The organism is Thalassolituus sp., from assembly GCF_034111725.1.
Lineage (GTDB): Bacteria > Pseudomonadota > Gammaproteobacteria > Pseudomonadales > Oceanobacteraceae > Thalassolituus.
Window position 1 is genome coordinate 1 of sequence record NZ_JAWUWR010000036.1, and the last position, 51,581, is coordinate 51,581.

Consider the following 51,581-nt stretch of genomic DNA (forward strand, 5'->3'; position numbering starts at 1 on the left):
ACAGCCACGCAACTACAATTATTTGAGAAAAAGTAAAAACAACTCCGGTAATTCCTAACGGTGCAATGTCAGGGTCGCCTAAGGTCGTCAATTGCAGTGACAATGGGATCAAATTCAAAGCAAGAATAACAATCGAGTGACGCGGAAAGACGGATAACGGTAAAGCATGCCCCAATACAACCGTCACAAACATGCTAATAACAATCAATCGAGTATTTGGATCCAACCCGGGAAGAATCATCATCGCAATGGCGTTCCAGCTGAGTACTACCATAATCAGCAGGCGGACATATTTTTCGACCGCTGCCTTTTGCTCGTCAAGCTGGCTGGGAGGATTACGGCGATACTTAATTGCTGCGGCTATCGGAAATGCGTAAACCAACGAACAAGCAATAATGCCGTACCAATGCACGAGTGTCGTGCTCGTCAAGATAAAGAAGACGATGGATAGAGAGCAAATGATAGCCAAACACAAGCCGACGAGCCCACGATTCATCAATAGCTCGCTGCGTTCGGCATAAAATTCGTCAGTATCAGCAAATATCGCTGGTAAGAAGGCGGCACTTCTCATAAATCAAAATACCTGTTTAATATTATTTTATTGGGTGTTCTGATCGTCTCTCCGTTATTACTGCATCAGGAAAGCCTTGGCGGTCCATGACTAACAAAACATCTCTTGAATGATAGTTCTCTAATCATTCAATTCCGAGCACTAGTTATCAGTTTTACACAGCCTCGACATTCGAATAGTGACATTCCTGACAGCGCATCCAATTGGTGCACCCAAACGCCTGCAAGTATCAGTAAATTGAAAAAACAACAATAGGTTGGACCAAGAGGGAAGCTAAGCGGTGTTTACTTGTAAAAATGGAACGCTGGATATCAATTAGCCCTGTTTATTAACAAGCCTATACGCTCTAGGATACGCGCCCAGTGTTAACCTGTGTCAGTTAACCGTTACTTTGGTAATTCTAGTGTCTACAAACGCCCACCTATGGCTCCTCATTATTCTTAGTACTTTGTTTTGGGGGAGCAACTTCAACGCAGCCCATGAGGTTGCTGGTGTCGTACCACCACTGACAGCGGCTGCCGAGCGTTTTGCCACAGCACTGCTGTTATTCTGGAGCTTTCGTTGGTGGAAGGGTAAGGCTGAGTCACAACTGCAATGGCGTGACGCGCTAACTTTAGTGCCGCTAGGCTTGTTGGGCGTATTTGGATTTAACTATGCATTTTTTATAGCGCTGCACACCACGTCCCCCTTGAATGCAGCCCTTATCATGGCTTTAGCCCCATTAATATCAGTATTACTATCGGTATTTCTATTGGGGTCAAAGATCAATCGCCAACAGATGCTCGGCATTGCTATCGCATTTATTGGTGTGACCTTAGTGATCACTGGGGGAAACTTCACGCAATTGCAGATCGCCGTTGGCGATTTATGGATGCTTGGCGCGTGCTTTGTGTGGAGCCTCTACAGCGTTGGCTCAAAACGCTACGCCCCGCATATTCCGTCGATGCAATTTGCACGATGGACTGTCAGCATAGGGGCTGTCGCCTTGATTACACTTGCCCTAATCGTAGAGCAACCGTTGCATACTATTCCACAATTATCCCTCAAGTCTCACGCCGTTTTACTTTACATGAGTATTTTCGGTTCAGTATTGGCTTATATATTCTGGCTCAAAGGTGTGCAAGAAATTGGCCCAGATAAATCGGCGATTGCTTTCAATTTCGTACCTGTATTTACCCTTATGGTCAGTTTGATATTAGGGGTATACCCCGACAGCATACAAATATCCGGATTAGCTTTAGTACTAGTTGGTGTACTGGCCTTTAACGGCGTATTAGTAAAACTAATCACTAAGCGGTCGCTCGTTTAAGTACCACCAACAAGACCTACACAGCGAAGTACTCTTTAAAATAAAAAGCCGGTTCATAGAACCGGCTTTTGCTTTCACACTGTATCTATCTACGAATCTAGGGTTAAGCGACTTTTACTAAACGCGCTTTATGAGTAGCTTTACGCTTTACCGCAGCTAAAAACTCGTTTCCCCAGTGCTCGATGTCATAATGACTGACTATCTCGTAAGCCTCACGCATACGACTGCGCGCTTCTTCGCGATTCATTGCCAATGCTAGGTAACAGGTCTCTGCCATTTCCGCAGGGTCATGAGGGTTAGTTAGCATAGCTCCGCGAACTTCTGCAGCCGCACCTGCGAACTCTGATAATACCAAAACACCGCTGCCTTCAATCTTACCTTGGGTCGCCACATACTCCTTTGCAACTAGGTTTAGACCATCGCGTAAGGGGGTGATCCACATGACATCCGCCATAGCGTAATAAGCCACTAATTGCTCGAAGGGTACGGCGCGGAAGAAAAACTGCACGGGAGTCCAGCCAACATCCGCATAGCGTCCATTAATTCTGCCAACCGCCTGTTCTATTTCTATCTGAAGTTTTTTATACACCGTCATTTCTTTTGCTGCCGGCACACAGACAGTAACAAGCGTCACTTTACCGTGTAATTCAGGATGATCTTCCAGCAGTTTTTCAAAGGCTTGAAGCTTGGCTGGAATACCCTTGGTGTAGTCCAAGCGCTCAACCGATAATACCAGCTTTGTGCCGTCTAACTCTTGACGAAGCTCAACCATGCGGTTTTGAATAACAGGATCTGCAAGTGCATCTGCGACACGATTCAGATCTAATCCAACCGGGTGTGCACCTAAACGAATACGGCGATTATTCACTTCTATTTCTGTGGTCATTTCATCCAAGCCAACGGCACAACCGTAAGTAACGAAGCGTGGAGCACAACCCACTTTTTCTTTTACATCAATGGGCGTCACACCACGAGCTACATCCACAAAATTCTCGGCCTGACGTGGAATATGGAAGCCGATATAATCACACTGCAATAAGCTACCCACTATCTCACGCCGCCACGGAAGAACATTAAAAACGTCTGCGGATGGAAAATACGTATGATGAAAGAATGCAATATTTAAATCTGGACGCAATTCGCGCAAATAGGCAGGCACCATCCATAGGTTGTAATCGTGAAGCCAAACGGTAGCGCCTTCGGCAGCCTCTTCGCTCGTGCGTTCAGCAAAGCGACGATTGACGTCTTTAAACACCTCCCAATGATCTTCACGAAAAGTAGCCCTCTCCCAAAAGGTATGTAAGGTTGGCCAGAACGCTTCTTTTGAGAATTTCTTGTAGAAGATATCAACATCACGCTTACTCAACCCGACTCGCGCTGCAACTAGGTTTGGATACTTGTCGACGTCGACCTCCGTATGACTCTCGAATTCACCTAGCTTTGGATCATGAATCGACCAAGCCACCCAAGATCCCTTTTTGCCATCAGCGAAAAAACTCATCAGCGTAGGAATAATGCCGTTAGGAGAGGTCGGTCGACGACGTTTTTGAACGCCATCTTCAATATACTCTTCATATGGCAAGCGGTGATACACCATAACCAAATCCGATTGTCCTGGCGTTGCTGGCTCGCGCACCTCAGCACTAATGCCCTCTTCTCCTAAAAAACCAAAATGACTAATGGCCTCGAGAATACCACCGCAACCAGGTTCTAAAGCGTGATATACCCGAGCGCGACTACGAGTAGCTTCAAGTAAACCTGCTTCCGATTCTCCCACGCACACGCCAATGAAATCGTGCTCATACATGGACAAATCATTCAATGTATCGCCAGCAACCATAACATCTTCGCTATTTAATTCGAGGTGTTTAATGAGTGCAGTTAGTGTCGCGCCTTTATTAATACCTTTGGGAAGAAAATCCAAATACAAACCCGCCGAGTAAAGTACATCGCAGTTGAGGTTTGCAGCGATATCACTTAATTCAGAGGTTACGGCACCCTCTTCGCAAAAGTATGAACAGCGACGCTCTTGCGGCACATCTTGGCGTGTCAAACCCGCAATGTGAGCAATAGCTTCTTCAATTTTGTGCTCGCCTGGCCATATATCTTCAATTGGGCTTTGCACCTCGAATACAGGCTGCAAGGTGTGACCGTTAACGACGGTGCAGCCGACATCACAAATAATATAATCAGGTTGAGGGATCATAGTGTCAGCAAGTAATGGCAGTACAGACTCCAAACCTCGACCGGTTACAAAGACCAAATCAATATTCGGATGGGCTGCGATTAATTGATACAGCTGTTGACGCTGGGCAGCGTCGCCTGCAAGGAAGGTTCCATCAAGATCGGTAGCTAATAGCATAGTAGTCTCCTGTGGCTATGTGACAGGAAACGAAACGGTAAACTGAGCAAAAAATTACGAAAAGGAGCCTGACTAGAGGCACCTAAAAATTGAACTAAGCCAAAGAAGCTCACATGCAGTATTACAGCGTTTCGCTCCAAAATGAAGTAATCAACATCAAATTTTGTTGAGATATTAACATCATTATCGGAATAAATAAAAACCGACAATTAATACATGCATATTTCATACCTAGAAAAAACGCTTAATTCACATTTATATTTAGGATTTTACATCATTCGGCAACCACAATAGCACCAACGCAGTGCACATACCATTTAAATGCCACATAGGGTCGCATTTAAACTTTAAACTTATTCGTCGTTTGTAATAGCTCTTGATATAACTGATGCAATCTACGACTAGAACCTTCCACCTTCCCAGCACGATCAGCGCTCACCGTTGACAGTTCATTAATGGCAGAGATATTCCCATTAATTGTCTCAATAATTTTATATTGTTGTTCTGTCGACTTAGCCGTTTCGCCAACCAAATTTTGCACCTTAACAAAAGACGCTTGTATTTCTTGAATCGACTCACTGGTTTTCATACTAGAATCTAATGTCTTCTCGGCATTTTCGATTGCTGAATCCATTGTTTTTACTGCGATAGATACGCTATTTTCAAGTTCTGCAATCATGTCATTAATATCTTTTGTCGATTGCTGCGTCTTACTTGCTAGAGAGCGTACCTCATCAGCAACTACTGCAAATCCTCGCCCTTGTTCTCCTGCTCGAGCTGCTTCGATAGCAGCATTAAGTGCTAATAAATTCGTTTGCTCTGCAATCCCGCTAATAACAGCTAGCACCGATCCAATCCGCTCTGTACCGGTTTCAATTCGCGTCATAGCTTTATAAACCTGTTGCACATCATCCGTTAGGCACTGAATATCAGATCTAGTTTGCTCGACTAACAAACGACCATCTTCTGTACAGTGTTGAGAATTCTTAGCTTCATCGGCTGTAGTCGCAGTATTTGCCGCAATTCCTTTTAAGGCCTCTCGCATTTTCTCTACGGCAACGGCAACTGAGTTGATCGAGTCATCTTGCTGACTAATAGATGTTTTAGCTTGCTTTGACATACTGTTCAGCTCACCAACGTTACTTCCAACACCATCAGATGTGTGTACTATTTCGCTGATTAAACTATGTAATTTATCCATAAAACGATCAAATGAATTACTCAAACGACCTAACTCATCCGTACGTTTAGTATTAAACCTAACGGTGAGATCACCCCCTCCCTCTGCAAGATCGGTGAAACGCTCATTGATCTGATTTAAATCGCGAGTAATCACACGAGGGAACAGTATTGCTATTAAAATACAGGTAACAAGTGCTAAAACCAGCAAGAACACTTGTTTCAGCATGGCTTGATCTTGTACTTGATCGACGTATTCCGACTCCTTAGTCGAAAGTATTTCAATGTAATCAATCATGGCATTTAAATGGACCATTGATTCTTCAAATAACTGCTGTCCTTCAGCATAAGACAACCCCATCGCATTACTGCGTCCTATTCGACTATCAGTCGATCTTTCTTGTTCTATTTTGGTGGTAATGGCTTTCCATTTATCAACGCTAGATATCAACGACTGATAATTTCCATCGCTGGTAATTTTGGCATCTAAATCAGCGAATTTTTGAAAGTTGTATTCAATTTCTTTCAAGTTTTCTCCATGCTGCTTTAGAATCGCTTCATAATCTTCTGAACCCACTTTTAAATTAAGCAGGCTACGCTCTGCTACTACAACGCGGTAAAAATTCATACCAGTCTGCAGCAGAATATTAAGCGCAGGAAGATCTTGATGAATCACAGTTCCGACCGCTTTTGAAACAGTACTTCTAGAATTAATCGCGACAACAGACAAAGCAATTACCAGTAAACCGACAATTGCCAAGGGCAGGGTTACTTTTTTCGCAAAACTTAAATCATCAAACCAACTTTTCATATCCCTACTCCAAGGTAAGACCGAATACAACAATCAAAGCTCGTCTAAATTGACTCCGATGGTCATTGCACCGATAGCCTTATCGCCATCGAAAATGGGAATAGAAACTTGTACAAGATAGGCCTGAGAACTTTCGTCAAATTTCACATCACTCATGTAAGTGCTTCCTAATCCCCCCTTAAATGACTCCGTAAATTTTTCCTCATCACCTTGCCAGTAATCAGAAGTTTTGTTGGTCATGGCAACATTAGCACCTAGATTATCCATCAAAAAAAATTCAACAAAATAGGGTTTACTTTGTTCGAGTGTCAGCATGTGCTTTGCGACTGAACTCGTCATAAGCGTTTCCATAAACTCATCAACGTCGGACGTAGCGCGCCAAACAGCATCGCGCTCTTGTATCGTCACAAGTGTCAGGCCTTGAGAATTTTGCTGTCGAACGGCATCAATCAAGGCTTGATCAGTACTCCAGGCTTCTAATTCAGGAAGGATTTCGTGCAGTTTTTCTGGTGCTTCTTCCGCCAATAACAGCGAGGTCAAGGCTGTTATCAACAGCCCAAATCCTAATTGGCAACAGCGTTTTAAAAAAAAATTCGACTTGATACTATTCATTCTGAAACCTTCCTTTAGTTAAACTAAAGGAAGTGTAGTTAAGGTTCCTACTCCCGCAATAAATATCCAATGTATATAATTTTCAGTCTAAAAAGGATTTCATGCGGCATTTTCTTTGGCTGCAGGAGTTAAACTATCATCATCTTCAGATGTTATATCAGAGTCATCCGGATACATTTCTAACGCTGTCGGTGTGGTTCGTACCATGGCGACAAATTGCGCGGGATGCTCGTATTCGTCTTCATTTCTAGCGTTAATTTTCCATATAGCAAATCCTGCTAGCAGTAGCTGCATAAAGCAAAAATACACAGGCAAAGCACTTGGTCCGGTTGCTGTCATTAACTGTCCTGCTAGCGCAGGTCCAATCGCCGCTCCAATGCCGTGAAGTAGCAAAACTGCACTGCCACCGGCAATGATATCTGGACCATCTAAATGGTCGATTAAGTGCGCAACCGCAACAGGATAAATCGCAAAAGCCAAGCCACCATAGAGAGCGATAGCGAGTAATAGGGTCGTGCTATTCAATCCGGCAGGCATGAGCAATAAAGCGGCCACTGCGGCAATAGCACAGGTGATGGCAATCACTTTTCGCCGATCACTACTATCAGAATAACGACCCAAGGGATATTGCAGCAAAGCGCCACCTAGAATGCCCGCGCTCATAAAACTAGCGATACCGGCATCATCAAGTCCAACTTTGCCAGCATATACCGCACCCATCCCCCAAAAAGCGCCCATGGCAAGCCCTGACAGCAAGGATGCGGCAACCGCAACGGGAGCAATTCGCCATAGAAAAGGTAGACGCAGTCGTTTAACCGTTTGCACTTCTGGAGGAGTTAGCCGAGTCCATGCGACCGGTACTAAGCTTAAAGTCACGAGCATTGAGGCTAAGGCAAATAAAATATAGGATTCTGTTGAATCGAAACGCATCAACTGCTGCGCCAGTGTTAATGACGCGAGATTCACCACCATGTAGACAGCGAAGACCTTGCCGCGCTGCGTTGCTGGAGTTTGCGCATTCAGCCAACTCTCTATCACTGTATACAAAATAACGAGCGAGACACCTGTCAGTATTCTTAAGCCAACCCATACCCAAGGGTTGATCAACAACTGATGTAACATCACGGATACCGAAGCAACAGCAGCACAGAGCGCAAACACTCGGATGTGCCCGACCCTGCGGATCATAGGCAATGCAATGAAAGTTCCTACAAAAAAACCAACAAAATAGCCCGACATAATTAGGCCCATCATGCTGGAATCATAACCTGCCGCTCCTCCACGTATCGCCAACAAGGTATTTAACAGGCCGCTACCAAGTAATAATAACGACACACCCGTCAGCAAAGAGCCGATGGGCGCAATGAGTTGCAACATAACCTAATACACTCCTGTGCAAATCGAGGCGTTTGAAGTCTATGCGAAGAAGACGACAGCCTCGTAACATCTATCCGAAGCATAGCAGCCTCGCGGAAATTCTACTGGTTCAATCAGCAGGTAATAGTGACTTCCGTTAAATGTTCTGTTTCCAGATACGTCAACGTGGTCGTTTTAAAGTTCAAATCGACAAAGATACGGCAATAATATTCGCCGTGGCGCCACGCCATGCAAATACTCGTATCATTAGAGGAGTTCAGCTCAAAGTGACCATCAAAAGCTGGATACTGGCTACGAAATCCCATCAGTTTAGTGAGACGTTTTACTACCGGTTTTTCGACTGCAGTATTAACCTCATCCAACGAATAATAATGTCGATTTATATCACGTAGCTCACCACTACGTTCCATTAATTCATTATCATTTTCGCCAGCTAACCAACCGACATAATATACCTGAGGAATGCCGGGCGTAAAAAACTGTATAGCACGAGCGGCAATATAAGCATCATCGTTTTGCATCAAAGCATCATAAAATGTGCAGGTAATTTGATAGATAGCACCCACACTATGAATATTCGCAGCCGAACGGCGTAGAATCGGGTCAGCACTGCGTGACTGCAAATTATCAATCAATGCCGTAATACAATCATTAGGAAGCACCCCCTCGACATCGGGAATGCAAATTCCATCGTGTGTGTCTAACACCGTAATCATGTTACGAGGACACATACGAAGCCAATTTTTTAGATGAACACTATTGGCATCCAACAAGGAGAACAACAGTAGAGGTGGCAATGCAAAACCATAAGAATGCATATTTCGGCGTGCAATCGCATATTGATAGCTGGTGTGGTCATGTACTTCGGGGAGACATTCACATCCATGCCGCTGCGCTACCGAATTAACCCAATCAAGAATTCGATAGACCTCTGGTTCCACTAAAAAACACGTCGAACCTATACGCTTAGTGGTGTAGCCAAATGCATCCAGCCGAAATAGCTTTACACCTTTATTCGCTAAAAATGCGATGTAATTTTCCATCAATTCGTAGGTAATATCGGCTTCGTAATTTAAATCTATTTGCCTCTCGGTAAAGGTACACCAAACACGATCTTTTGTGCCGTCGCCAAAAGTCACATCACGGAATGGCTCTTTTTCTTTACGAATATGAATTTTCGCCATATCGTCTGGCGTAATCTCGCCCATGCGTCCAACACGCACGAATAGATCTCCATATTTTGAGTCATCGCCCTTTTCGATAAAGTCTAAAAATTCGGGGGATTCATCTGAAATGTGATTTACGGTCAAATCGGCGCAAATATCGTATTTGGCCGCAATGCGTTCGATGTCAGCCCAGCTACCGTAACGTGGATCGACTTCTTTATGAGTCAGTGGTGAGAACCCACCATCAGCGTTCGATGGATAGAAAGGTAAAATATGCACTCCACCGATAGACTCCGCGAGATGCTTCTCCAATATGCCGTAAAGATCACTCAAATTATCGCCTAAGCGATCAGGGTAGCAAATCAGTTGCACCGAATTGGTCAATGCCATACGCATTCCTCCTCATGGGTTTGCTGTGTGTCAGTCACCTCAGCTACCTTAACGAGCCAAATGCTTTAGTGACAGTTTCATTAACCAGATCACACTGTTCCAATGTGCCTAGGCCCGACGGAGTGGCCATTTAGGTTAAGTTTTCTCCATACTATTGAGTGTAGCCGTAGAGCAAGATACTCAGCCTTAATCGGCATAAAATCACTGCAAATTCGTCAAATTGGCACCTTGCCAGCTAACCGCTAAAGCTGCTAAACAATTGACCGAAAAGGGCTTTTCCGGTATTTTCGGCAGAATTAATCAGTCTAAGTTTAGAGAACAAGCAAACGCTATATTTAGACTATTAACTGACTGACCTCCTGCATGGGGTCAAGCCTCACCTAATATGAAGAGCGGGTACAGCGACTATCGGAATACCTCCGGGCTGTGTAAAACTGCATACATGTCGAGACGCCATAAGCATCACAGACATGGTGATACCTGCATTGAAAGATTTTCTGTAAATAGGCGATACCATAATGACTACACAAAAAGTCGATGTGCTGCTAGTCGGCGGTGGTGTGATGAGTGCAACGCTAGGCACTCTTCTTTCTAAGCTTGATCCTTCTCTGAGCATTACGATGGTTGAACGACTCGACCATGTTGCGCACGAAAGTACCGATGGCTGGAACAACGCTGGCACAGGTCACGCAGGCTACTGCGAACTCAACTACACAGCCGAAGATGAACATGGCGTGGTTGATATCGAACGCGCGTTAAGCATTAACGCCAACTTCGAAATATCCCTACAGCTTTGGAGTTACCTAGTCGAGCTTGGCGAACTACCATCGCCTAACGAGTTCATCAATACAACCCCTCATATGAGTTTCGTTTGGGGCGAAGATAACGTCGCATTTTTACGTCAGCGCCACGAAAAAATGAGCGCCCATCACCTTTTTAAAGAGATGGAATTTAGCGACGACCCGTCTGTTCTAAAAGAGTGGATGCCACTCGTCATGGCGGGGCGCAATCCTGACGAAAAAGTGGCCGCGACTCGGGTAAAACACGGTTCTGATGTCGACTTCGGTTCGCTAACCCGCAACCTTGTTAAGCAACTGCAAAAGCATGAAAAATTCTCATTGCTGGTAAACCATGAAGTCGATGACTTCGAGCACGCCCGAGATGGCAGTTGGTTTGTTCGCATCAATGACCGCAAAACCAAAAAAGCCACTACGGTTCGCGCTAAGTTTGTTTTCCTTGGTGCTGGCGGCGGCGCACTTCCGTTGTTACAAGAATCTGGTATCGACGAGGCCAATGGCTACGGTGGTTTCCCAGTCAGTGGTCAATGGCTAGTATGCAAAGATCCTAAGATCGTTAGCCAACATCACGCCAAAGTCTACGGCAAAGCAGCCATAGGGGCACCCCCAATGTCGGTGCCACACCTTGATACCCGCATTATCAATGGTGAACCGGCATTGCTGTTTGGGCCATTTGCTGGCTTTACGACGAAATTTTTGAAGAAAGGCTCAAAACTTGATCTGCTTAAATCCGTCAGTATTAGCAACATGTTACCAATGATGTCGGTGGGCATTAATAACATGGACTTAACCAAGTACTTGATCAGTGAAGTCCGTCAGTCCCACAGCGATCGCGTTGCATCATTGCGTGATTACTTTCCAGAGTGCAAAGACAGTGACTGGACCCTTGCCGATGCAGGCCAGCGCGTGCAAATCATCAAGAAAGATGACCAAGGGCGCGGCAAATTGGAATTTGGTACTGAGCTGGTCGCTTCCAAAGACGGTTCATTAGCCGCACTGCTTGGCGCATCACCCGGTGCATCCGTGGCGGTACAAGCCATGATCGAAGTACTGGAACGCTGCTTCGCCGATAAAATGAAACAAGGCTGGGACAAACGCTTAAAAGAAATGATCCCATCCTATGGGCAATTATTGAAGCGCGACCCAGAGCTATTGGCGGTCACCCGCGAACGCACGTTGCGTACTTTGCAGCTGAATCAAGACTAGACAATAGAGCATAGACGCTCAGCAGTGATCACAGCTGCCGTGCATTCGCCCGAATACACGGCAGCTGTCTTTCCTCAATTTTAACGGCAATCCTTACTTCATCGATCTGTCAAAAGCACTCGCTGTGATACAATGCACACCAATTGTTAATACCACCTCTCTTGCTGGAACTGCATCATGGCCGAACTCGGACGCTACAACACCCTCACAGTCATTGATGAACTTCCACAGGGCATATATCTAGACGACAATGAAGACGGTCGCTTACTGCTGCCACGTCGCCAGATCCCTGAAGGTACTAAGAAAGGCGACAGCCTAAACGTTTTCGTTTATCTCGATTCCGACGACCGTCCGATTGCCACCTTGCAACGCCCGCGCGTGCAATTGCATCAAGCAGCAGCCTTGGATGTGAAAGAAGTAAACCGCACCGGAGCCTTTTTAGATTGGGGCTTAGCCAAAGATTTATTTGTACCTTTTGGTGAAATGAATCAGCGCATGGAAGAAGGTAAAACCTATGTTGTTTATGTGTATCTCGACAACACTAATCGCTTAATTGCCACGGCAAAATTAAATCGTTTTATAAAAGACGAAGCCAAAGCGACATGGCCTGGTGCCGCCGATCCTTTTGAGCAAGGTGATAAAGTGAATTTACTCATCGCCCAGCGCACTGACCTTGGCTACAAAGCGGTCGTCAATAACGAATACTGGGGTTTAATCCACGAAAGCCAAATCCGCACAGCTATTCGTGTTGGCCAGCGCATGGATGGGTATGTTCGTCGTGTGCGGGAAGAAGATCACCGTCTAGATATCTCACTAGAGCCACTTGGCCATGTGCGTATTGATCCTGTTGCCGACAAAATCATGAAGAAATTAAAAGATGGCAATGGCAGTCTTGGTTTAAACGATAAAAGCCCTGCCGATTTAATTGAATTACATTTTGGCGTGAGCAAACGTGCATTCAAAATGGCGATTGGTAAGCTGTATAAAGAGCGTCAAATCGTGATCGAAGACGAAGGGATTCGCTTAGCCACTGCTGAAGAGAAAGTACGATCAGATTTAAAACCTGCACCGAAAACAGATAGTAAGAAACCAGCCGCTAACGAGCGTAGCGAAAAGCAGACCTTTAGTGATAAAAAGCCACACCCTGTTCGCAGTGACAAGCCGACGAGCGAATATAAGCCTAAAGACACTAAAAAATCAGAAGCAGAAAAAACGAAAAACGAAAAACCAAAGACCAAAAAAACCGTTTATAAAAATCCGAAAGCACCTGGCGGAAAAACGCTGTCGTTAAAGAAGTAATATTTCGTTAAAAACCCGAACCCGGCTGTTGTAAAAATGCCAATTCTTCAGCCGTAGACTCTCTCCCTAAAATCGCATTACGATGAGGATAACGCCCATATTTAGCGATAATGTCGCGGTGGCGATGCTCAAAATTTAAATTTTCTTCCAACCCTGGCAGCGCAAATAAACGCAAAGCCTCTTCATGTATAACCAGTGACTCGCTGTGCATATACGGCATGTATAGAAACTTGCGCTCAGTGAGAGGTAAGTTGTCGTCCAATCCTTGCGCTACGGCTTCTTGTGCCAACACTAATGCCAACGCATCGCAACCAAACGCTTGCGCTAGGTCTCGATAGATATTGCGCGAAAACTGGTCCAGCACGATCACTTCTGCTAAGCGCCCTTCTGCTGTGCCGCGCCATGTATATAGTTCACCGATTGCAGCTTGTGCGTGCAGATTTCCGAAACGCTGCTGGATAACCTGATCGAAAGCTGGATCTTTTTTAAACCATTGCACAGGTTTACTTTCTGTAAACCAAAAATTCAACACATCTTCTGGCGTTAGCATCCCTAACTCCTATAAATCGTTCAATATATCCGCACGCTTAGCTTTATATTCATCCGCGGTTATCAAACCCTTTTTATTTAAGGCTTCTAACGTGGTTAACCGTTCTTCAATGGAAAGCTCTACCATAGGAGCAACAGCAGACTTCACTGGCATAGCACGCATAGGAGCTGAAGAATTTTCTTGCTCGGCAACGACATCATCGGCCACGAAGTCATCACACAAATAATAATCTGCAGCCATATCTGTTTTTTCAATAATGACATAGCGACCATCCACCCGCGGGCGGCGCGTTTCGCTGGATATAGTCCCCTTGATCACGACGGTATTTCCGCCCTCAGCCAAAGCATTTTGGCGATGACGTTCTTCGCATACTTCCACACCGTCGTTTTTAATCGACGAGCAGGAATCGCTTTTTATCAAAGTACAATGCTCTTTGCTCACCGCATCACGAATAACGACATTTTCCGCATGAACAAGCGACAAGCCGCAAAGCAAAGGTAAAGCGAGTGCAATAACTGGTTTCATAAATGTATCCAACGATAACTACAAATATTGTAAGAAGAATGCCTGATTGGAAGGCAAGGTCAAGCTTACCACCACGGCCCTAGCCGCACCCGACCGCGCTTGGGTATTACTTCCATTTAGCCCAAGGATCAACGCCTGAACTTGTGTCTGAAGCAGCAGGCGATGATTCTTGTGGCTTATTTGGCTTACCTTGTTCCGTGCCTTCGGTTCTAGGGCGAGAGTTACCACGACTAGCTCCGTCACGGCGATACCCGCCACTACGGCTACCTGCAACTTTCCCTTTACCACCAAACTCAGCTGCCTTTTTCTCGCGTTTTTCACGCAAGCGCTCAGCATCTTCCAAGCTCAATACTGCAGGTTCACCCGGCATTTGATCTGACGGCACAATGCGATCACGCGGTGGCAGCGCAAACTGCGCACCCGATGCCTTAGGCAAGCTCTTGAACTGGTACATGTAGAAAGCTTCTACCTTCTCCCGCGCCCAATCCGTCTTCTTTAAAAACTTTACACTCGATTCAATGCTCGGATTGGTTTTGAAGCAATTGATATTCAAGTACGCAAACAAAATCTCAAAACCATATTGATCTACCAGCTCGGTCAGCAAAGGCTTTAGGCTGAGGCCATGCAATGGATTGTTTTTGTAGTTGATATCGTCGGTCATAAAAGCGCCTAAAGCAGAGTATGTAGCCACCTATTATAACTGCTTGGCGGAAAAGTACCTACCGCGTACACAGCGGTAGGCAGCAGCTACTACGACACGGTATTCCACGGCAAATGCCCAGGAGCGGCATCAACAAAGTTAAAGTACTGTTCGAGCTGATCAATAAGATCGCGAATCACTTCATCGCGACTGCAACCATACAGTTCATAACCGAGTGCACCATTGCGAATATACACATCTGCCTGCCAATGCGTCGCGAGTGTTGTGCCGTCGGTATGCACGTCGGGCACTTGGTGTTCCGTTGCCAGCACTTGGTAAAAGAAATCCAATTTTTCATCGCGCTCTAGCTGAAACGTTACGCCATTTTCTTCGGGAGTGATATTGGCTTTCCAATCATGAATCGCCAGTTCTTTTTGCACTTCCTCCATGGCAGGTGTCACCACTTCTTTAATAAAATGTTCAATCTTGGCTTGCTCGGGAAACTTAAACAGAGCACTTAAGCGTTTACGCCAACTAGTCTCATTACTGAACGCGCGCACCGGCGCAGCCGCAGCAACCAATGTAGCGCCGCGATGCCCTTCTATCACCAACGCTCGCCATAAACCAAGCGCCGCTAACAACATAATAACGGCAAAGGGCAAGGCCGCTAAAATGCTCATAGTTTGTAACGCACTCAATCCGCCGGCTAATAATAATGTCGACGCAATAACACCCTCTAACGAAGCCCAAAATACCCGCTGCCAAATAGGGGTTTCATGCGCCCCACCCGAGGCCAAAGAATCCACAACTAGCGAGCCAGAATCAGACGAAGTCACAAAGAAGGTAATAATCAGAAAGACGGTAATCACCGATAGGAAAGTCGACCACGGCAATAAATCATAAAACTCAAACAAGGCTACCGCATGGTCCGCTTGCACTTCGCCAATCAGTACTTGCTTCCCCTGTTCCATAATCAAGTACAGCGCGGTATCACCGAAAATAGCAAACCATAAAAAAGTAAAAGTAGTCGGCACGACCAATACACCAAATATAAATTGGCGAATAGTGCGACCGCGACTAATTTTCGCAATAAATAGACCTACGAACGGAGCCCACGCAATGGTCCAAGCAAAAATAAATAGCGTCCAATTGCCGATCCAATCACTTTGTGTATACGCCTGTAAATTAAAGGTACGAGATACGATATTGCCAAGATACGCACCCGTGTTCTGCACAAAAGCATCGAGAATATGAATACTTGGGCCGACCAGAAAAACAATCGCCATTAGAAATACAGCCAAAACCATATTCAATATGGAAAGATTTTTAACACCTTTATCCATACCTGCAACCACAGAGCCAATCGCTGCGATGGTAATTAAAGCAATGGCGGTGATCTGAACGGTAGTGCTTATCGGTATGTCTTCCCAAAGATAATGAAGGCCTGCGTTAATCTGGGTTACTGATAACCCAAGTGTTGTGGCCAAGCCAAATAAGGTACCTAAAATCGCAAACACATCCACGGTATGGCCAATAGGTCCATAAATGCGGTCGCCAATCAGTGGATATAACGCAGAACGAACAGACAAAGGCAAACCATGGCGAAAGGCGAAGTAGGCTAGCACCAAGCCCATCAGGCCGTAGATTCCCCAAATATGCAGACCCCAATGGAAGTAGGCTATTTGCATCGCTTCACGCGCAGCTTGAACCGTTTCGGCGCTAGCATTTGGGGGTTGCGAGAAGTGCAGTACAGGCTCGGCCACACCAAAAAATAACAAGGCGATGCCATAACCTGCGGAGAACAACATGGCAAACCATGCCGGAAAGCTGTATTGCGGTTCGGCATGGTCGGGACCCAACCGAATATTGCCCCAGCTGCTAAAGCCAACACAGATGATAAACACAAGAAAAATCGCGGTGGCTAGCATGTAGAACCAGCCGAAGGTTTCGGTTACCCAAGCAAGTGCAGTTTTAAATACCTCACCCGCTAGCTCGGGGTTGCTGAGTGTACCTAGGATCAAAAGCAGTGTAATTACGACAGCGGGAACAAATACCGGCAGCAGCACAGCGCCCGTTATCGTTCGTTGTGGATTGGTCATATGGTGTCCTCCTATTTATACCCTGACAAACCCAGGCACTAATAGCAACCCACTATCCGATAATGGCGAGCAGGTGCTTCACCGCAATGCGCTCGTTTTTTAACCGCAAATCGCGTATCATCCCGCGCCTCAATATATCCATCTGCAATATCAGGAACCTGCTGTGATCTCCACTGCTAACATCACCATGCAATTCGGTGCTAAGCCGCTGTTTGAGAACATCTCCGTTAAATTTGGCGATGGCAATCGCTATGGTTTGATCGGTGCCAACGGCTGCGGTAAGTCGACTTTCATGAAGATTTTGGATGGTTCGCTAGAGCCGTCTGCTGGTAACGTCAGCGTTACCCCCAACGAGCGCTTGGGTAAATTAAGCCAAGATCAGTTCGCCTTTGAAGAATTCACCGTGATGGATACCGTGGTGATGGGCAACAAAGAGCTGTGGGCGATCAGACAAGAACGCGATGCGATTTACGCCAATCTAGAAGCAACTGAAGACGACTACATGCGTGCCGCCGAGTTAGAAGGCGAATTCGCAGAGATGGATGGCTATACCGCCGAATCTCGCGCTGGCGATTTACTATTAGGTGCTGGTATTGCGACGGAACTGCATTTTGGGCCAATGAGTGAAGTCGCTCCGGGCTGGAAGTTACGTGTGCTATTAGCTCAGGCCTTGTTCTCTAACCCAGACATTCTGCTACTCGACGAACCCACCAACAGCTTGGATATCAACACCATTCGTTGGTTGGAAGGCCTCATCAACGAGATGAAATGCACCATTATCATCATCTCGCATGACCGTCACTTCTTGAACTCAGTATGTACCCACATGGCCGATATCGATTATGGCGATATCAAGATCTATCCGGGTAACTACGATGACTTCATGATGGCCTCTACTGCCGCGCGTGAACGTTTGCAGTCGGAAAACGCCAAGAAGAAAGCGCAAATTGCTGAGCTTCAGCAGTTCGTGTCACGCTTCTCTGCTAACGCCTCGAAAGCGAAGCAGGCGACCTCTCGTGCCACGCAGATTGATAAAATTCAGATTGATAAGATCAAGCCATCAAGCCGTCAAAACCCGTTTATTCGTTTCAACCAAGAGAAGAAGCTACACCGCTTGGCTCTCGAAATTGAAGGTTTAACCCACGCCTACGATGGTGAAGCACCGCTATTCAAAAATACCAACCTCATGATTGAAGCGGGCGAAAAAGTCGCGGTTATCGGAGCCAACGGCGCAGGTAAAACAACCTTCTTGAAGTGTTTGGTCGATCATGTGACGCCAACCGCCGGCATGATTAAATGGTCCGAAAACGCGAGTTTGGGCTACTACGCCCAGGATCACGAATACGAATTTGAACAAGGCGGTAATTTGTTCGAATGGATGGAGCAATGGAAAACAGCCGAGCATGACGATCAAGCCGTGCGTGGCACTCTAGGCCGTCTACTGTTCAACCAAGACGATATCAATAAGTCAGTGAAGGTATGCTCAGGTGGTGAGAAAGGCCGCTTGCTGTTTGGTAAGTTAATGCTGCACAACCACAACGTGCTATTACTCGACGAACCGACCAACCATATGGATATGGAATCCATCGAATCGCTGAACATGGCACTTGAGATGTTTGAAGGCACCTTGATCTTCGTATCTCACGACCGTGAGTTTGTATCCTCATTGGCGACTCGCATCATCGAAATCCGCGATAACCAGATCATCGATTTCCATGGTACTTACGATGAATACCTCAAGTCGCAGGGTGTTGAATAACACCTCCTCGCTTCTTGCCCAAAAAGCCGCGCCTGTCGCGGCTTTTTTATGCCCCTCAGAAAACCGCGCTCCGATACCCGTAACGATCCATATAACCAATAACGAGTTTTCTAAACTTTTTTAAAATTCCAATCTTTTTGCACGTTAAAAACTGGCGAGGGTCTCGCTTGCAGCCTATACCAATAGAATAGCCGCGGGTCCGCTCACATGCTCTTTAGATATAAAATGGAATATCGATTATGTCGTTATCGCAACGCTCAACCGGAGCATTGGTACTACTTATTGCACTCCTACTTGGTTTGTTTTTTGCTGGGCAATATACACGTAATCAGCTCATGACGACCCTCGACTACATTACCGGGCCAGCATGGGACACGGCTGACGGCGCGATGGAAGCAGCCATATCCATCGAACGCGAAATGTTGTTGCTCAATCAGCTATTTGCTGGTGAAAACATTGATACTCAGCATGTCAAAACAGCTCAGACCGACGCTGAGGAAGCACTCAATCGCTTGCGGATGGCCAGCTTGCTTGATCCACAAGAAGTAACCAATATCGACTCTGACCTTGCTCAATTCCGTAAAGCTGGCAACACGCTTCAGAATAGTTACAAAAATTATCGCTCAGCACTCGCCGCTTTCGATGCCCATACGTCAAAGTTTGTTGCCTTCAGCGCTATCGCCGAAGAAGAAGGTGATGCCGCAGTAGAAGCTATAGCGGCTGATCCGAGCTACCCAATAAGTTGGGACACAGGCTTGGCTGAAAAATGGCAAGCGGCCGATGGCGGTATGGAAGCATCTATTGGCTTCTTCCAACAAATGTATTTCTTAGCTCGGATGACATCTGAAGGTGTATCTGCAGCGCTACAAACTCAGCTAAATGACGCGATAGCCTTTCAACGCGCAGCGGTGGAAGAAATGCTAGCCAGTGGTTTATTTGATAACTCGGCACCTGCTGAATATGGTATCGGCAGTGTGGAAAAGGTTTACCAAGAAAATCTACAACAACATATTCAGTTGTTAAATCAAGTCGTTACCACCCTAAATGACTTCCAACAGCAGAAAATCGTATACGCCCAAAGCTCGGAACAACTACTAGTGCACGTAAGCATGGTGGAAGAAAAGGCCGATCATCTAGTAGAAGGGAAAATTGATAACATTGCCGATCAGCAAAGCGCAACGTCTGCCACTATGATGGTGATTTTAGTCGGCTGCCTCGCAATATTTATTTTTGTGGGTTACTACGTTCGTACGCGAGTTATTAAAACCTTACTCGAGATTACCTACTCGCTCCATCAAGTGGCCGATGGCGATCTTACACGTCGCCTGACTTACAACAAGCAAAATGAACTCGGTGATATTTGTCGTTCGTTTAACAGCTTCTCTGAAAAAATTGCGGTCATCGTGCAAGAAGTTAATACAAAATCAGAGCAATTAGCCGCAGGCATTGATACCTGCGTTAATTTATCTCAGCGTATATCACAAGAAACGGCTGGCACGGCAAATAGTGCGTCTGGCGTCTCGAAAGCTATTAAGCAAGTTCAAGATGGCGCAACCGAAATAGCGCGCAGCTGTACTCATGTTGCAGAAGAAACGCGTCAGACGGAAAGTATTGTCGATAAAGGAAAAACCGAGGTAAGCAATACCGTACGCGATACTCTCTCGCTCGTGGATGTATTAGATGAATCCAGTGATTTAATTCGAAACCTAAAAACCCAAGCCGACCGTATTGATCGTTTAGTTACCGTTATTGGTGATATTTCCGAACAAACGAATTTATTGGCACTTAACGCTGCAATCGAAGCTGCTCGCGCTGGCGAACAAGGGCGGGGATTTGCAGTAGTTGCCGACGAAGTGCGCGATCTAGCCACGAGATCTGCCTCCTCTTCACGAGAAATTTCAGAGGTTATTCGTACTATTGTCGACAGCACCCATAAAGCGGTCGATAACATGAGCAACTCAGCCGAGCGCGCACGTTTAAGTGTTGAAGCGTCACAAGCCGCTGGCGTAACCCTAGATCAAGTTCTTGATCATATGAAAACCGTAAACGAACAAATTCACACAGTGGCCGCCGCGGCAGAACAACAATCACAAACCTTGTTAGGGGTGACCTCTGATATGAGCAAGATGACGAGCATTGCGCAAGAATCGAGTAAAGAGGCAATTGAAGCCGTTAATGTCAACAAACACCTATCATCGCTCAGCCAAACTCTCGATAAAACAATGCAGCAATTTAAGATTGGCTAATATTCAAAGGAGAGCGGCATCATCAGCTGTCGCTTGAGAATCTTCACTCTGGCTCCCATACCGAAGGCCGCAAGTGGGCATACCAATGTGATAACATCCACAATTGTTGTTAAAGCCTGTTTCATAACGGCTTTTCTCTAGGTAAAGTTTTCCTGCAGGGTCAGCCGTAGAGCCGAGCAATGAACTTCACAGCTCTGAAACCCGTGCTATATTCAATGGAATCGTTTTTAAAGGATAGCAGTATGCGTCAGGTAACCCGAGACGAATATCCCATCGAGTCACTACATCGAATCGTTAATGGTGTTACTTTTTTTAAAGAACTCATTCTGGCGGATCCAGCTCAGTTTGAGCTTCTCATGAGCGTCACTCGTTTCATGATCGCAGACCAAGATGAACTCATTTTTCACAAAGACGACCGCGCCGACGTTTTATATTTCCTACTAAAAGGCCAACTCGTTGTACTTGCTGATGACGAAGCCAACACTCTATTAGGCGAGGTTAATGCGGGCGAGCCATTCGGTGTTATGGCAATGTTGCTCAATTTTCGGCGCTCGGCATCAATTCGAGTAAGTGGGCGCCAAGCCTTGCTCGCAGGTATCGATTTCGCCCATTTTCGCCATGATCAAAATGCGAGTTTGTTTGATGTGGATACTCGTATTCGTTTCTTCCGCATGATCGACAATCACATGCGCTGGGCTTTAGAGCGCAACAAGATCGCTGACCCTGAGCATCCTTTAGTCCCAAGACTGCGCTCTCTGCCTATCTACACTGGTGAGAGGGCGACGGTTGCCGAATTACATGCCTTGATGCATCTTGCTCACGTTCAAGCGGAATTGCTGCGCGATTGGAACGAAAGCATACTGGTATCTACTTCCTAATACCCGTCGATTGACCGCTTAATCAATCGACGAATCAGTTCGTTCCATTGATCTGACACTTTTTTGCTTTTAATCACGCGGTCACACTTCTAGAATGCGCCTTCCTGACCCGCTAGTCGTCGGGTCTGCTGACAGAAGTCGCCTCCTATGCCTGAAAGTTTGTATTGGATTCTCATCGCTCTTGCACTTGCAGGATTGCTATCCGTAATTCTTGAAGAAGTCATCCACGTCAACAAAGCACAATCGGTGCTATTTTTTGGCGCCCTGTCTTGGCTATTGCTGTTTATATTCACTCCCGAAACAGAAGCTCACGAACGAGTGATGGAAGGTTTGCAGGAAAATATCGGAGAAATTGCGAGTCTCTGGCTATTCTTATTATCTGCCATGACCTTTGTTGCCTACCTGAACAAGAAAGGGTTGATAGAGAATATTACCTACCGTTTTTTACCCAAAAACATCAGTGAGCGACAGCTACTACTCGTTACTGGATTATTTAGTTTTGTATTCTCATCACTAGCAGACAACGTAACCGCGACCTTAGTGTCAGTAGCATTGATTCTCTCGCTGAATCTCTCGGCCACTAAAACACTGCGCTTTGCTACCGTATCTGTTTTCGCAGTGAACTCTGGTGGTGTCGCCATGATCACCGGCGATGTCACGACATTAATGATCTTCTTGGCCGACAAAGTCAGCATCCCGCATTTATTGATGCTCGCAGGGCCAGCACTACTCGCCGTAGTTTTACTAGCAATATTGTTGGCTCGTCCACTTAACGACAGCGTAACAATCGAACACCAAACGGGCGAACTCCAGCGGGTAGATGTCACTATCGCTATCGTATTTTTACTCACCATCTTTGCCACTATTGCCGGCAATGTACTGTTCGATATCCCCCCTGTATTGAGTTTTATTAGCGGTTTATCTGTGATGTTTTTGGTGGCGCGCGCTTTTGGTGAAGACACTGAAAACGATCCAATTATGAATTACATTCGCCAAATCGAATTTGATACCTTGATGTTCTTCTTAGGTATTTTATTACTGGTAGGATCGTTGAAAGAAATCCATGCATTGGATTCCATCGTGCGTATCTACGAATTCCTACCAGCTTGGGCAGCGAACTACTCCATGGGTTTACTGTCGGCGTTGATTGATAACGTACCGCTGACCGCTGCTTTATTGAAAGCCGATGTACCGATGGAAATGCAAGATTGGTTGGCATTAACTTACGCCGTTGGCGTGGGCGGCTCGTTACTCATCATTGGATCGGCGGCAGGTATTGTTGCAATGACTAAAATTAATGAGCTCACGTTCGGCTCTTATTTACGCTTTATCGTCGCCTTACTCATCGCCTACACCGTAGGCTACGCCGCGACACTGGCATTGGGAACTTGGATAGGCAGTTAGGCGCAAAGAGCCGAGCCGCTAGCAATGATCAATATCATTCGCTAGCGGTTTTGCTCATAGCGCAATGCTAGCGACTGCAACACATCTTTTTGCGTATCTACCCAAGCAGTTATTGCCATCGGCATCTGCTCTACATCGGGCCAACTAATACCGTATTGCGTCGGTTGAAACAAAGGCGCAAATATTGCGCACGCCGTTAAATCCGCGCGCGTAAACTTATCCCCAACAAGAAAACGTGAACGCGAATACGTGCGCCAGAGCTCTGCCAGTATATCTTCCATATCCTTCTGTGCTTTAAGTGCAGTTTCTGCATTAATTTGCATCCACTGGCGCATCACTCGTTCAACTTTTTTAAAACCCAGACGCATGCCCCACTGCATATAGAAAGGCTGTCGCGCTGCCAACATAGGCACAACCAAGCTGGGTTGCTGCAGTAAATGGTGATAACAGAAACAACGAACGGCCGGTCCTGCAATGCGATCTAAGCGCTCTTCCCAATCACGTACTTCTGCCGATAGCGACGGTTCGTTGGGCATAAGGGAGCGGTTAGGAAAACGCTTATCAAGATAATCCAAAATTTGCGAAGAACCTTGCACCACAGTGTCGTCGTCTCGAATGACGGGCACCGACGATTCTAGGGCAATGCCCTTAACCGCACGAATATGAGCGCCCGGTAATAAATTGATTTTTTCATACGAGATCGACTTATACGCCAATGCCCAACGAACCTTCTCGCAGTAGTGGGATATAGGAAATTGATATAAAACGATACTCATACAGTTACCTTTACTTGGGTTGAGACAGTTGCCGCAATGATTGCTGCAACGCCTGCCAATGCTCTACTGCTGCTGCTGTTGCTACGTCGGAACCTTGGCACTCACCGAATATTGAAACCGGTGATTGCACATGCCCGTAACGCATACAGGCCTCTTTTGCTAAACCCGTAGCAACCAAAGTGCCTTTCACATAAAAGTTGTGCTGAAAATAAACATACTTGTCATCCCAGAACAGCAACACTGTATCACTGTGTAACAATGCAAAAGGTGAAACAGGTCTAATATAGACGAGTTCCTGTGCAGCAATTAACCGACTTCCTGGCGACATTTCATGAAATTTGTGACTTACATACCAGAATTCAAATCGGCCTAACTCCATAAAACTGAAAAAGCGGAAATTAGGTAAATGTAACCGCCAGCCCATATCATGAGGCAAAATTCGATAGCTCTGGTGTATTGCACCATTCAGTGCAGTAAAAGGTTTTTTCGTCACCAAAAGACGTAACCATAGCCATGCAAAACGAATAAATAGATTCATGTCGACCTCCGAGAAAACAGCAGTTCACTATATAGAAGTAACGATGACTGTTATTGGCCGCAAAGACATAGCATGAGGAGTCAGCAGCGAAGGCTGACGAAGTTGGAACGACTAGGGCAAGTAAAACTGCAGCTCGACTTCCGCGCCCTTAATCGTATCTTCGATAGGACGCGTGCGCGCTTCTTCTGATTCATCCCAATATAGTTTGCCCGACAAGTTTATACCTTGCTCTGGGATTCGCCGCGCAAAAACATCAGGAAGTACATTAGAACGTGAGCGGTAGCTGCCATCACCCCAGTCTTCTCGGGGTAATGACAAATTGAGCGGCGGTTTTTCTTTAGTGTAATCGTGCAATATCGGAAGTTCACTGACATCGACCCTAGCGCTAGGCGCATCGTCAACTTTGGTCACTGCAGCCACAGGAATAACATCCGTTTCTTTGATGTTAACGTCGCTTTCTGCTGCTTCGTCAGGCGCCGATATTGGCTCACTTTGCGTAGGTTCTGACGAGCCAGTGAAAATTTCCGTTAGGCACTTACCCCGTAAAATCGGTTCACCATCTTCCATGCAGGCAACAAGAAATAGAGATAAACAGGTAAGAAATAGCAAACGGAGCATACTAATAGCTTGGCCTCCTGACCATATCAATAATGTAATGCAGCCTTAGTCTACCATTGGCGACGAATGTTCCCAACTGCGTGCTATGACAACCACTTTGCAGTAACACCATGGGCAACGACCGCACTTTGATCGGCACAAAGCCCTACCACTGCACATAACTTACCGTCTTGGAGTAGCAACGGCCAGCGATCACGCAACCAAGGTGGAATCGAGTTTTCTTGCCAAACATGCTTTAAGGTTTTTTGTGGACGACCAGCAGGACGCAATGTTTGCCCAGCACATGAATAAGCCGGAATCAGATCATAGCGACCGGGAGCCAAGCCTTCTTGGCCAATATTCGTTACAGCAATAGTGCTACCTGCCCATAGGAGCTGAGTATCAGAGCAAAGATCAAGGACGCACGGAGTGACATGATCTAACTGCTGAGTCACATAAAGATGCTCCTGATAACGCCGGATGCAAACGTCACCTAACACCACTTGCGGATGACGATCTTCCGCTGCTTCTATGACCTCTTGCTGGATACGATCTAACATAGCAGCCGAGGGCATAGGCACACCGCAGCGCGCTAACCAGCCCCGTAGTATATAGGGGCGATAATGTTGAGGCTTGTCGTTAAGAGCAGCAATAGAGCAGATGGATTCATTGGTACCGGGCCACGCACAGCGAGCCAAGCAAGCATGTATTTCTGGCGCCAATAACTCGTGTAATAAGGCCTGATCGTTCTGTAGTTGCTCTAACGAGCGTTTCAACGATCCCTCACGTCCAGCAAAACGTTGCCAAATTTGCGGCAGCAACTCATTGCGCCACCAATTACGTTCGTAACGAGTATCAGAATTGGATTCGTCTTCCACCCATGTAAGCTGCTGAGCTTGGGCATACATCTCTAATTGCTTGCGCGACAGACCCAGTAGAGGACGCACAAGCAATACGTCGCTATCATCGAACAAGGGTCGCACTGGCGTCATGGCGGCTAAGCCGGTTAAGCCAGAGCCACGAACTAGTCGCTGAAAGAAGGTTTCTATTTGATCGTCGCTATGATGCGCCAGTAATACCAAGTCATCGCTTTTTGCATGCTGCTGAAAAGCCTGATAACGAGCATTGCGCGCCGCTTGTTCGATGCCATTACCGTCACTCGTAACGGCAACTCTGGCGCAGAGAAAGGCTACGCCTAAATTGTCGCTCGCCGCATAGCAGTGCGCCTCCCATGCATCGGCATTGGGCGATAAACCATGATGTACATGCAGTGCGACAAGTCGTGTTTTTAGTGCTTCATTTTGCGCTAATGCATGCAATAAAACCGATGAATCCAAGCCGCCACTAAAACCGACGATCAGGCGCCCTTCTTCACCTAACAAGGGTGCGAGGAAAGCCGTTACGTGGTGAGTCAGATCAAGCGTCGTCATAGCACCGTAGTCATTGTATAAAGGATCAACTAAAGACCAGCTGTACGGCGTCATCGCCAAAGGCAAATTTCAATTCTTGTAACTGATCATCAGTAGGATTAATCGCCCAACGCTGCGCTAACTGAATATCGCAGCGTGCGACCGAATTGTGGAAATCGAGTACCACTGGGCAACCATTTTCCATCGTTTGTAAAAGGCCGGTTAAACGCTGGCAAAATTTCTCGTCGGCACCTTCGCCATCCACGCGCACACGTAATGCTTTGGCATAATTCAAACGCGCTTGGCTAATTTCCATAGCGCTACGTCCCGTTGCTTTTAAACCGCCGGAATAGTTATCGTGACTTACCATGGCTTCAATGACGAGTACCTTATCTAAGCCGACCACTTCACGAACGTTGTCGTAGACATCAGAAAACAAAGCAACTTCAACCCGTGCTGTCCGATCGTCTAGGGTTACAAAACACATGTTGTCGCCGCGTTTATTTTTCATCAAACGCATATCGACCACTAAACCCGCTAATTTTTGTGGCCCTTTTTGTTCTTGCAGATGTGACAATTTGGTTGGCACTAACTGGCGCACTTCACCTTCGTATTCATCAAACGGATGACCCGATACGTATAAACCTAAGGTGTCTTTTTCGCCTTGCAGACGCTCTTTTAACGTCCAATCGCGCAGGTAACGATGGCGCTCATAAACGTCGGTTGTATCGGCTTCTTCGGCCTGCACTTCGCCAAATAAATCGACCATACCGGCAGCTTCGTTGGCAGCCGACTGCCCTGCACTTTTAATGGCATCTTCAACGCTGGCCATTAGTACCGAGCGCGGTGCCGTTAATTCTAAATTCTCAAAGGCACCGCAACGCACTAATGCTTCAAGCACGCGTTTATTCAATTTTTTGCCGTCCACGCGTTGGCAAAAATCGAACAAACTTTTAAATGGTCCGCCTTCTTCACGCGCGGCAATAATGGCATCAATTGGGCCTTCGCCCACGCCTTTCACTGCGCCTAAACCATAGACAATGGCACCGGATTTATTCACGGTAAAACCAAAGAAACTTTGGTTCACATCAGGCAGCACGATTTCTAATCCCATCTCGCGACATTCTTCAACGAAGATCACCACCTTGTCGGTGGTTTGCATATCGGAGGTTAATACCGCCGCCATAAATGGCGCTGGGTAATGCTGTTTTAGCCACAGCGTTTGATACGACACCACCGCATAAGCGGCCGAGTGCGATTTGTTAAAACCATAACCGGCGAATTTTTCCACCAAGTCGAAGATCTTCATCGCAAGATCAGGATCTACCCCAACCGACACAGCACCATCGCGGAAGGTATCCCGCTGCTTGGCCATTTCTTCGGGTTTTTTCTTACCCATCGCACGACGCAGCATGTCAGCGCCGCCAAGCGTGTAACCCGCCAATACCTGCGCAATTTGCATGACCTGTTCTTGGTAAACAATAACGCCATAGGTTGGCTCTAAAGTTTCTTTTAAACTTTCATGCTGGAAGTCGGGATGCGGATAAGCAACTTGAGCACGACCGTGCTTACGGTTAATAAAGTCGTCCACCATGCCCGATTCCAATGGACCGGGACGAAACAATGCCACCAAGGCGATCAAGTCTTCAATATTGTCCGGCTGTAAGCGCCGAATAAGATCTTTCATACCACGGGATTCCAACTGGAATACCGCCGTGGTTTGCGCCTTTTTTAGTAAGGTAAAAGAGTCTGCGTCGTCGAGCGGAATTAGGCTGATATCAATCGGCTCTAAATCTTCTTCTGCGCGTTTAGCGTTAATGGTTTCTAACGCCCAATCAATAATGGTGAGGGTACGCAGACCCAAGAAGTCGAACTTAACTAAGCCCGCTTCTTCCACATCGTTTTTATCAAACTGGGTGACTAACCCGGTGCCATCAGGCTCGCAGGCGGTGGCAGAAAAGTCGGTTAATTTCGTGGGTGCAATCACCACACCACCGGCGTGTTTACCAGTTTGACGGGCAATACCTTCGAGCTTTAGCGCCATTTCCCAAATTTCTTGGGCTTCGTCATCGTCGTTAATGAATTCGTCGAGTGCCGCTTCGATGCTGCGTGCTTTTTCCAGCGTCATGCCCGGATCGCCCGGAATCAGCTTGGATAATTTATCGGCTAAACCAAACGATTTACCTTGGGCACGCGCCACGTCGCGCACGACCGCTTTCGCCGCCATGGTACCGAAGGTAACAATTTGCGATACCGCTTCGCGACCGTAGTTATCCGCAACGTAAGCAATCACCTTTTCACGATCTTCCATGCAAAAGTCGATATCGAAATCGGGCATGGATACACGTTCAGGGTTTAAGAATCGTTCGAATAGCAAATCGTATTAAAGTGGATCTAGATCGGTAATTTTTTGCGCATACGCCACCAGCGAGCCAGCACCCGAACCGCGACCTGGGCCAACCGGAATACGGTTATCTTTCGCCCACTGAATAAAGTCCATTACGATGAGGAAGTAACCAGGAAATCCCATCTGAATAATAATATTCAGCTCGAACTCTAAACGCTCATCGTAAGGTTTACGTTTTTCGGCGTAATCAGGATCATTTTTATCAAGCAATATTTCTAAGCGATCTTCCAAACCTACCTTAGAAATTTTACGGAAGAAATCCGCTTCATCCATTCCCGCAGGAATCGGATAATCAGGCAAAAAGTACTTACCTAACAGCACTTCAACCGAGCAGCGTTTGGCGATTTCAACCGTGTTCTCAATGGCCGACGGAATGTCTTTAAATAAGTCGATCATTTCGTCTTCAGAGCGGAAGTATTGCTCTTCACTGTATTCACGCGGACGACGTTTATCACCCAACGTGAACCCCTGACCAATAGCAACACGGGTTTCGTGTGCTTCGTATTCATCTCGCTTTAAAAAGCGCACTTCATTAGTTGCCACTAATGGCACCCGATAGCGTGCGGCCATCGCTAAGCCAGCCTTAACAATAGAATCTTCGCCTTGGCGGTTCGTTCGCTGTACTTCAAAGTAGAAGCGGTCGCCGAACACCTCCATGTATTCTTTTACCAGTGCTTCGGCTTCGGCCACCTTACCTTTAATAATGCGCTGACCAACATCGCCATCGCGGCCACCCGAAAGCAAAATCAAACCTGTGTTGCTTTCTAATAACCATTCACGTTTGAGCATGGCTTTATCGAAATACTGATTATCGGCATAGCCACGAGAAATAAGCTCGCGCAGATTGAGATAACCATCGGGGTTCATGCACAACGCAGCCACCCGAAAAGGGGCATGTCGGTCATCTGGATTCTCTAACCATAAGTCCGCGCCTAAAATGGGCTTAAGTCCCTCGCTTAGCGCGCCTTTGTAGAACTTCACCAAGGCATACATATTCGCTTGGTCGGTGAGCGCAACGGCAGGCATACCATTAGCCGACGCAGCACCAATCAGCTTCTTAACACGAATGGTACTGTCGTAGAGTGAGTACTCGGAATGTACGCGTAGATGTACAAATCGATTGGCCATGCTTCTGTGTCCTGACGGGCGGAAAGGATCGTATTGTATAGGAATAAGTACAAAAAATATTTACCCAAGCCTAGCCTACCTCCCCTTGCAGAATAGGGGCGTCCCAGTGCAGACTAGCGCCTCGTTTTTTTACCCCTGAAGTGTCTATGCGTATCGCAATTTTGTCCCGTAACTCTAATCTATATTCAACCCGCCGCCTAAAAGAAGCCGGAGAGTTAAGGGGTCATGAAGTCGATGTTATCGACACACTCCACTGCTATATGGACATCACCAGTAACAAGCCGACGGTGCGTTACAAAGGTGAAGCCTTACCTGTGTATGACGCTGTCATTCCGCGTATTGGCGCATCCGTGACCTTTTATGGAACCGCTGTGGTTCGTCAGTTCGAGATGATGAACACCTTTTCTATCAACGAATCCGTTGCCATCAGCCGCTCCCGCGATAAATTGCGCTCGCTACAACTGCTGTCGCGTAAAGGTATTGGCTTACCGCGCACAGGCTTCGCTCATCGCCCAGATAACGTCGAAGATTTAATCAACAACGTCGGAGGTGCTCCGCTAGTCATTAAGCTCCTAGAAGGCACCCAAGGTATTGGCGTGGTACTAGCCGAAACCCGCAAAGCCGCGGAGAGCATTATTGAAGCCTTCATGGGTTTAAACGCGAATATTTTGGTGCAAGAATTCATTAAAGAAGCTGGCGGCGCAGACATTCGCTGTCTTGTTGTTGGTGGCAAGGTTGTTGCAGCCATGAAACGTCAAGGCGCAGAAGGCGAATTTCGCTCCAACTTGCACCGTGGCGGCACCGCAGAAATCGTACGCCTGTCTCCTGCAGAGCGTAAAACGGCGATTGATGCAGCGAAAGCCATGGGCTTAAATATGTGCGGCGTAGACATCTTACGCTCTAACAATGGCCCAGTAGTGATGGAAGTAAACTCGTCACCGGGCCTAGAAGGCATTGAAAAAGCCACTGGCAAAGATGTTGCTGGTATGGTTTTCGAGTTTTTAGAAAGTGCAACGCGCACATCGACTCGCAATGCCACCCGAACCAAAGGCCAAGGTTGAACATGACAGCAACAACAGCTTCTTCGTTAGTGATTGCCGGTACTGAAGTTTTACCTGGCACAACACATAAGTTAGAGCTGGCTTGCACAAAACTGTACACAGACACCACTATCGGTATTCCGGTATTTGTAAAGCGCGGTAAGCGGCCAGGACCCACTCTATTTTTGAGCGCCGCTATTCACGGTGATGAACTCAACGGCGTGGAAATTATCAACCGCGTTATTCATAGCAAACGCCTAACCAACTTACGCGGCACTCTGATCGCAGTGCCAGTAGTCAATGTCTATGGCGTTATTAGCCAAAGCCGCTATTTACCTGATCGACGTGACCTTAACCGCTCCTTCCCAGGCTCGCCGCGCGGCTCGCTAGCAGCACGTTTGGCGCATACTTTTTTGGAAGAGATTGTTAAGCAAAGCGACTACGGTATCGACTTTCACACCGGCGCTATTCACCGCACGAATTTACCACAAATTCGTGCCAATCTAGACGACCAAGAAACCTCCGAATTAGCCCATGCTTTCGGCGTCCCCGTGTTGCTGAATGCCAACTTGCGCGATGGCTCGCTGCGTCAATGCGCTGCAGATATGGGCACACGTATTTTATTGTACGAAGCGGGTGAAGCTCTGCGCTTTGATGAACTTTGTATTCGCGCCGGCGTACGTGGCACCTTCGATGTCATGCGTCATCTTGGTATGATTCCTAAAAGCCGCAGTAAACGTAATGTCATCGAACCTGTGATTGCGCGCCATAGCTCTTGGGTACGCGCGACCGACAGCGGTTTCGTTAATCACCACAAAAAACTAGGCGACTGGGTTGTTAAAGATGATCTATTGGCGACCATTAGTGACCCCTTCGGCACGATATTGGATACCGTAAAAGCGAATAAAGAAGGCATCATCATCGGTAAACAAAACATTCCTTTGGCGCAAGAAGGCGAAGCCATGTATCACATTGCTTACTTCCATGAAGAAGCTGAAGATATCGCTGAAACCATTGAAATGATGCAAGACGATTTACTCCCCGACGGCGGCTAAGCGCTATTGAGATTGCGCTAACACACTGTTGCAGGCGCGTTCGCACTTTGACGAAACCCTTCAACTTGCCTATATTGCCGCCCTCACCGCACATTATCAGCGATACTCTGCGGTGAAATCGTTCTCGGGGCGGGGTGTAATTCCCCACCGGCGGTAAAGGAACTCAATTTCCAAGCCCGCGAGCGCCCACATTTTATATGTGTGGGGTCAGCAGATCTGGTGAGACTCCAGAGCCGACGGTCATAGTCCGGATAAGAGAGAGCGTGCAAGACACTAGCGATGCCATTATCGGCTTCGCTAATGCCTGCCCGTTCGCCCTGATTCACCTTAGTATTTTTAGGATTAGTGATGAATCAGAGCTCAACGAACACAATCAATCGCGCCGAACAGCGCATCGCCTTTATCCACGCGTCTTGGCACGCTGAGATCGTACTGAAATGTCTTGAAGGCTTTACCGCCGAGATGGTTAGTCGCGGATACAAGGCCGACAATATCGCCGTTATCGCCATGCCTGGCGCCTATGAAATTCCGCTACAAGCCAAACTATTAGCCAAGACAGGACGCTATGCAGCGATTGCTTGCAGCGGCTTAGTAGTCGATGGCGGTATTTATCGCCACGATTTCGTCGCCCAAGCCGTGTGCACTGGCTTGATGCAAGTTCAATTAGAAACCGAAGTGCCAGTTCTAACGGCTATTTTAACGCCGCATAATTTCCATGAGCATGATGAACATAAGCAATATTACAGCCGTCATTTTGTGCTGAAAGGACAAGAGTTAGCCAACGCGGCTGATGGGGCGATTGCGGCAAAAGCCAGTATTACTCAAGGATAACTGCTGATAACGTAAGCATTCACAGGGAGGTGGTGCTTTGCTTTTTGCTTGTACGGTTTAGGCAGCCACTTACGACGGATTGATATGAATACCTGTCATCTGTTCTATACGATGGCACTCACGACAAATTTCTTTGTACAAGCGTCCGGCGTCGTCCTCTCCGCCATTAATCTGCACTGCACAGCTCTCCACATCATTCCATTGAACTGCGGTCAGACGTTTCGGTTCTCGTAGTGCCCTTACCCAATGCTTGATCAATTTGTTTAAACCTTGACTCATTACTTTCTCTTCATCGCGTAACGATTGCGTCGTAATCACGGACAATGCCGAGAGTGCGTGTTTACAGTCAGTGACTGCGCCAAATTCGAATGAAGTGTAGCAGCTGAATTCAAACCTGCTTTACGAGAAAACGTCGCAATATGACAATTTTGAGCATTGTTTACGTTTGCTGGCCGTACCTGAGTGTCAAACGTTATACTGATGGCCAATTTTATCCAGCAAACAGACGTTATGAGTAAAAAACGCCGCGACATCCCTCAATACCAACTGCCCATCATCGAGACTCACTTTCACCTCGACTACCTCAAAGACGGTAGTCCAGACGAAATATTGAATGCAGCTCGGGCAATTGGGGTAGAACACTTTATGACGATTAGCGTTACGCCCAGCAATATGCCAACCGCCATGGCGCTAGCCAATGCTAATAACGATGTCAGTGCCACCTTAGGTGTGCATCCGCACGATGCGGCAGAATTTAACGACGATACCGAAGTATTTATGCGCGCCAATTTACGCGACGACAAGGTGGTTGCTGTCGGTGAAATTGGCCTCGATTATTACTACGACCATTGTGACCGCGACGTGCAAAAAGCCGTATTTAAACGCCAACTTGCGCTTGCGGTAGAGTTCGAAATGCCCGTGGTGATTCACACCCGCGAAGCTGACGACGATACCATGGCGATGTTGCGAGAATACGCACCACAAATGAAACGCAAAGGTGTCGTGCATAGCTTCACCTCTGGCATGGAGCTGGCAAAAGTCGCGGTAGAGTTAGGTTTTTGCTTAGGTATTAACGGTATCGTGACCTTTAACAAAGCCGACAACGTACGTGAGGTGGTTGCCGCAACGCCACTGGAGCAACTCCTGCTCGAAACAGACTCACCCTACTTAACCCCTATGCCCTATCGTGGTGTCGAAAACGCACCTAAGTATTTGCCATTTATTGCTGAGAAAATTGCAGAAGTAAAAGGCATTAGCGTAGAAGCTGTTTTAAAACAGACCTACGAGAATTCGAAACGCGAATTTTTCTAAACCCTGCGACCATCAATATAGGACTTAAATACTAAGTCCTATTTTCTTTCGAGTTAGCGCAACTCGTGCTCTAACGGTGCTTGTATATGTTCTATCACAATGTGTCGTAATGCTTCTGCCGCATCTCGCCCAGGAATTGCCTCGGCAATTTTAATCGTTTTAGTACCATCCGTTACCACCAGTGCATAATATTCTGTCTTCACACCGGTATTTGTTGTCGATGTCACCCCTAGTTTTAACGTTATTTGACTAGGCGAGGTAAGCACTCCCTCGCGCCGATATAAGGCTTGGCCGAAAAAGGTTCTGATCATACGAACACGACTAACACCAATCGCAACGTCTAAACCACGTCCAATATAAAATATTGAATAGATTAAACTCGCCAAACCGATAAAGAAGAAAATAGGCGCCATTAACCAGAGCATTGCTTCGCCTGCCAAAGCCTCACGAAACAAAAAGCCACCCGCAATGGCGAATACCACACCGCATACGAAAAATACTAAGCCATTAATAAAATGCCGCCCCCAACGACTTTCCAACGTTAGATCCCCAGCAAGGTGACTAATTTGAATATTTTCGATGGCAGTTGCTTCGGCCTCTCTTAGTTTCATTAACCGCGACGATGCTAAATGTTCTGCTGCAATATCAAGACTTGTTAACGCTGTGCCATTACTCACGGGTATCGTCCAAGTGCGTTCAAACTTAACGGCGTGTTCTTGCTTATTCTTTGCATCGACCTGTAAAGCATTTCCAGAATTGCTGTGGCGCTTAGTTAAAACTTGTCCGGCACAATGCACCTGCCAATCAACTCGACCGCGTTTTTTGTATCCTTTGCCACTGACGGGCAAGTGGCTAGGAACATCAAACACAAAACGCATATCCCCAGTGCCCTCTGTTGGATTATTCCAACCGCGAACATACTCCTGCCAAACGACGTCATGATGAGTTGTACTATTTTTACCACTCCCCGTTCGATATATATGAACACACGACAAACGAATTTTAGGAGGTTCAAGCCAACGCCCATGCGCTAAAGCAAACTTAGCGCCGACTTGCCCACCGACACACCCTGGACTTGGATCGAGAAACATCGGGGTTGGTCCGATGAGTTTATAGGTACTACGACCGATAAACCCCTTACGAATAAAAAAACCACCAAATAAAGGAAATACTAATACGGTTAAGATGAGTAAATTACCCTTCTCTAATTCGCTAGGAATGGCCAGTATCGCGGGGGTCGGTAACAGCGCAAAAATAACACCAAACCACAACATGAACGTATCTGTGATTTTTTGATCACTAAAAATACCAGCGTCGATATTGGTAGTGCTTGAGCGCTTTTTAAAGAAATTGATAGACTTCATAACATCCCATAGCTAAATACCAAACGGTAAATACAGATCTAGAAATATTAGAGAGTGTAACGCAGAAATATCAGCGAAAGGGAGTGTCGACTGGCCCCTCAGAGGAAGGAGCCAGTGATCTAAAAGTTAGCTGGCAGAGCTAGGGCGCGGTCCGCGCTGTGAGCGACGAGGGCGTGCCGGTGCTGCACCATCTTTGCTCGCCGACTGGCCAGAACGATTGGCAGGTTTGCCATTCGCTGGTTTTTTCGGCGCGTTGTTATTACGTGGAGCAGAGTTATTACGCGGCGCGCTATTACTACGCTCACCCTGCGCCGATGACGACCCAGACGATTGCTTCGGCTTCTTAGGCTTGCGTGGTGCTTTAGGGCGCGACAAAGGTAACGGCACTTGCGGTGCAAAACCGGCCAGTTCACGACGTTCAATTGAGCGGCCAATTAAACCTTCAATGCCTTCTAAATCTTCTAATTCTTCTGCACACACCAACGATAATGCTTCACCACTGGCACCCGCGCGGCCAGTACGACCTATGCGGTGCACGTAATCTGCAGAAACGTTCGGCAGTTCATAGTTCACTACATGCGGTAGTTGGTCGATATCCAAACCACGTGCGGCAATATCCGTCGCCACTAACACGCGAATTTCGTTACTCTTAAAATCTGCCAGTGCGCGGGTACGAGCACCTTGGCTTTTATTGCCGTGGATCGCTGCGGCTGTAATGCCAGCATCTTCGAGCTGTTTAGTTAACCGATTCGCGCCATGCTTAGTACGAGTAAACACCAACACTTGATGCCAATCGCCTGCACTAACCAATTCAATCAAGGCTTTCGATTTACTGCCTTTATCAACCGGCACCAACCACTGTTCAACATTGTGTGCAGTGCTATTGCGCGGGCTGACATCAATCTCCACGGGATTATTCACTAAGCCTTTTGCTAGAGCGCGAATCTCGGCGGAAAACGTTGCGGAGAACATTAAGTTCTGGCGGTTAGCGGGAACTTTGGCGAGAATTTTCTTGATGTCGTTGATAAAGCCCATGTCGAGCATGCGATCAGCTTCATCTAATACCATGAACTCAACTTCGTCGAAACGAACGGCATTTTGCTGATACAAATCAAGCAAACGGCCCGGGCAGGCAACCAAAATATCAACGCCGCGACGCAGAGCAATCATCTGCGGATTGATCTTAACGCCACCAAAGACGACGGTCGAACGTAGCGGTAAGTATTTACCGTAAGCTTTAATATTTTCGTCGATTTGAGCCGCTAATTCGCGCGTTGGCGTCAGAATTAAGGCACGTATGCGGTTACCCGATACCCGTTTGCCATTATCTAGGCGTTGTAATATCGGCAGTGTAAAACCAGCGGTTTTACCGGTACCTGTTTGTGCTGCGGCCATAACGTCACGGCCCTGCAATACGGCAGGTATGGCTTGAGCTTGGACCGGGGATGGGATGGTGTAGCCTTGTTCGGCAACGGCTTTAAGCAGCGATTCAGATAAACCTAAATCGGCAAATTGGATTTCAGACATAATATTCTCTGGTGCGACTAGCGCAGATGGGTATGCCAGAGAGGAGAAAAAACCAAATTGGCACGAGGAAGGCGCGGGACTGTACTGCAAACAGCCGGTAGAGTCCAGCAAACAAGGGCATTTGGGCATTATGACATCTGATTATTTAGCCGCGAAAATGCAGACCAGAAGCGCTAAAAAGTCCGTTGTTTAGAAAATACCCTTGTAACAGGCAAGAAGAATTGCGGTCCAAAGCGTATACTGTTCGACTGGCGATCATTTTATACGGCCTTTGCTAGGTCGTGCGTACACCTCTTTACCGGATGCTCTATGAAAAAGAAGACGACCAAACGAGAAGTCCGCAATCAATTGAACGAGGAAATTGAACAGTTTCTACAACAGGGTGGCGCTGTGCGCGAAGTCGCCCGTGGCGAATCTGGCTTAGTCGATGGCCGCTACCACGAACGCTCAATGAGCTTTGATAAACGCCAAGAACGCACGCCTGTCGATGATGTGCTCAAAGCCATAGATCAACGCAAAGAAGCCAAGCGCAGTCGCCCTGCACGCAAGGCTCCTCCTCGCAAAGTTCCTAAACAAAAAGTGATCTACGACGACTTTGGTGAACCGCTGCGTGTCGTGTGGCAAGACGAGTAAACCCAAATGCTAGAAGAACCTCTCGCACTCATTATTGCTGTTGCAGTTTTTGTGTTTGGTCTGGTATCGCGCCGCATAGAGCAAGTGGCTCTCACTGCGCCCATGCTGTTCACTGGTTTAGGCGTTGTAATCAGTCCTTTATTACTCAATTTATCTGAGCATGACGTTAGCGCTCAAGGCCTAAAAACCATTGCCGAATTCACCCTGATCTTGATTCTTTTTACGGACGCAAGCCAGATTGAACGCAAACACTTAGTGAAGTTCGAGATTTTACCGATTCGTTTATTAGCGATCGGCCTACCATTAACCATCATTGCTGGCACTTGGATTGCTCATACATTACTCGGTATCAACTGGCTTTCCGCAGCATTACTCGCCGTCATTCTTACACCCACCGATGCCGCTCTCGCACAATCTATTTTCAATCAAGAAAAAATCGATGAGTCTTTACGCCACTCTGTGAGTGTTGAAAGTGGCTTAAACGATGGCTTGGCGCTGCCCATTTTATTACTCGTATTAGCGCTAATATCCGCAGGGTCTATGGTCGAATTCGATCACTGGCGGTGGCTAGGGTTCTTTTTGCTACAAGTGTTACTGGGAACAATAGTTGGTATTGCCGTGGGTCGTTTGGGTGGTTACTTAGTACAAACTGCATCTGAAAGCAGTTTAATGTCACCGGTGTACCAACGGCTATCGTCTGTTTCTCTAGCGGTGTTAGCTTATACCTTGAGCGAAGCTATCGGTGGCAACGGCTTTATTTCTGCGTTTATGGCAGGGTTATTTCTACAATCGCACCGCACGATTGTTATTCAACGCTTAAAGGAGTTTGGCGCTGCAGAAGGCCAACTACTCAGCCTACTGATGTTCTTTTTATTTGGTCTCATCTATATCCCCGAGGCCCTACCCTTAATTGATGGCAATACTGTACTTTATGCATTATTAAGCCTCACGGTTATTCGTATGATTCCGGTATTTATTAGCCTTTTAGGCTCAGGCCTAACCTTCAAACAACAAGGCTTTTTAGCTTGGTTTGGACCTCGCGGTATCGCCAGTATTTTGTATCTATTGTTAGCTGTCGACGAACTAGGTTTCGCCGATAAAATAGATCATTACCCCCAGCTTTTTGCCACTACCGTACTCACGATATTCATGAGCATTATTTTGCATGGCTTATCCACTCGGCTTTGGGGAGCAATGTTCGCCGCTAAATCATAGAAAGCGCATCGCTGTTTTCGATTGTTAAGTTTACTAGTTTCAGTCTTATGACAGTATGTTGCCTATTTAGAGACAATCATCCCAATCTCCTGAAGTAAAAAAAATACCCAATATTCAATAGGTTGAAAACTTCACCGTCACCATTTAAATGCATCTAGCTAAGGCCAACTTCCTATCATTACTTAAACTTGTCTGATATCAATGTAAGTCCGGCACGCTAGCACTAAGCTGTACGTTCGATCCTGATTCGCATTTAATTGAGACATCTTACCGATGAAAATTATCGTTCGCCTTCTTCTACTAATAGCCACTGTATCTATCGCCACTCTTGTTTGGTGGCAACTCACACCAGATGGTCTGCCTAGCGATATAATTTCTACCAATGGTCGACTAGAAGCGAATCAAGTCGAAATTGCTAGTAAAACCGCAGGGCGTATCAAGAATGTGCTCGTACAAGAAGGACAAATGGTGCAAGCAGGCGATTTACTGGTTGTTATGGATAACCAACAATTGCTTGCCCAAAAGCTAGAAGCTGAAGCCATGGTTAATCAAGCGGAACTAGCAGCCGAGGAAGCCAATGCCGGAATAGCATTGCGCCAAATCCAACTCACACTGGCAACGTCTGAATTAGCTCGCGCAAAAACCATGTATGAAAAACACGTCATCGCACAAGATAAGTTCGAACAAGCACAAAATCAGTACGACTCCGCCAAAGCAGCGCTACGTTTAGCTAATGCAACAGAACAACGCAGTCTCGCGAGTATTGATGCCGCTAGAGCAAATTTACAACAACTGAACAGCATTCTTGAAGATACACAAATTAAGGCTCCCATGGCGGGGCGTGTGCAGTACAAACTGGTTCAACCTGGCGAGGTAATATCGGCTGGCGGACGGGTTATTACCCTCCTCGATGTGAGTGATGTCTATATGACGGTATTTTTGCCAGCGAAGGATATTGGTAAACTCAGCATCAATGATGAAGCAAGATTAATCCTCGATGCCATACCTCAGTATGTTATTCCCACCCGAATTTCTTTTATCGCTGATGGCGCTCAATTCACACCTAAATCAGTTGAAACTGCGGATGAGCGCGATAGCTTAATGTTCCGAATTAAGCTATCCATAGATCCAGACTTATTAAAAAAGAACGAGGATAAAGTAAAAACTGGCGTGCGCGGACAAGCGTTTGTACGCACAAATATCGCACAAGAGTGGCCACAAAATTTAACGATTAATTTACCATGAAGACATTAGCACTACCGCCCAAAGAATCGATTGTTTGTGCTAAAAATGTCGCTCACCGCTATGCTGCAACTGAGGCTCTTAAGCCATTAACAGTTAATATTCCTAAAGGCGTTATGGCCGGCTTTATTGGTCCCGACGGGGTTGGTAAATCTACGTTTCTTAGTTTGATTGCTGGGGTAAGAAAGCTACAGCAAGGCGAGCTTATAGTGCTGGATGGCGACATGAATGTTGCAAAACACCGGCAATATGCCCAACCTACTATTGCCTATATGCCGCAAGGCTTAGGGAGTAACTTATACCCCACACTCAGTATTGCCGAAAATCTGGATTTTTTTGGTCGCCTTTTCGGCCAAGAAAAAAAAGAACGCGCTCAACGCATTCACAGCCTGACTAAAGCAACCGGTTTAGCGCCCTTTTTAGACCGTGCAGCGGGCAAGCTCTCTGGAGGAATGAAGCAAAAACTCGGTTTATGTTGCGCTCTGATCCATGATCCCGATCTGCTTATTTTAGACGAACCAACCACTGGCGTGGATCCTCTATCGCGCCAACAGTTTTGGCAACTGATCAAGCGTATTCGCAATCAACGGCCCGAAATGAGTGTATTAGTAGCCACAGCGTATATGGATGAGGCACAACAATTTGATTGGCTAGCAGTATTAGACGATGGCCAAATTATAGCCACCGGAAGCCCAGATGAGCTTCTCAAAACAACCAATACCAGTAACTTAGAACAGGCATTTATTGCTTTATCATCCGCAGAAAAACATCAAAACCATATTGAGATTATTATTCCTCCCATGGTTTTCAATGATAGTACCCCAGCGATTGAAGCGAACCATTTAACCTGTAAATTTGGGGATTTTGTCGCCGTCAATGACGTATCATTTAACATCAAACGCGGTGAAATTTTTGGCTTTTTAGGTTCGAATGGTTGTGGTAAGTCAACTACGATGAAAATGCTAACCGGCTTATTACCCTTTACCTCAGGTCAAGCAAAACTCTTCGGTCAATTGCCGGATGTTAACGATATGGCAACCCGGAAAAAAGTAGGGTACATGTCTCAAGGCTTCTCCTTGTATTCCGAAATTAGCGTACTCCAGAACTTAGAGCTTCACGCAAAACTCTACGAGCTTGGTAGCGAGTCAACGCTACGAATTAATACAGTACTACAAGATTTTGGTTTATCTGATGTAAAGAATAGCTTGCCCGAGAACCTACCTCTTGGTGTTCGTCAACGCTTGCAACTCGCTGTCGCTGTGCTGCATAAACCGGCCATACTTATTCTAGATGAACCAACTTCAGGCGTTGATCCTGTTGCTCGCGATCAATTCTGGCAGCATCTTATTCAGCTATCTCGACACGACGGCGTCACCATTTTTATATCAACGCATTTCATGAATGAGGCCGAACGCTGCGATCGAATTTCGCTGATGCACGCTGGGCAAGTATTGGCCATTGGTACGCCCACAGAACTGGCTGAAGCAAAAGACACCAATTATTTAGAGGATGCTTTTGTAGACTACCTTCGCGAAGCATCAGGTGTAACTGCAGCCAGTGAGGAGGACCTTGCAAGCAATACAGCTATTGATCGGACTAAAAATCATAAACATACTAGTAAAACAGTAGCGAGCTTCCGTCGTTGGTGGGCTTATGCATGGCGTGAAACACTTGAGATACAACGTGATCCAATCCGTTTAATATTCGCGCTGCTAGGTCCGATTATATTATTGCTGGCATTTGGCTTTGGTATTTCCTTTGATATTAACAATTTGAAATATGCGGTCATCGATCTCGATCAATCACACGAAAGTCGAGAAATACTGCAGGGATTATCGGGTTCGGGCTATTTTATCGAAATGCCTATACCGGCAAATAATGAGATTGGACTACGCGCATTACGGCAAGGCAATATGACTCTACTTGTCGAGATTCCTCCAAATTTTGGCCGTGATTTACAGCTCGCCAAACAACCCAACATAGCGGTTCAGATAGATGGTGCGATGCCCTTTATAGCCGAAACCACGAGTGGTTATATGAATGGATTACTACTTCACGAGCTTAAAGAATTGGCCAAGTCGAGCTCACAACCAAATAGTGGATTGCAACTACCCACTAGCCTCACAACACGTTTTCACTTCAATCAAGCATTTGAAAGTGTATTCGCCATTGTACCTGGCGTTGTAATGTTGATGCTGGCTCTTATACCAACCATGATGACGGCTATGGGCATAGTACGTGAAAAAGTATCTGGCTCAATTGCTAACTTCTATTCAACGCCGATTAGCCGTTTAGAGTTTTTATTAGGCAAGCAGGCACCCTATATTGTCATCGCTTTTATTAGTTACTTATCTTTATTACTTATCGCTTTCTTTGTGTTTTCAGTAGCGGTCAAGGGCTCACTCCTAGCACTTAGTTTTGGCGCACTACTTTATGTGACTGCGACCACAGGTTTTGGTTTGATCATATCGATAGTAACTAAAACTCAGGTTGCCGCTCTATTTGCCTCTGCCGTGTTAACGATTCTGCCCGCTGTTAACTTCTCAGGACTGCTCACACCAGCCTCTTCCTTGACCGGCAGTGGTAAATGGATTGGGTTATTGTTTCCATCGGCTTGGTTTCAACAAATCAGTATTGGGAGCTTTACTAAGGGACTCAGCTTTGAACAGCTTTGGGTTAATCACCTTGTATTGGCAGTCTTCGTTATAGTATTTATTGCCTTAGCATGGCTTGGCTTAAGTAAGCAGGAACGCTGAGCATGAAAGTAAATAACATTCTAAACTTAGGTATTAAAGAGTTATTCAGCTTAAAGAGTGACCCTGCTCTTATGATTTTGATCGTTTTTATCTTTACGATCGCCGTATATTCGGTAGCAACTGGCGTTAACCTTGAGGTGAAAAAAGCATCCATCGCTGTTGTTGATGAAGATCGATCTCCGCTATCGCGGCAAATAGTCAGTGCCCTACTTCCTCCTATATTTTTACCGCCTGTCGAAATTCATGCGCGAGATATGAACAATGCCCTCAATAGCGGAGAGTTTGTTTTCATATTGGTATTTCCACCTAATTTTGAGCGCGATGTACTGCAGGGAAAGAAGCCCGATTTACAATTGAATGCCGATGCTTCAGCCATGACAATGGCCGGTAATGGAGCAGTTTATATTGAGCAAATTATCCTAGCAGAAACCATTAATTATATTGAACCTAATCGCCATGTTAGTGATTTTCTACCGGTAACTATGTCTATTCGCAAACTATTCAACCCAAACTCAAGTTCGATCTGGTTGAATGCAGTCTTGCAAGTAGTAAATAACGTGACCATATTAGGCATCATTTTGGCTGGCGCAGCGCTTATCCGTGAACGCGAACACGGAACAATAGAACACCTGCTATGTATGCCGGTAACTCCCTCAGAAATCATGCTAGCGAAAATATGGGCCAACGGACTGGTTATCCTTATCGCCACTTTAATGTCATTAGAATGTGTCGTACATTTAGGATTAGGCGTACCGATTCATGGCTCGATAATGGTATTCGGGTTAGCAACCGTCTTGTATTTATTCTCGGTCACATCACTAGGGATTTTGCTGGGTACAATCACACGGACAATGGCTCAGTTTGGATTGCTCATTATTCCTATTGTTATCGTCATGTACTTACTATCTGGTGGCACAACACCACAGGACAGTATGCCAGATAGCTTGTTTGCAATCATGCAGCTCTCCCCATCGACATACTATGTGAGACTGGCACAAGATATTCTCTACCGAGGAGCTGAACTAAGAGATGTATGGCCGAGGCTGATTATTTTGACCATCATAGGCAGTATATTCTTCATGCTATCCCTGATGAGGTTCCGCCGTGCAATCACGACTATGGGATAAAACTAATTGTCTACATTACGGCTATTTTGGCTATATATAACGTAAATAATTGCCACGATTAGAACCCATAATGACGATAATAAAACAGCATGGTAAGACCAATACTGAAAGACCACTGAGCCCATGGCTGCGCCACCCAAGAACGCAAACAATACTGAACCCTGTAATTTCAATTGAGTTTTCAATAAGCCGCGACCGGCAAAAAAATTACCTAAGGTAGAGCCAATATCCGACACTATCCCAGTTAAATGCGTTGTGCGAATAACCGACCCACTGTAAGTGGCAACCATAGCATTCTGTAATCCACACGCAGCTGATGCGCAGAGCTCGGCATAAAATGCTCCCTGACGAAAGCCGTACCAAGCGAGCGCTAAAAGAATTGACTCTAACAATAGAGCAATCCCATAACGACGACCCATTCGTAGAGCTTCGTTACCGACGATAGCACCACTGACAATCGCACCCAACAAAAAGCAGACAACAATCAAGCCTGTATTCGCCAAGGTTTGCCAATGACCTCTCACTAAGGCATCAGCTGCAATAGTGGCCGTACCGGTAACATGCGACACCGCATTGTTAGCAAAACTGAGTAAAGCGACGCTATTAATAAAACCGGCGTTTAACGCTAGTAAAACGCTGCCCAGAATAATCCATATTGGTAACCGGTGAATCACAGCGTCTCCTTGGTTCGAAATGTTTGTACAAATTATCTAGCGATGTTTTGCCCAAGGATCAATAGTGCTTGGCTGCTGCACAGGCGTGGATTGGGTTGCGCTCTCCGGAGTTGCAACCGGTTGGCGCGTAATATTAGCAGCCATACTACCCTGCTCAGCCGTTTGCTCAGATTCGTTCGTGGGTTTTGCTGACGGCGTTTTGGCTGTTTTGGCTTTACCCTCTTTTGGTGCTTTTTTACTACGCTCTTTTGGCACTGGCCCACTATTCGTGGTCGCGGCCTTCACTGTCCGTACCGGCTCACCGCCATTCGCGAGTAGGCGTAAACGATGACGAATTTGCTCTACATCCTCGCCAGCCTGGGCGCCGATATAAATCTGCTCAACTAGGGTTCTTGCCCAAGGGGTTTTGCGTAAAAATTTTAGGCTGGACTTCACACTAGGATCAGAGTGGAAACAATTGATACGCACAAGAGACGCCATAACATCCCAACCCAAAGTATCACTGAGATGTTCAAGTAGAGTCTCCAAGGTCACGCCGTGGAGTGGGTCTTGCTTGCGGGTAGCACTAGGCTCCCGAGGGGAATCAGACATCCGTTAAACCTGTAGTTTCAGCGCGACCTGTGCATCAGGCCGCCGAATGTCTATTGTAAGAGAATGCTGCGGTTTATTCGACCGGGTTAGCGCATTCAAAGTGTGCAGGCTCGAACTTACAACGTACTTTACGTTGCAAAGTCAGCATATACGGGTCGTAGTAACCACGATCACGTAATTGAATGCGAGCTTCTTGCATCATAACTTGGTATTCCGCTTTATCGTCATCTGAAATTTCAATGAACACGCTCTCTGGAATATCACCAATCTGCTGATTAACTATCTGCTCTAGATCGTCATAACGTTTTAAGAAGTCTTCACGTACCAATTGCGCCAGCTCATTAGGAAAACGCTCAGCCCGACCAACCAGCTGCAGCGTGAGCTGCGAGAAAGGATAGTTAACGATACCGCCGGTATCACCAATACCTTTGTACAATTCCATGATGTTGTAAGCCACAAGTGGTGCAGGCAATACATCGACGTTGTTGTTGTTGAACTTACCACCAGCGCTAATCATGCTAGTTGGTACTGGGTTAGCACCAATTTGCTGAACCATTTCTGCTTGTACAAGATCGTAATCCATCACCGCAACACGCTTACCAGCAGCTTTAGCTAAGGTACTAATGGCACGGTCGTTGACGAAAATATAGGCGGCCCCTAGCGGCGCGTAACCCATAACAACGTATTGACCATCCAACATGCGATCGGCATTTTTAGGATCGGTAATCACACGCATCAACAACTTCATATGCGCGCTACTTGGCACAGCACCGATAGAGTCGATAGTGCCAGTAAATTTATTAAATAAACGTGCACGTAAACCGGTAAATAAAGCGGCATCGCACTGCCCTGCTTTTAAGTCTTCCGCTAATACGCTCTCACTGGTGTAAGCCTCAAGCTTAACATCAACACCCCAGCCCAACATACGCGCTTGCTGATCAACTGTTGCGTTATAAATTGGGCCAGTTTTACCAACAATATCCCATACACAAATGGTGCGAGTTGGCGGTGTGCCATCAGTATTACGCATGTCTGGATACAGTTTTTTGATCGTCGCAACCCGCTCTTCAATGGGTAGAGATTGATCCATGGCATGGGCACTTAGCTCCGCTCGTTCAGCTTCGCTTAAAGGAGCCGCGTGCGTCATAGCTGCTACACAAGTAGCAATAGCGCATGCAGCGGTAGTGATTAATCGCTTCATTGGGTTGATTCCTGTTTTTCTTGTTTTCGGGCGCTACCATAGCGCGTTCAACATCATAACGGCAGGTGTTTTATGGAAAATCCGCCGCTCCGGTGGCAGGTTTTGACAGTCTTAAACACGCTAGAACATTAGATAAAACATTTCTCGTCTAATATTCCGCTTAATTCCTATCGAGCCGTAGGGATTCTAAGCTGGCGTAATTACACCTGTCAAATAATAGCCTTAGGCCTTGAAGGGACTAGAAGTGACTTCGGCCACGAGGTTCGGGGATGCGTTCCTTACGATTGGCAATCAACCACCATAAAAAACACAGAGGGATGAGTAAGGTGCCGATCGGCAAAACCACTAAAAACAGCCAGCCCATAATAGACACACTGTAGAGCAGTCGACCAACTTCAACACCGGCGACCTGACACGGTGACACACCAATAGCTGCTAGCTCGCAACCGGCGATATCCGCCATAGCGTAGGCTAAAACCATCAACAAAAATGGTGCCAGAGTTACAAGTCCGCTAATGGACAATCCAATCAACGCTTTTTGCGACGTTTTCATTCTATTTGCAATGTTCTTGGAGTCGATTTTTTACTTCAATCCACTGGCCCATATATTGGGTACTCCTCATGCTGTGATGCCGTAGCATGGCGCCGTAAAAGTTGGTACGACGGTGTATTTCTAATTGTTGCTGCACTTTAGTTATTAGCCCTATCAGCAGAGGCCCATGATAGTCCATCGAAAAGCGCTTGGGTATGAGCTGGGCACCCGCTTCACTCAACAACTGCCACTGTGGCTTGGATTGATACAAACAGACTGCATTAGCGATAAACTCAGGCTCGTTGTCGCAAATTTTGGCCATGGCATCAAGGTCACCATACATGCCTTCGGCACCGATAGAACTAGTAATCGCGGGAGTTTGACACTGAGCGGCGTCCAATAATTTACCTTTTAAACCTGCTCCGAAACGCAAGGGAGCTAGCATCACTCGGGCATGCTTTATGACGTCAAAGGCATCATCACACCACCCCTTCACCATAAAGCCTTGTTTTGCATTATGTAATTGCGTGGCTTTTGGGGGTGGATAAGCTCCGTAAATATGCAGCTCAACTTGAGGTAACTGAGCGCGAATGGCGGGCCAACATTGCTTTAACTGCAATACCGCGTCCCAGTTGGGCGCATGGCGAAAATTACCAATAGCAATAAAGTGCTGGCGTTGCTCAAAGCTAGGCTGCAGCACCGGCGCTGCGTGTTCGATCATAAAGGGTGAGTAGTGCAAGAGTTGTCTAGGTATAGCAAAGGTATGCTGTAGCCAATCCATCTCGTATTCCGAAATAACCAGTGTGATATCGCAACGTAATATGGCCGCGACTTCGCGCAGCGCAATATCGGACATAGGTGCAACACCGTTAAAGATCTCTCCCTGTTTAACGGCTTCATGGCGAGCATGACGAAGACAATGAACATCTTCCATATCAAGCACTTGAAGAGCGAGCGGGCATGCCTTACTGACACGCCAACCAAATTGCTCTTCCATCATAAAGCGATCATAAAGCACGACATCCGGTTGCAGTTCTGCCACCCATTGATCGAACGAGCTGCAATTTAAAACGATGCTTTCTTGGCGAACACTAATCGACGCCAAGTCGACAGCATGGGCACTGATATCTGCCGCAGAAGCATAAATCACTTGATAACCTGCGCTTTGAAAGCAGGCAATAAGCTGCAGCATACGACTACCCGCTGCAGAGGAGTTTGGCTCCGGCCAAACGTATCCTACAACTAATAATTTTTTTACCGACATAACAACAACAAATACTGAGTGAGGAACAAAGTACAACTATAACCTAGGCAACCTCTGATTAATTCAGCGTTTTTCTAAATTGGTATTACTGCCCTAGCAGCCTTCTGATATACCATCGTCGCTGCCATTTTTTCACCGATCCAAAGAGGACGCCTAGTGCTATTAACCGCAAAAATACTGGTTACGTTTTCAACGGTATTACTATTAAGTTGGATCGCCAGCCGCAGCGGACCTAAACTGGCTGGGCTAATGTCTGGGTTTCCGTTAGGCAGTGCCATATCCCTGTATTTTATTGGCATGGAGCAAGGTGCTGATTTTGCTGCCGTCGCGTCGATTCATAGCTTAGGTGGATTAACATCATCGTTATGCTTGGCTGGCGCGTACTGGTGGACTATGACGCGCTTTCCAAGTGTTAAATATCTACCCCTTATACTGGTTGTAAGCTTAGGCGCTTTTATCTTCAGCGCTTGGATTCTGCAATTTCTTCCGAGTGAGCGTTTGATCAATTTAGCCGCGGTGGTTGCGGCAATTATTCTGTTTCGCCTCTGGTTTAAGCAAATCCCTACGGCATCAATTTTTAAGCCAAGACAGGGATTATGGCTAAAACCTTGGTTTACCTTATTGTTTCGTGCAGCCATTGCAACCGCGGCGGTATTACTAGTTACTGGTTTAGCGAGCTTACTCAGCCCTACACAGGCTGGCTTATTGGCTGCCTTTCCGATCAGCTTCTTTCCCCTCATGCTGATTTTGCACATCAGCTTTGGTGCGCCTATGTTAGCTAGCACAATTCGCCATTACCCCGACGGCATGGGCGCCTTGGTAGTTTACGTACTGACCATCGGCTATACCTATTCGATGGTTGGAGTCGCGTTAGGCACGGCAATTGGTTTGCTCTGCTCAATTCTCTATCTCGCTACCTACGCACTTTTCAGTCATCACCTACAGCGGAAAGGCTAAAACCTTTCTGGTACAATATCGTCCATTGTAAATGCCATCTCAGTAATGGCCACAGATAGCGGAAATTTACCCATGACAGAAAAGCATACACCTGACTATTTATCCGACATCAGCGCCAAATTAAGCGTTAACGGTATCGCTAGCGATGGTCTCTGGTATCACGGCACGACATCTGGGCTGGTTGATGCCATTATTGCCGAAGGATTAGTCGGTGGCGGCGATAGCGAATTTTTAGATCGCACCCAACAAACACTAGGAACAATTGGCGGTCGTCAGTTCGAAAGCAAAGAGCCTGTGTTTATTACGCAAAGTAAAGCACTAGCCTATTACTGGGCAGAACAGAAAACTCGCGCGCGTAATATCTATTTTCAAAAAGATGAAACGCCTGTTGTGTTCGCCATTAACTTGCCATCAGAGCTTGCCGATAAGGTTAAACCGGATGTCGGTGCTGCTGCTCTCGTTGTGGAGCCTGGTAACGATTACGTCACCATGCTGCAAGAGCTATACATAGACAACGGCATCACCTTGAATGAAGTGAACCCATTACAGGTGGATCGCAGCTACTTTTTACAGATGTTAGCCATGGCCTATATTCAAGATCAGATTCCTCCTACAGCCCTAACCTTGCTAAAGGCATAATTACAGTTTTGCTATAAAAGGCCGCTTCTGCGGCCTTTTTAATACATATAAAACAAAGATCTCTTACAGGTTTGTGTAAAAAACGTACAGAAACTGGGCCGGAACTTGCTTTTGATCTTAGCGATGGCTATCTTCAAGCTTATAAATAGCAGTCTAGATGGCTGTTGGATGAACCGTCTGAAGAGGCCGTATCGCAACTGGAAGTCAATAGTGAGCGCCTTGTTTAACTACTCACGTAGTTTGTATTAATTGAGGTCTGTATGCCGTCTTTAGGTAAATTGCTCACCATTCTAAGTTTTGGCTTTTTCTGTTCGTCATTAAATTCGGCACATGCCGACACTTTTAAGGCAAGTCTACCAGACATCATGCTTGATACAACGGAGAAACCCAGTGAGTTTCTCGGTCTGGTATATTTATGGGGAGAAATATTAAGTAACGACATTAACGTTGAATATTATCCGTTTAAGCGCTCCATATTAAATATCATCAGCAAGCAAGCCGACTTCCATTTCCCCTTGATCAAAAACCCTAATAAAAGCAACTCTGAGTTGGGCTTTGATTATTCGACATCTGTTATCACACAAGTTAATTTCGTTCTTTATACGCGCAAAGATAGACCGATTGATATTGATAATTTATCGGCCTACAAGATAGCGACAGATGCAGCCCATACCGATCTGTTTAATTTTCCGGTCGAAGGTATTTTTTCTGTCGATGGTGCACTTAAAAAATTAAATAGCGGTCGCATTGATGGCTATATATTTTCTGGAGAAGTGGCCGATGTTGTTCTCAAACAACTTCATCTAACCAATATTCATAGGCAGCTTTATCGTACCTATGATGTCCATGCCATTCTGCCACTTGGCGGGCAAGGCAATAAAACGGATCAAATGATCACTGAAGCTCAAGCAGCCATCGCAGCTTCACCTGAATATAACCACGTGATAAACAATATTTATGTGCCATATATCGAATGGCAGTTGAAATAAAGCCCATAAAAAAACCGGCCCTTGTGAGGCCGGTTTTACACGCTGCGCGGTTAAGCAGCCATGTTCTTTCTGTATTAGCTAACAGGGTTGCCTGAGCATTCTTCATACTCAGGCAGGGAGCATTACATCATGCCGCCCATACCACCCATTCCGCCCATACCACCCATGCCGCCCATATCACCAGCACCGCTGTCTTTTGGAATTTCAGAAACCATAGCTTCGGTGGTGATCATCAAGCCCGCAATAGATGCTGCTGCTTGTAGAGAGGTACGAGTTACTTTCGCAGGATCAAGAATACCCATCTCGATCATGTCGCCGTATTCGCCAGTTGCTGCGTTGAAGCCGAAAGCACCTGAACCTGCCTTCACTTTATCAACAACAACAGAACCTTCAGCACCAGCGTTAGCGGCGATTTGACGAATCGGTGCTTCCATCGCACGCAATGCCAAAGCAATACCAACATTTTGATCTTCGTTATCGCCAACCACTTGTACTTGGGTTAAGGCGCGCACAAGAGCAACACCACCACCCGCAACAACGCCTTCTTCAACCGCTGCGCGAGTCGCATTCAATGCATCGTCAACACGATCTTTTTTCT

Annotated in this window: 41 protein-coding genes, 2 pseudogenes and 1 riboswitch; of the genes and pseudogenes, 19 read left to right on the top strand and 24 right to left on the bottom strand. The window is 46.4% G+C overall.

The features are described 5' to 3' along the window. Nucleotides 1-571 (bottom strand): annotated as a pseudogene (locus tag UXZ23_RS05110) (GGDEF-domain containing protein); the annotation flags it as partial. Between the two features lie 403 nt (nucleotides 572-974). Here UXZ23_RS05110 and UXZ23_RS05115 point away from each other — a divergent pair. Further along, nucleotides 975-1,880 (top strand): DMT family transporter, encoded by a 906-nt coding sequence (locus tag UXZ23_RS05115; RefSeq protein ID WP_320819556.1) that lies wholly within the window; start codon nucleotides 975-977, stop codon nucleotides 1,878-1,880. Nucleotides 1,881-1,983: 103 nt separating this feature from the next. Here the strand turns inward: UXZ23_RS05115 and ggpS are convergent, their stop codons facing one another. The 5 genes from ggpS to gtfA form a co-directional block, all read right to left on the bottom strand. Continuing rightward, nucleotides 1,984-4,242: a glucosylglycerol-phosphate synthase gene (gene ggpS, locus UXZ23_RS05120; RefSeq protein WP_320819557.1), complete on the bottom strand. Its 2,259-nt coding sequence runs from the start codon at nucleotides 4,240-4,242 to the stop codon at nucleotides 1,984-1,986. 340 nt (nucleotides 4,243-4,582) lie between these two features. After that, nucleotides 4,583-6,232, bottom strand: a complete 1,650-nt coding sequence (locus UXZ23_RS05125; protein ID WP_320819558.1) for a methyl-accepting chemotaxis protein — start codon at nucleotides 6,230-6,232, stop codon at nucleotides 4,583-4,585. 33 nt (nucleotides 6,233-6,265) lie between these two features. After that, nucleotides 6,266-6,844: a hypothetical protein gene (locus tag UXZ23_RS05130; protein ID WP_320819559.1), complete on the bottom strand. Its 579-nt coding sequence runs from the start codon at nucleotides 6,842-6,844 to the stop codon at nucleotides 6,266-6,268. Nucleotides 6,845-6,943: 99 nt separating this feature from the next. Beyond that, a complete protein-coding gene (locus tag UXZ23_RS05135; protein WP_320819560.1) occupies nucleotides 6,944-8,221 on the bottom strand; it encodes an MFS transporter in 1,278 nt (425 codons plus the stop codon). A 113-nt stretch (nucleotides 8,222-8,334) separates the two neighbouring features. Then, nucleotides 8,335-9,777 (bottom strand): sucrose phosphorylase, encoded by a 1,443-nt coding sequence (gtfA, locus tag UXZ23_RS05140; RefSeq protein WP_320819561.1) that lies wholly within the window; start codon nucleotides 9,775-9,777, stop codon nucleotides 8,335-8,337. 518 nt (nucleotides 9,778-10,295) lie between these two features. Here gtfA and mqo point away from each other — a divergent pair. Next, nucleotides 10,296-11,780 carry a malate dehydrogenase (quinone) gene (mqo, locus tag UXZ23_RS05145; protein WP_320819562.1) on the top strand — a complete coding sequence of 495 codons (1,485 nt, stop codon included), beginning with the start codon at nucleotides 10,296-10,298 and terminating at the stop codon, nucleotides 11,778-11,780. 177 nt (nucleotides 11,781-11,957) lie between these two features. Then, nucleotides 11,958-13,079, top strand: a complete 1,122-nt coding sequence (locus UXZ23_RS05150; protein WP_320819563.1) for a S1 RNA-binding domain-containing protein — start codon at nucleotides 11,958-11,960, stop codon at nucleotides 13,077-13,079. Between the two features lie 7 nt (nucleotides 13,080-13,086). Here UXZ23_RS05150 and UXZ23_RS05155 read toward each other — a convergent pair whose 3' ends face one another. The 4 genes from UXZ23_RS05155 to UXZ23_RS05170 form a co-directional block, all read right to left on the bottom strand. Beyond that, the gene (locus tag UXZ23_RS05155) at nucleotides 13,087-13,629 is read right to left on the bottom strand and encodes a DUF924 family protein (protein ID WP_320819564.1); all 543 of its coding nucleotides are present in this window, start codon (nucleotides 13,627-13,629) and stop codon (nucleotides 13,087-13,089) included. A 9-nt stretch (nucleotides 13,630-13,638) separates the two neighbouring features. Continuing rightward, nucleotides 13,639-14,154 (bottom strand): SHOCT domain-containing protein, encoded by a 516-nt coding sequence (locus UXZ23_RS05160; RefSeq protein WP_320819565.1) that lies wholly within the window; start codon nucleotides 14,152-14,154, stop codon nucleotides 13,639-13,641. A 106-nt stretch (nucleotides 14,155-14,260) separates the two neighbouring features. Beyond that, complete coding sequence (locus tag UXZ23_RS05165; RefSeq protein WP_320819566.1) at nucleotides 14,261-14,815, bottom strand: VF530 family DNA-binding protein; 555 nt, start codon at nucleotides 14,813-14,815, stop codon at nucleotides 14,261-14,263. 89 nt (nucleotides 14,816-14,904) lie between these two features. Next, a complete protein-coding gene (locus UXZ23_RS05170; RefSeq protein ID WP_320819567.1) occupies nucleotides 14,905-16,893 on the bottom strand; it encodes a BCCT family transporter in 1,989 nt (662 codons plus the stop codon). Nucleotides 16,894-17,056: 163 nt separating this feature from the next. Here UXZ23_RS05170 and UXZ23_RS05175 point away from each other — a divergent pair, with 163 nt between their 5' ends. From UXZ23_RS05175 to nhaD, 4 genes are all read left to right on the top strand, one after another. Continuing rightward, on the top strand, nucleotides 17,057-18,652 hold the full coding sequence (locus UXZ23_RS05175; protein WP_320819568.1) for an ABC-F family ATPase: 1,596 nt from the start codon (nucleotides 17,057-17,059) through the stop codon (nucleotides 18,650-18,652). Nucleotides 18,653-18,891: 239 nt separating this feature from the next. Beyond that, entirely contained in the window at nucleotides 18,892-20,898 is a 2,007-nt protein-coding gene (locus UXZ23_RS05180) for a methyl-accepting chemotaxis protein (protein WP_320819569.1), read from the top strand. Nucleotides 20,899-21,140: 242 nt separating this feature from the next. Continuing rightward, a complete protein-coding gene (locus UXZ23_RS05185; protein WP_320819570.1) occupies nucleotides 21,141-21,776 on the top strand; it encodes a cyclic nucleotide-binding domain-containing protein in 636 nt (211 codons plus the stop codon). Between the two features lie 147 nt (nucleotides 21,777-21,923). Beyond that, on the top strand, nucleotides 21,924-23,180 hold the full coding sequence (gene nhaD / locus UXZ23_RS05190; RefSeq protein ID WP_320819571.1) for a sodium:proton antiporter NhaD: 1,257 nt from the start codon (nucleotides 21,924-21,926) through the stop codon (nucleotides 23,178-23,180). A 41-nt stretch (nucleotides 23,181-23,221) separates the two neighbouring features. On the opposite strand, the gene UXZ23_RS05195 is transcribed toward nhaD, so the two are convergent. The 5 genes and pseudogenes from UXZ23_RS05195 to dnaE form a co-directional block, all read right to left on the bottom strand. Then, a complete protein-coding gene (locus UXZ23_RS05195; protein WP_320819572.1) occupies nucleotides 23,222-23,956 on the bottom strand; it encodes a glutathione S-transferase family protein in 735 nt (244 codons plus the stop codon). A gap of 10 nt (nucleotides 23,957-23,966) precedes the next feature. Continuing rightward, on the bottom strand, nucleotides 23,967-24,494 hold the full coding sequence (locus UXZ23_RS05200; RefSeq protein WP_320819573.1) for a thioesterase family protein: 528 nt from the start codon (nucleotides 24,492-24,494) through the stop codon (nucleotides 23,967-23,969). Between the two features lie 111 nt (nucleotides 24,495-24,605). Continuing rightward, nucleotides 24,606-25,112 carry a hypothetical protein gene (locus UXZ23_RS05205; protein ID WP_320819574.1) on the bottom strand — a complete coding sequence of 169 codons (507 nt, stop codon included), beginning with the start codon at nucleotides 25,110-25,112 and terminating at the stop codon, nucleotides 24,606-24,608. Between the two features lie 83 nt (nucleotides 25,113-25,195). Continuing rightward, nucleotides 25,196-26,575 (bottom strand): tRNA lysidine(34) synthetase TilS, encoded by a 1,380-nt coding sequence (gene tilS / locus UXZ23_RS05210; RefSeq protein WP_320819575.1) that lies wholly within the window; start codon nucleotides 26,573-26,575, stop codon nucleotides 25,196-25,198. Next, nucleotides 26,547-30,035: pseudogene (gene dnaE / locus UXZ23_RS05215) on the bottom strand (DNA polymerase III subunit alpha). The gene tilS and the pseudogene dnaE overlap by 29 nt, the downstream one beginning before the upstream one ends. A 146-nt stretch (nucleotides 30,036-30,181) precedes the next feature. Between dnaE and rimK the strand changes: the two are divergent. The 3 genes from rimK to UXZ23_RS05230 all read left to right on the top strand — a co-directional run bounded on the left by rimK (nucleotide 30,182) and on the right by UXZ23_RS05230 (nucleotide 32,961). After that, the gene (gene rimK / locus UXZ23_RS05220; protein WP_320819576.1) at nucleotides 30,182-31,096 is read left to right on the top strand and encodes a 30S ribosomal protein S6--L-glutamate ligase; all 915 of its coding nucleotides are present in this window, start codon (nucleotides 30,182-30,184) and stop codon (nucleotides 31,094-31,096) included. Between the two features lie 2 nt (nucleotides 31,097-31,098). Next, entirely contained in the window at nucleotides 31,099-32,130 is a 1,032-nt protein-coding gene (locus tag UXZ23_RS05225; protein ID WP_320819577.1) for a succinylglutamate desuccinylase/aspartoacylase family protein, read from the top strand. 116 nt (nucleotides 32,131-32,246) lie between these two features. Further along, a riboswitch (FMN riboswitch) is annotated at nucleotides 32,247-32,397 on the top strand. An 81-nt stretch (nucleotides 32,398-32,478) separates the two neighbouring features. Then, entirely contained in the window at nucleotides 32,479-32,961 is a 483-nt protein-coding gene (locus UXZ23_RS05230) for a 6,7-dimethyl-8-ribityllumazine synthase (RefSeq protein WP_320819578.1), read from the top strand. A 69-nt stretch (nucleotides 32,962-33,030) separates the two neighbouring features. Here UXZ23_RS05230 and UXZ23_RS05235 read toward each other — a convergent pair whose 3' ends face one another. Then, nucleotides 33,031-33,240, bottom strand: a complete 210-nt coding sequence (locus UXZ23_RS05235) for a hypothetical protein (RefSeq protein ID WP_320819579.1) — start codon at nucleotides 33,238-33,240, stop codon at nucleotides 33,031-33,033. A gap of 201 nt (nucleotides 33,241-33,441) precedes the next feature. Here UXZ23_RS05235 and UXZ23_RS05240 point away from each other — a divergent pair, with 201 nt between their 5' ends. Next, nucleotides 33,442-34,272, top strand: a complete 831-nt coding sequence (locus UXZ23_RS05240) for a TatD family hydrolase (protein WP_320819580.1) — start codon at nucleotides 33,442-33,444, stop codon at nucleotides 34,270-34,272. 53 nt (nucleotides 34,273-34,325) lie between these two features. Here the strand turns inward: UXZ23_RS05240 and UXZ23_RS05245 are convergent, their stop codons facing one another. Both UXZ23_RS05245 and UXZ23_RS05250 read right to left on the bottom strand, forming a co-directional pair. Then, entirely contained in the window at nucleotides 34,326-35,636 is a 1,311-nt protein-coding gene (locus tag UXZ23_RS05245) for a hypothetical protein (RefSeq protein WP_320819581.1), read from the bottom strand. Between the two features lie 126 nt (nucleotides 35,637-35,762). Continuing rightward, nucleotides 35,763-37,154: a DEAD/DEAH box helicase gene (locus tag UXZ23_RS05250; RefSeq protein ID WP_320819592.1), complete on the bottom strand. Its 1,392-nt coding sequence runs from the start codon at nucleotides 37,152-37,154 to the stop codon at nucleotides 35,763-35,765. Nucleotides 37,155-37,472: 318 nt separating this feature from the next. On the opposite strand from UXZ23_RS05250, the gene UXZ23_RS05255 reads away from it, so the two are divergent. The 5 genes from UXZ23_RS05255 (at nucleotide 37,473) to UXZ23_RS05275 (ending at nucleotide 44,136) form a co-directional block, all read left to right on the top strand. Next, nucleotides 37,473-37,796, top strand: a complete 324-nt coding sequence (locus UXZ23_RS05255; RefSeq protein ID WP_015485910.1) for a hypothetical protein — start codon at nucleotides 37,473-37,475, stop codon at nucleotides 37,794-37,796. A 6-nt stretch (nucleotides 37,797-37,802) separates the two neighbouring features. Further along, nucleotides 37,803-39,011: a cation:proton antiporter gene (locus UXZ23_RS05260; RefSeq protein ID WP_320819582.1), complete on the top strand. Its 1,209-nt coding sequence runs from the start codon at nucleotides 37,803-37,805 to the stop codon at nucleotides 39,009-39,011. A 273-nt stretch (nucleotides 39,012-39,284) separates the two neighbouring features. Then, nucleotides 39,285-40,256, top strand: coding sequence for an HlyD family secretion protein (locus tag UXZ23_RS05265; RefSeq protein ID WP_276667645.1), 972 nt, complete (start codon nucleotides 39,285-39,287; stop codon nucleotides 40,254-40,256). Continuing rightward, complete coding sequence (rbbA, locus tag UXZ23_RS05270; RefSeq protein WP_320819583.1) at nucleotides 40,253-43,009, top strand: ribosome-associated ATPase/putative transporter RbbA; 2,757 nt, start codon at nucleotides 40,253-40,255, stop codon at nucleotides 43,007-43,009. Before UXZ23_RS05265 ends, rbbA begins: the two co-directional genes overlap by 4 nt. Nucleotides 43,010-43,011: 2 nt before the next feature. Next, complete coding sequence (locus UXZ23_RS05275; RefSeq protein WP_276667649.1) at nucleotides 43,012-44,136, top strand: ABC transporter permease; 1,125 nt, start codon at nucleotides 43,012-43,014, stop codon at nucleotides 44,134-44,136. Between the two features lie 2 nt (nucleotides 44,137-44,138). Here the strand turns inward: UXZ23_RS05275 and UXZ23_RS05280 are convergent, their stop codons facing one another. The 5 genes from UXZ23_RS05280 to UXZ23_RS05300 form a co-directional block, all read right to left on the bottom strand. Continuing rightward, nucleotides 44,139-44,810: a YoaK family protein gene (locus UXZ23_RS05280; protein ID WP_320819584.1), complete on the bottom strand. Its 672-nt coding sequence runs from the start codon at nucleotides 44,808-44,810 to the stop codon at nucleotides 44,139-44,141. Between the two features lie 36 nt (nucleotides 44,811-44,846). Next, nucleotides 44,847-45,401 carry a VF530 family DNA-binding protein gene (locus UXZ23_RS15620; protein ID WP_414491459.1) on the bottom strand — a complete coding sequence of 185 codons (555 nt, stop codon included), beginning with the start codon at nucleotides 45,399-45,401 and terminating at the stop codon, nucleotides 44,847-44,849. Between the two features lie 73 nt (nucleotides 45,402-45,474). Continuing rightward, nucleotides 45,475-46,602 (bottom strand): putative solute-binding protein, encoded by a 1,128-nt coding sequence (locus UXZ23_RS05290; protein ID WP_320819585.1) that lies wholly within the window; start codon nucleotides 46,600-46,602, stop codon nucleotides 45,475-45,477. 238 nt (nucleotides 46,603-46,840) lie between these two features. Beyond that, nucleotides 46,841-47,155, bottom strand: coding sequence for a hypothetical protein (locus UXZ23_RS05295; protein WP_320819586.1), 315 nt, complete (start codon nucleotides 47,153-47,155; stop codon nucleotides 46,841-46,843). Nucleotide 47,156: 1 nt separating this feature from the next. Then, nucleotides 47,157-48,326 carry a glycosyltransferase gene (locus UXZ23_RS05300; protein ID WP_320819587.1) on the bottom strand — a complete coding sequence of 390 codons (1,170 nt, stop codon included), beginning with the start codon at nucleotides 48,324-48,326 and terminating at the stop codon, nucleotides 47,157-47,159. Between the two features lie 228 nt (nucleotides 48,327-48,554). Between UXZ23_RS05300 and UXZ23_RS05305 the strand changes: the two genes are divergently transcribed. The 3 genes from UXZ23_RS05305 to UXZ23_RS05315 all read left to right on the top strand — a co-directional run bounded on the left by UXZ23_RS05305 (nucleotide 48,555) and on the right by UXZ23_RS05315 (nucleotide 50,983). Then, the gene (locus UXZ23_RS05305) at nucleotides 48,555-49,355 is read left to right on the top strand and encodes a hypothetical protein (RefSeq protein WP_320819588.1); all 801 of its coding nucleotides are present in this window, start codon (nucleotides 48,555-48,557) and stop codon (nucleotides 49,353-49,355) included. Between the two features lie 72 nt (nucleotides 49,356-49,427). After that, nucleotides 49,428-49,994 (top strand): hypothetical protein, encoded by a 567-nt coding sequence (locus tag UXZ23_RS05310; protein WP_320819589.1) that lies wholly within the window; start codon nucleotides 49,428-49,430, stop codon nucleotides 49,992-49,994. A gap of 260 nt (nucleotides 49,995-50,254) precedes the next feature. Beyond that, entirely contained in the window at nucleotides 50,255-50,983 is a 729-nt protein-coding gene (locus tag UXZ23_RS05315; RefSeq protein WP_320819590.1) for a hypothetical protein, read from the top strand. Between the two features lie 122 nt (nucleotides 50,984-51,105). On the opposite strand, the gene UXZ23_RS05320 is transcribed toward UXZ23_RS05315, so the two are convergent. Further along, a partial coding sequence (locus tag UXZ23_RS05320; RefSeq protein WP_320819591.1) for a TCP-1/cpn60 chaperonin family protein occupies nucleotides 51,106-51,581 on the bottom strand: 476 nt, incomplete at its 5' end.

Excerpts from the sequence above, each read along its gene's own strand:
- ggpS (WP_320819557.1), bottom strand. The coding sequence starts at position 4,242 with ATGCTATTAGCTACCGATCTTGATGGAACCTTCCTTGCAGGCGACGCT.
- UXZ23_RS05125 (WP_320819558.1), bottom strand. The coding sequence starts at position 6,232 with ATGAAAAGTTGGTTTGATGATTTAAGTTTTGCGAAAAAAGTAACCCTG.
- UXZ23_RS05130 (WP_320819559.1), bottom strand. The coding sequence starts at position 6,844 with ATGAATAGTATCAAGTCGAATTTTTTTTTAAAACGCTGTTGCCAATTA.
- UXZ23_RS05135 (WP_320819560.1), bottom strand. The coding sequence starts at position 8,221 with ATGTTGCAACTCATTGCGCCCATCGGCTCTTTGCTGACGGGTGTGTCG.
- gtfA (WP_320819561.1), bottom strand. The coding sequence starts at position 9,777 with ATGGCATTGACCAATTCGGTGCAACTGATTTGCTACCCTGATCGCTTA.
- mqo (WP_320819562.1), top strand. The coding sequence starts at position 10,296 with ATGACTACACAAAAAGTCGATGTGCTGCTAGTCGGCGGTGGTGTGATG.
- UXZ23_RS05150 (WP_320819563.1), top strand. The coding sequence starts at position 11,958 with ATGGCCGAACTCGGACGCTACAACACCCTCACAGTCATTGATGAACTT.
- UXZ23_RS05155 (WP_320819564.1), bottom strand. The coding sequence starts at position 13,629 with ATGCTAACGCCAGAAGATGTGTTGAATTTTTGGTTTACAGAAAGTAAA.
- UXZ23_RS05160 (WP_320819565.1), bottom strand. The coding sequence starts at position 14,154 with ATGAAACCAGTTATTGCACTCGCTTTACCTTTGCTTTGCGGCTTGTCG.
- UXZ23_RS05165 (WP_320819566.1), bottom strand. The coding sequence starts at position 14,815 with ATGACCGACGATATCAACTACAAAAACAATCCATTGCATGGCCTCAGC.
- UXZ23_RS05170 (WP_320819567.1), bottom strand. The coding sequence starts at position 16,893 with ATGACCAATCCACAACGAACGATAACGGGCGCTGTGCTGCTGCCGGTA.
- UXZ23_RS05180 (WP_320819569.1), top strand. The coding sequence starts at position 18,892 with ATGTCGTTATCGCAACGCTCAACCGGAGCATTGGTACTACTTATTGCA.
- UXZ23_RS05185 (WP_320819570.1), top strand. The coding sequence starts at position 21,141 with ATGCGTCAGGTAACCCGAGACGAATATCCCATCGAGTCACTACATCGA.
- nhaD (WP_320819571.1), top strand. The coding sequence starts at position 21,924 with ATGCCTGAAAGTTTGTATTGGATTCTCATCGCTCTTGCACTTGCAGGA.
- UXZ23_RS05195 (WP_320819572.1), bottom strand. The coding sequence starts at position 23,956 with ATGAGTATCGTTTTATATCAATTTCCTATATCCCACTACTGCGAGAAG.
- UXZ23_RS05200 (WP_320819573.1), bottom strand. The coding sequence starts at position 24,494 with ATGAATCTATTTATTCGTTTTGCATGGCTATGGTTACGTCTTTTGGTG.
- UXZ23_RS05205 (WP_320819574.1), bottom strand. The coding sequence starts at position 25,112 with ATGCTCCGTTTGCTATTTCTTACCTGTTTATCTCTATTTCTTGTTGCC.
- tilS (WP_320819575.1), bottom strand. The coding sequence starts at position 26,575 with ATGACGCCGTACAGCTGGTCTTTAGTTGATCCTTTATACAATGACTAC.
- rimK (WP_320819576.1), top strand. The coding sequence starts at position 30,182 with ATGCGTATCGCAATTTTGTCCCGTAACTCTAATCTATATTCAACCCGC.
- UXZ23_RS05225 (WP_320819577.1), top strand. The coding sequence starts at position 31,099 with ATGACAGCAACAACAGCTTCTTCGTTAGTGATTGCCGGTACTGAAGTT.
- UXZ23_RS05230 (WP_320819578.1), top strand. The coding sequence starts at position 32,479 with ATGAATCAGAGCTCAACGAACACAATCAATCGCGCCGAACAGCGCATC.
- UXZ23_RS05235 (WP_320819579.1), bottom strand. The coding sequence starts at position 33,240 with ATGAGTCAAGGTTTAAACAAATTGATCAAGCATTGGGTAAGGGCACTA.
- UXZ23_RS05240 (WP_320819580.1), top strand. The coding sequence starts at position 33,442 with ATGGCCAATTTTATCCAGCAAACAGACGTTATGAGTAAAAAACGCCGC.
- UXZ23_RS05245 (WP_320819581.1), bottom strand. The coding sequence starts at position 35,636 with ATGAAGTCTATCAATTTCTTTAAAAAGCGCTCAAGCACTACCAATATC.
- UXZ23_RS05255 (WP_015485910.1), top strand. The coding sequence starts at position 37,473 with ATGAAAAAGAAGACGACCAAACGAGAAGTCCGCAATCAATTGAACGAG.
- UXZ23_RS05260 (WP_320819582.1), top strand. The coding sequence starts at position 37,803 with ATGCTAGAAGAACCTCTCGCACTCATTATTGCTGTTGCAGTTTTTGTG.
- UXZ23_RS05265 (WP_276667645.1), top strand. The coding sequence starts at position 39,285 with ATGAAAATTATCGTTCGCCTTCTTCTACTAATAGCCACTGTATCTATC.
- rbbA (WP_320819583.1), top strand. The coding sequence starts at position 40,253 with ATGAAGACATTAGCACTACCGCCCAAAGAATCGATTGTTTGTGCTAAA.
- UXZ23_RS05275 (WP_276667649.1), top strand. The coding sequence starts at position 43,012 with ATGAAAGTAAATAACATTCTAAACTTAGGTATTAAAGAGTTATTCAGC.
- UXZ23_RS15620 (WP_414491459.1), bottom strand. The coding sequence starts at position 45,401 with ATGTCTGATTCCCCTCGGGAGCCTAGTGCTACCCGCAAGCAAGACCCA.
- UXZ23_RS05290 (WP_320819585.1), bottom strand. The coding sequence starts at position 46,602 with ATGAAGCGATTAATCACTACCGCTGCATGCGCTATTGCTACTTGTGTA.
- UXZ23_RS05295 (WP_320819586.1), bottom strand. The coding sequence starts at position 47,155 with ATGAAAACGTCGCAAAAAGCGTTGATTGGATTGTCCATTAGCGGACTT.
- UXZ23_RS05300 (WP_320819587.1), bottom strand. The coding sequence starts at position 48,326 with ATGCTGCAGCTTATTGCCTGCTTTCAAAGCGCAGGTTATCAAGTGATT.
- UXZ23_RS05310 (WP_320819589.1), top strand. The coding sequence starts at position 49,428 with ATGACAGAAAAGCATACACCTGACTATTTATCCGACATCAGCGCCAAA.
- UXZ23_RS05315 (WP_320819590.1), top strand. The coding sequence starts at position 50,255 with ATGCCGTCTTTAGGTAAATTGCTCACCATTCTAAGTTTTGGCTTTTTC.